The sequence below is a fragment of the Streptomyces sp. V2I9 genome, assembly GCF_030817475.1.
Lineage (GTDB): Bacteria > Actinomycetota > Actinomycetes > Streptomycetales > Streptomycetaceae > Streptomyces.
This window is the reverse complement of the sequence record NZ_JAUSZJ010000002.1, coordinates 2,452,501-2,510,171: the sequence shown is the minus strand read 5'-3', so window position 1 is coordinate 2,510,171 and position 57,671 is coordinate 2,452,501. Positions and strand designations below refer to the sequence as shown.

47 protein-coding genes and 1 pseudogene (2 of these 48 only partly in view) are annotated in these 57,671 nt (G+C 72.2%); 30 read left to right on the top strand and 18 right to left on the bottom strand.

All coding sequences use genetic code 11. The annotated features are described in order from the left end of the window. Positions 1-293, top strand: the 3' portion of a protein-coding gene (locus tag QFZ71_RS10925; RefSeq protein ID WP_307668058.1) for an STAS domain-containing protein. It extends 76 nt beyond the left edge of the window; only the last 293 of its 369 coding nucleotides appear in the window; its start codon lies beyond the left edge, outside the window; it ends in the stop codon at positions 291-293. A 223-nt stretch (positions 294-516) separates the two neighbouring features. Then, positions 517-1,008 carry an ATP-binding protein gene (locus tag QFZ71_RS10920; RefSeq protein WP_307668057.1) on the top strand — a complete coding sequence of 164 codons (492 nt, stop codon included), beginning with the start codon at positions 517-519 and terminating at the stop codon, positions 1,006-1,008. Between the two features lie 321 nt (positions 1,009-1,329). On the opposite strand, the gene QFZ71_RS10915 is transcribed toward QFZ71_RS10920, so the two are convergent. Continuing rightward, positions 1,330-2,829 carry a peptide MFS transporter gene (locus QFZ71_RS10915; RefSeq protein ID WP_307668056.1) on the bottom strand — a complete coding sequence of 500 codons (1,500 nt, stop codon included), beginning with the start codon at positions 2,827-2,829 and terminating at the stop codon, positions 1,330-1,332. A gap of 491 nt (positions 2,830-3,320) precedes the next feature. Between QFZ71_RS10915 and QFZ71_RS10910 the strand changes: the two genes are divergently transcribed. Then, the gene (locus QFZ71_RS10910) at positions 3,321-3,998 is read left to right on the top strand and encodes a response regulator transcription factor (RefSeq protein ID WP_073771213.1); all 678 of its coding nucleotides are present in this window, start codon (positions 3,321-3,323) and stop codon (positions 3,996-3,998) included. Positions 3,999-4,053: 55 nt separating this feature from the next. Beyond that, a complete protein-coding gene (locus tag QFZ71_RS10905; RefSeq protein ID WP_307668055.1) occupies positions 4,054-5,319 on the top strand; it encodes an ATP-binding protein in 1,266 nt (421 codons plus the stop codon). A gap of 97 nt (positions 5,320-5,416) precedes the next feature. On the opposite strand, the gene QFZ71_RS10900 is transcribed toward QFZ71_RS10905, so the two are convergent. Continuing rightward, complete coding sequence (locus QFZ71_RS10900; protein ID WP_307668054.1) at positions 5,417-5,938, bottom strand: GtrA family protein; 522 nt, start codon at positions 5,936-5,938, stop codon at positions 5,417-5,419. A gap of 172 nt (positions 5,939-6,110) precedes the next feature. Between QFZ71_RS10900 and QFZ71_RS10895 the strand changes: the two genes are divergently transcribed. Genes QFZ71_RS10895 through QFZ71_RS10885 form a run of 3 tightly spaced genes read left to right on the top strand, consistent with a single transcriptional unit; the run spans position 6,111 to position 8,999 of the window. After that, a complete protein-coding gene (locus tag QFZ71_RS10895; protein ID WP_373465103.1) occupies positions 6,111-7,262 on the top strand; it encodes a 5-(carboxyamino)imidazole ribonucleotide synthase in 1,152 nt (383 codons plus the stop codon). Beyond that, positions 7,259-7,798, top strand: coding sequence for a 5-(carboxyamino)imidazole ribonucleotide mutase (purE, locus tag QFZ71_RS10890; protein WP_307668052.1), 540 nt, complete (start codon positions 7,259-7,261; stop codon positions 7,796-7,798). Before QFZ71_RS10895 ends, purE begins: the two co-directional genes overlap by 4 nt. Positions 7,799-7,808: 10 nt before the next feature. Further along, entirely contained in the window at positions 7,809-8,999 is a 1,191-nt protein-coding gene (locus tag QFZ71_RS10885; RefSeq protein ID WP_307668051.1) for a dipeptidase, read from the top strand. Between the two features lie 46 nt (positions 9,000-9,045). Here QFZ71_RS10885 and QFZ71_RS10880 read toward each other — a convergent pair whose 3' ends face one another. Together QFZ71_RS10880 and QFZ71_RS10875 are read right to left on the bottom strand one after the other, a co-directional pair. Continuing rightward, entirely contained in the window at positions 9,046-10,233 is a 1,188-nt protein-coding gene (locus QFZ71_RS10880; RefSeq protein WP_307668050.1) for a GDSL-type esterase/lipase family protein, read from the bottom strand. A gap of 116 nt (positions 10,234-10,349) precedes the next feature. Next, complete coding sequence (locus QFZ71_RS10875) at positions 10,350-11,693, bottom strand: UDP-glucose/GDP-mannose dehydrogenase family protein (RefSeq protein WP_307668049.1); 1,344 nt, start codon at positions 11,691-11,693, stop codon at positions 10,350-10,352. 207 nt (positions 11,694-11,900) lie between these two features. Here QFZ71_RS10875 and QFZ71_RS10870 point away from each other — a divergent pair, with 207 nt between their 5' ends. Continuing rightward, on the top strand, positions 11,901-13,058 hold the full coding sequence (locus QFZ71_RS10870) for an acyl-CoA dehydrogenase (RefSeq protein ID WP_307671408.1): 1,158 nt from the start codon (positions 11,901-11,903) through the stop codon (positions 13,056-13,058). A 119-nt stretch (positions 13,059-13,177) separates the two neighbouring features. Here QFZ71_RS10870 and QFZ71_RS10865 read toward each other — a convergent pair whose 3' ends face one another. Together QFZ71_RS10865 and QFZ71_RS10860 are read right to left on the bottom strand one after the other, a co-directional pair. After that, positions 13,178-13,756, bottom strand: coding sequence for a 1,4-alpha-glucan branching protein (locus QFZ71_RS10865; RefSeq protein ID WP_307668048.1), 579 nt, complete (start codon positions 13,754-13,756; stop codon positions 13,178-13,180). Positions 13,757-13,850: 94 nt separating this feature from the next. Continuing rightward, positions 13,851-14,423, bottom strand: coding sequence for a dihydrofolate reductase family protein (locus QFZ71_RS10860; RefSeq protein ID WP_307668047.1), 573 nt, complete (start codon positions 14,421-14,423; stop codon positions 13,851-13,853). A gap of 159 nt (positions 14,424-14,582) precedes the next feature. Here QFZ71_RS10860 and QFZ71_RS10855 point away from each other — a divergent pair, with 159 nt between their 5' ends. From QFZ71_RS10855 to QFZ71_RS10840, 4 genes are all read left to right on the top strand, one after another. Continuing rightward, positions 14,583-15,053: a hypothetical protein gene (locus QFZ71_RS10855; RefSeq protein ID WP_307668046.1), complete on the top strand. Its 471-nt coding sequence runs from the start codon at positions 14,583-14,585 to the stop codon at positions 15,051-15,053. Positions 15,054-15,215: 162 nt separating this feature from the next. Next, a complete protein-coding gene (locus QFZ71_RS10850; protein WP_307668045.1) occupies positions 15,216-15,863 on the top strand; it encodes a DUF6518 family protein in 648 nt (215 codons plus the stop codon). 1,067 nt (positions 15,864-16,930) lie between these two features. Further along, on the top strand, positions 16,931-17,638 hold the full coding sequence (locus tag QFZ71_RS10845) for a DUF6571 family protein (RefSeq protein WP_307668044.1): 708 nt from the start codon (positions 16,931-16,933) through the stop codon (positions 17,636-17,638). A gap of 59 nt (positions 17,639-17,697) precedes the next feature. Then, on the top strand, positions 17,698-18,294 hold the full coding sequence (locus tag QFZ71_RS10840; protein ID WP_307668043.1) for a hypothetical protein: 597 nt from the start codon (positions 17,698-17,700) through the stop codon (positions 18,292-18,294). A 14-nt stretch (positions 18,295-18,308) separates the two neighbouring features. Here the strand turns inward: QFZ71_RS10840 and QFZ71_RS10835 are convergent, their stop codons facing one another. Beyond that, on the bottom strand, positions 18,309-19,385 hold the full coding sequence (locus QFZ71_RS10835) for a hypothetical protein (protein WP_307668042.1): 1,077 nt from the start codon (positions 19,383-19,385) through the stop codon (positions 18,309-18,311). Between the two features lie 548 nt (positions 19,386-19,933). On the opposite strand from QFZ71_RS10835, the gene QFZ71_RS10830 reads away from it, so the two are divergent. Next, complete coding sequence (locus tag QFZ71_RS10830) at positions 19,934-20,980, top strand: DUF5954 family protein (protein WP_307668041.1); 1,047 nt, start codon at positions 19,934-19,936, stop codon at positions 20,978-20,980. Positions 20,981-21,051: 71 nt separating this feature from the next. On the opposite strand, the gene QFZ71_RS10825 is transcribed toward QFZ71_RS10830, so the two are convergent. Continuing rightward, the gene (locus tag QFZ71_RS10825; protein ID WP_307668040.1) at positions 21,052-22,371 is read right to left on the bottom strand and encodes an LCP family protein; all 1,320 of its coding nucleotides are present in this window, start codon (positions 22,369-22,371) and stop codon (positions 21,052-21,054) included. Between the two features lie 117 nt (positions 22,372-22,488). Between QFZ71_RS10825 and QFZ71_RS10820 the strand changes: the two genes are divergently transcribed. Next, the gene (locus QFZ71_RS10820) at positions 22,489-23,058 is read left to right on the top strand and encodes an acyl-CoA thioesterase (protein ID WP_307668039.1); all 570 of its coding nucleotides are present in this window, start codon (positions 22,489-22,491) and stop codon (positions 23,056-23,058) included. 130 nt (positions 23,059-23,188) lie between these two features. On the opposite strand, the gene QFZ71_RS10815 is transcribed toward QFZ71_RS10820, so the two are convergent. Beyond that, positions 23,189-24,571, bottom strand: coding sequence for an LCP family protein (locus tag QFZ71_RS10815; protein ID WP_307671407.1), 1,383 nt, complete (start codon positions 24,569-24,571; stop codon positions 23,189-23,191). 337 nt (positions 24,572-24,908) lie between these two features. Here QFZ71_RS10815 and QFZ71_RS10810 point away from each other — a divergent pair, with 337 nt between their 5' ends. After that, positions 24,909-25,937, top strand: coding sequence for a glycosyltransferase family 2 protein (locus QFZ71_RS10810; protein WP_307668038.1), 1,029 nt, complete (start codon positions 24,909-24,911; stop codon positions 25,935-25,937). Positions 25,938-26,099: 162 nt separating this feature from the next. Here QFZ71_RS10810 and QFZ71_RS10805 read toward each other — a convergent pair whose 3' ends face one another. The 4 genes from QFZ71_RS10805 to QFZ71_RS10790 form a co-directional block, all read right to left on the bottom strand. Further along, positions 26,100-27,569, bottom strand: a complete 1,470-nt coding sequence (locus QFZ71_RS10805; protein WP_373465188.1) for an LCP family protein — start codon at positions 27,567-27,569, stop codon at positions 26,100-26,102. A 316-nt stretch (positions 27,570-27,885) separates the two neighbouring features. Next, positions 27,886-29,649 (bottom strand): LCP family protein, encoded by a 1,764-nt coding sequence (locus tag QFZ71_RS10800; protein ID WP_307668036.1) that lies wholly within the window; start codon positions 29,647-29,649, stop codon positions 27,886-27,888. Between the two features lie 224 nt (positions 29,650-29,873). Then, positions 29,874-31,361, bottom strand: coding sequence for an LCP family protein (locus tag QFZ71_RS10795; RefSeq protein ID WP_373465102.1), 1,488 nt, complete (start codon positions 31,359-31,361; stop codon positions 29,874-29,876). Positions 31,362-31,538: 177 nt separating this feature from the next. After that, positions 31,539-32,291: a TIGR03089 family protein gene (locus QFZ71_RS10790; RefSeq protein ID WP_307668034.1), complete on the bottom strand. Its 753-nt coding sequence runs from the start codon at positions 32,289-32,291 to the stop codon at positions 31,539-31,541. A gap of 161 nt (positions 32,292-32,452) precedes the next feature. Between QFZ71_RS10790 and QFZ71_RS10785 the strand changes: the two genes are divergently transcribed. The 3 genes from QFZ71_RS10785 to QFZ71_RS10775 all read left to right on the top strand — a co-directional run bounded on the left by QFZ71_RS10785 (position 32,453) and on the right by QFZ71_RS10775 (position 36,293). Further along, complete coding sequence (locus QFZ71_RS10785; RefSeq protein WP_307668033.1) at positions 32,453-33,955, top strand: N-acetylmuramoyl-L-alanine amidase; 1,503 nt, start codon at positions 32,453-32,455, stop codon at positions 33,953-33,955. 80 nt (positions 33,956-34,035) lie between these two features. Beyond that, positions 34,036-35,127, top strand: a complete 1,092-nt coding sequence (locus QFZ71_RS10780; protein ID WP_307668032.1) for an NDP-sugar synthase — start codon at positions 34,036-34,038, stop codon at positions 35,125-35,127. Positions 35,128-35,282: 155 nt separating this feature from the next. Then, a complete protein-coding gene (locus QFZ71_RS10775) occupies positions 35,283-36,293 on the top strand; it encodes a DNA-3-methyladenine glycosylase (protein ID WP_307668031.1) in 1,011 nt (336 codons plus the stop codon). A 37-nt stretch (positions 36,294-36,330) separates the two neighbouring features. Here the strand turns inward: QFZ71_RS10775 and QFZ71_RS10770 are convergent, their stop codons facing one another. Genes QFZ71_RS10770 through QFZ71_RS10760 form a run of 3 tightly spaced genes read right to left on the bottom strand, consistent with a single transcriptional unit; the run spans position 36,331 to position 39,170 of the window. After that, positions 36,331-37,704, bottom strand: a complete 1,374-nt coding sequence (locus QFZ71_RS10770; RefSeq protein ID WP_307668030.1) for a coenzyme F420-0:L-glutamate ligase — start codon at positions 37,702-37,704, stop codon at positions 36,331-36,333. Beyond that, positions 37,701-38,657, bottom strand: coding sequence for a 2-phospho-L-lactate transferase (gene cofD / locus QFZ71_RS10765; protein WP_307668029.1), 957 nt, complete (start codon positions 38,655-38,657; stop codon positions 37,701-37,703). The genes QFZ71_RS10770 and cofD overlap by 4 nt, the downstream gene beginning before the upstream one ends. Positions 38,658-38,669: 12 nt before the next feature. Further along, entirely contained in the window at positions 38,670-39,170 is a 501-nt protein-coding gene (locus tag QFZ71_RS10760) for a cysteine dioxygenase family protein (RefSeq protein ID WP_307668028.1), read from the bottom strand. A gap of 716 nt (positions 39,171-39,886) precedes the next feature. Between QFZ71_RS10760 and QFZ71_RS10755 the strand changes: the two genes are divergently transcribed. The 3 genes and pseudogenes from QFZ71_RS10755 (at position 39,887) to QFZ71_RS10745 (ending at position 45,844) form a co-directional block, all read left to right on the top strand. After that, positions 39,887-40,150, top strand: coding sequence for a WhiB family transcriptional regulator (locus QFZ71_RS10755; protein ID WP_003968728.1), 264 nt, complete (start codon positions 39,887-39,889; stop codon positions 40,148-40,150). Positions 40,151-40,456: 306 nt separating this feature from the next. Continuing rightward, positions 40,457-44,309: pseudogene (locus QFZ71_RS10750) on the top strand (glycosyltransferase family 2 protein). Beyond that, complete coding sequence (locus QFZ71_RS10745; protein WP_307668027.1) at positions 44,306-45,844, top strand: DUF5719 family protein; 1,539 nt, start codon at positions 44,306-44,308, stop codon at positions 45,842-45,844. The pseudogene QFZ71_RS10750 and the gene QFZ71_RS10745 overlap by 4 nt, the downstream one beginning before the upstream one ends. Before the next feature lie 167 nt (positions 45,845-46,011). Here the strand turns inward: QFZ71_RS10745 and QFZ71_RS10740 are convergent, their stop codons facing one another. Further along, entirely contained in the window at positions 46,012-46,440 is a 429-nt protein-coding gene (locus QFZ71_RS10740; RefSeq protein WP_307668026.1) for a metallopeptidase family protein, read from the bottom strand. Positions 46,441-46,889: 449 nt separating this feature from the next. On the opposite strand from QFZ71_RS10740, the gene QFZ71_RS10735 reads away from it, so the two are divergent. The 8 genes from QFZ71_RS10735 (at position 46,890) to QFZ71_RS10700 (ending at position 56,092) form a co-directional block, all read left to right on the top strand. Beyond that, positions 46,890-47,267 carry a DUF3499 domain-containing protein gene (locus QFZ71_RS10735; RefSeq protein WP_307668025.1) on the top strand — a complete coding sequence of 126 codons (378 nt, stop codon included), beginning with the start codon at positions 46,890-46,892 and terminating at the stop codon, positions 47,265-47,267. 232 nt (positions 47,268-47,499) lie between these two features. Then, positions 47,500-48,870 carry a phosphomannomutase/phosphoglucomutase gene (locus QFZ71_RS10730; protein ID WP_307668024.1) on the top strand — a complete coding sequence of 457 codons (1,371 nt, stop codon included), beginning with the start codon at positions 47,500-47,502 and terminating at the stop codon, positions 48,868-48,870. Positions 48,871-49,437: 567 nt separating this feature from the next. After that, positions 49,438-49,620: a Trm112 family protein gene (locus QFZ71_RS10725; RefSeq protein ID WP_307668023.1), complete on the top strand. Its 183-nt coding sequence runs from the start codon at positions 49,438-49,440 to the stop codon at positions 49,618-49,620. 249 nt (positions 49,621-49,869) lie between these two features. Continuing rightward, positions 49,870-51,006 (top strand): SIS domain-containing protein, encoded by a 1,137-nt coding sequence (locus tag QFZ71_RS10720; protein WP_307668022.1) that lies wholly within the window; start codon positions 49,870-49,872, stop codon positions 51,004-51,006. A gap of 205 nt (positions 51,007-51,211) precedes the next feature. After that, positions 51,212-52,387 (top strand): mannose-6-phosphate isomerase, class I, encoded by a 1,176-nt coding sequence (gene manA, locus QFZ71_RS10715; RefSeq protein ID WP_307668021.1) that lies wholly within the window; start codon positions 51,212-51,214, stop codon positions 52,385-52,387. An 86-nt stretch (positions 52,388-52,473) separates the two neighbouring features. Beyond that, positions 52,474-53,505, top strand: coding sequence for a cation diffusion facilitator family transporter (locus QFZ71_RS10710; protein ID WP_307668020.1), 1,032 nt, complete (start codon positions 52,474-52,476; stop codon positions 53,503-53,505). Between the two features lie 276 nt (positions 53,506-53,781). Beyond that, a complete protein-coding gene (gene ahcY / locus QFZ71_RS10705) occupies positions 53,782-55,239 on the top strand; it encodes an adenosylhomocysteinase (protein ID WP_307668019.1) in 1,458 nt (485 codons plus the stop codon). A gap of 220 nt (positions 55,240-55,459) precedes the next feature. Beyond that, entirely contained in the window at positions 55,460-56,092 is a 633-nt protein-coding gene (locus QFZ71_RS10700) for a hypothetical protein (RefSeq protein WP_307668018.1), read from the top strand. Positions 56,093-56,180: 88 nt separating this feature from the next. Here the strand turns inward: QFZ71_RS10700 and QFZ71_RS10695 are convergent, their stop codons facing one another. Beyond that, positions 56,181-57,185, bottom strand: coding sequence for an RDD family protein (locus QFZ71_RS10695; RefSeq protein ID WP_307668017.1), 1,005 nt, complete (start codon positions 57,183-57,185; stop codon positions 56,181-56,183). Between the two features lie 119 nt (positions 57,186-57,304). On the opposite strand from QFZ71_RS10695, the gene QFZ71_RS10690 reads away from it, so the two are divergent. Continuing rightward, positions 57,305-57,671, top strand: partial view of a stage II sporulation protein M gene (locus QFZ71_RS10690; RefSeq protein ID WP_307668016.1) — the start only. It continues 641 nt past the right edge of the window; the window shows 367 of its 1,008 coding nt (coding positions 1-367); it begins with the start codon at positions 57,305-57,307; its stop codon lies off the right edge, out of view.

Here is a 57,671-nt window from a genome sequence, read left to right as displayed (position 1 = left end):
TCGTGACGCCGGTGGGTGAGCTGGACCACCACACCGCCGATCTGTTGCGGGAGCCTCTGGAGAGTGCGGTCGAGCAGGGGCGCGTGCGCCTGGTGGTCGACTGCTCTCGTCTGGATTTCTGCGATTCCACCGGGCTGAACGTCCTGCTCGGCGCCCGCCTCAAGGCGGAGGCGGCCGGGGGAGCGGTTCACCTGGCGGGAATGCAGCCCGTCGTGGCGCGGGTGTTCGAGATCACCGGGGCGGAGGCGGTCTTCACCGTCCACGCCACGCTGGACGAGGCGCTGGCCACCTGATTCCGTGCGGGCGCGCGGCCGCGCGCATCCCCGGTGTCGGGCGTGCTACGCGATATACCGGCGGTGGTACGCGATCGTGTGCCTCCTGTGGGTGTTGTTGCCACAGGGCCGGGCAGGAGACTCCCCGTCGGCGCCTCACAGGGGCTTCGGTATATGCGGTAACTGATCATTATCTGTTCAACGGCGACATGGCGACATGGCGAATCGGTGAGGTGAAGCGCTGATGAGCACCACCCGGCAGCATCCGCCGGGCGACCTCGGTCGTGAGCCGGACGGAGCGGCTTCGGCCTCGCCCGATCCGGCCGAGCGACAGTGGCGCACGCTCTCGCTGGCACAGGCGAGCGGCATCGTCCCGACGGCCCGTGACTTCGCCCGGCAGGCGCTGCACGACTGGGGCTGGCTCCCGGCGTCCACCGCCGACCGCCGGGCCGCCGCCGAGGACGTCCTGCTGGTCGTCTCCGAGCTGGTGACCAACGCCTGCCTGCACGCGGAGGGCCCCGAGGAGCTGCGGATCGGCCACACCGCGAAGGCGCTGCGTGTGGAGGTCGTCGACCGGGGAGCCGGGCAGCCCGCCCCCCGTACGCCGCACCGCGCCGGCCGGCCCGGAGGGCACGGCATGTTCATCGTGCAGCGCCTCTGCATCGACTGGGGCGTCCTGCGCTCACCGGACGCTCCGGGCAAGACGGTCTGGGCGGAGCTCGCCGCTCCCGTGTAGCCCACGGCCCCGGTGTCGCGCGGACCGGCCGACCCCCGGCCCGCGCCGAGCGGCCGCCCGTCCCGTACGCGTACATCTCCGTACGCGTGCGACGTCACCGGCGGCCGTCACCTGCATCTGATACCCGTACCTGATACCCGCACCGAGAAGAGCGCGCCGCAGCGGCGCGCTCTTCGTTCCTCCTCCGCCGGAACCCGTGCGTACGGACCGGGGCGCTCCGCCGACATCGGACGGCAGACGGACGACGGCGGGTCCGCACGAACCTCTCGTGCGGACCCGCCGTCGTCCGCCCCGAACCGTCCGGGGCGGTGTCGTCCGTGCCTACTTGACGCCGCCCATGAGGGCGCGGATCTTGCGGCCGGCCACCATGAAGGCGATACCCGCGGCGACGGCCACGACCGCCTGGAGCGTGTAGTACGCGGCGTCGCCGAGCGGGGCGTTGAGCTTGGTGGTCCAGCCGTTCAGGGCGTTGCCCGTCGAGGTGGCCAGGAACCACAGACCCATGATCTGACCCACGAACATCTTCGGCGCCAGCTTCGTGGACAGCGACAGGCCGACCGGGGAGAGGCACATCTCGCCCATGGTCTGCGCCAGGTAGACCGCGAGCAGCCAGAAGACGGTGACCTTGCCGGTGTCGCTGTTGGCCGCGGCGGCACCCGCCAGGCCCATGATGCCGAAGGAGCCGCCGATGAGCAGCATCGCCAGGGCGAACTTCATCGGGGTGCTGGGCTCACGGTTGCGCGTGGCCAGCTTGACCCAGAGCGCGGCGAAGATCGGGGCCAGGATGATGACCAGTGCGGGGTTGACCGACTGGAGCCAGGAGGCCGGGAACTCCCAGCCGCCGATGAAGCGGTCCGTCTTGTTGTCCGCGAAGATCGTCAGCAGCGAACCGGACTGGTCGTAGATCATCCAGAAGAGCACGGCCGTGATGAAGAACCACACGTACGCCTTGATCTTCGGCCGGTCCTCCGCGGTGAGCGCCGGGTCCCGGAAGATCGTGATGAAGTAGACGACCGGCACGACGACGCCCAGCACGGCCAGGACGTTGACGATGTGCTCGATGTCGTAGGTGCCCAGCGCCAGGTCGATCAGCAGCGCGGCGACCGCGATACCCGACCAGAGGCCCACCTTGCGCAGCATCTGCCGCCGCTCCTCGGGGGAGGCGGGCTTCGCGGGCAGCTTCCCGACGTCACCGAGGTGCTTGGAGCCGACCGCGTACTGGATGACCGCGAAGGTCATGCCGACACCGGCCACGCCGAAGCCGAGGTGCCAGCTGACGTTCTCGCCGAGGTAACCGACCAGCAGCGGGGCGGCGAAGCCACCGATGTTGATCGCCATGTAGAAGAGCGTGAAGCCGGCGTCCCGGCGGGCGCTGGACTGGTTCTCGTAGAGACCGCCCACCATGGCCGAGATGTTCGGCTTCAGCAGGCCCGTGCCGACCGCGATCAGCGCGAGGCCGAAGAAGAACGTGATGTCGCTCGGCAGCGCGAGCGCGAAGTGGCCGAGCGCGATGACGATCCCGCCGACCAGAACGGCCTTGCGGGCGCCCCAGAGGCGGTCGGCGACCCAGCCGCCGGGCATCGCGGCCATGTAGACGACGGCGTTGTAGACGCCGTAGATGGAGGCGGCGAGCGCCTCCCGGCCCTCCAGGGGGCCGTCGAGCACGGCGGCCACCAAGTACAGGGTGAGGATGGCGCGCATCCCGTAGAAGGAGAAGCGTTCCCACATCTCCGTCATGAACAGGGTGGCCATACCGCGCGGGTGGCCGAAGAAGGTCTTCTCGCCGGAACCGGGCGAATCCTTCGTCAGGCTGGACGCCATGATCGATCCTTGCTGGTCGGGACGCGACGCTTCGTGAGCGGTACGCGCCCGGTGGGGGGCAGCCGGCACCGGCGCGGGCGAACCCCGCCCCTCACGCCTGAGAGTGACGTGCTCCGCGCGGCCGGGCTCCTGACGGAGATGCGGCGGCGAAGCGGGGAAGAACCGCGTCGGGATCCACGCCCGGCGCGCGTCCTCGCGCTCCGGGCCCGGCTCACAGGTCATTCACTCGGAAAGGCCGGCGGGTACCGGCCCCGCACACAAAAGAGACCTTTGGCGCTCATGGCTGCCCAAAGGTCCTTGAGTAGTGCAACAGGCGTCGGGACACCATACGACACGACACAGCCGGATATGGAAGGACTTGAGATATGGATCACAGGCCCCTGTGGAACCACACTCCCATATTCAAAGGTCTCCATCCTCTTTGTGGAGCTGACCCGCAGGTTGCGTCCCGGCCCTCACGTCCGGCTCCCCGTCCGGACTACCATCAGTCCATGACCCGTGTTTTGCTCGCCGAGGACGACGCGTCCATCTCGGAGCCCCTGGCCCGCGCACTGCGTCGGGAGGGTTACGAGGTCGAGGTCCGTCAGGACGGTCCGACCGCGCTCGACGCCGGACTCCAGGGCGGCATCGACCTGGTCGTCCTCGATCTGGGGCTGCCCGGCATGGACGGGCTGGAAGTCGCCCGCAGGCTCCGCGCCGACGGCCACACCATCCCGATCCTGGTGCTGACGGCCCGCGCCGACGAGGTCGACACGGTCGTCGGTCTGGACGCGGGCGCCGACGACTACGTCACCAAGCCGTTCCGCCTCGCCGAACTGCTGGCCCGCGTCCGCGCCCTGCTGCGGCGCGGGGCCTCCGAGCCCGTCGCGCAGCCCGCCACCCACGGCGTCAGGATCGACGTCGAGTCGCACCGCGCCTGGATGGGCGAGGAGGAACTCCAGCTCACCGCCAAGGAGTTCGACCTGCTGCGGGTCCTCGTCCGGGACGCCGGCCGGGTCGTCACCCGCGACCAGCTGATGCGCGAGGTCTGGGACACCACCTGGTGGTCCTCCACCAAGACGCTCGACATGCACATCTCCTGGCTGCGCAAGAAGCTCGGCGACGACGCGGCCAATCCGCGCTACATCGCCACCGTCCGGGGCGTCGGTTTCCGCTTCGAGAAGAGCTGACGTACGAAGCTCCCATGCGCCCTGAGAACCGTTCCACCGGCCCCCTGAGGCCGGTATGCGCCGTCGGCTGATCAACTCCACGCTCGCCGTGGTGCTCGTCGTCATCGCCGTCTTCGGCGTCTCGCTGGTGATCGTGGAGACGCGCACCATCAGCGCCAGCGCCCAGGAGAGCGTGGAGTCCGAGGCGTTGCGGCTGATCAGCGTGGTCGACAGCCGACTGCTCGGGGAGGAGCGGATCAACCCCGGCGTGCTGGCCGAGCAGATCGACCCCAAGCGCTACGCGCTGGTCGAGATCCCCGGCCGCGCGCCCATCGCCGTCGGCGAGCGCCCCTCCGGCAGCGTCCTGCGCGCCACCGAGACGGGGGAGCGGGGCGAGACGGTCACCGTCGAGGAGTCCCGCTCGGCCGTCACCCGCGAGGTCGGGCGCACGCTCCTGATCATCGGCGCGGTGGCCCTGCTGGCGATCGTCTCCGCGGTGCTCCTCGCCGTACGCCAGGCCAACCGGCTGACCTCCCCGCTCACCGACCTCGCCGAGACCGCCGAACGCCTCGGCTCCGGAGACCCCCGCCCGCGCCACAAGCGGTACGGGGTGCCCGAGCTGGACCGGGTCGCGGACGTCCTGGACGCCTCGGCCGAGCGGATCGCCCGGATGCTGACCGCCGAACGGCGGCTGGCCGCGGACGCCTCGCACCAGCTCCGGACCCCGCTGACCGCGCTCTCCATGCGGATCGAGGAGATCTCCGTCACCGACGACCCGGACACGGTGAAGGAGGAGGCGAACATCGCCCTCACGCAGGTGGAGCGGCTCACCGACGTCGTCGAGCGGCTCCTGACGAACTCCCGCGACCCGCGCACCGGCTCCGCCGTCGTCTTCGACCTCGACGAGATCGTCAAACAGCAGATCGAGGAGTGGCGCCCGGCCTACCGCAGTGCCGGTCGCGCCCTGGTCTGCTCCGGCAAGCACGGGCTGCGGGCCGTCGGTACTCCGGGGGCGGTGGCCCAGGTCCTGGCGGCGCTGATCGAGAACTCCCTCATGCACGGCGGCGGCACCGTCGCCCTGCGCACGCGGGTCACCGGCAACCAGGTGGTCATCGAGGTCACCGACGAGGGCCCCGGTGTCCCCGCCGAACTGGGGGCGCGGATCTTCGAGCGGACCATCAGCGGCCGCAACTCCACCGGCATCGGCCTGGCGGTCGCCCGCGACCTCGCGGAGGCGGACGGCGGGCGGCTGGAGCTGCTCCAGCAGCACCCGGCGGTCTTCGCGCTCTTCCTGTCCCGGACCCCGGCGGACCGGGACACCCCTGAGCGCCCGGTGCGCTGAACAACGAGGGAGAAGCGGGCCCGGTTCCGTACGGAGGCGGCCGGAGCGTTCGCGTGCGCGCGGAGGGCTCGTGTGCGTACCGGGGCCGCCGGAGGGTTCAGTTCCGTACGGGGCCCGGCGTCACCGGCTCGTCGGCCGGTCGGCGCTGCTCCAGAAACCGTTCCGCGTTCCGCACGGCCTCCTCGGCGGGCAGGGCCTTGAAGACCCAGGTCCGGTAGGACCAGAAGCGGAACAGGGTGGCGATCCCGATGCCGACGATCTTGAAGACGTTGCTCTGGACCGGGGTGTTCCAGCCGAAGCCGTACGTCGCCGCGTACAGCACGCCCGTCTCGATCACCGCGCCTGCCGCGCTGAACAGCAGGAAGAGGGCCAGCTCACGGGTGCGGCCGGTCTTGTCGCGCTCCCGGTAGGTCCAGTAGCGGAAGCCCACGTAGTTGAAGAGGATCGCGACGAACGTCGCCAGCACGCTCGCCCGGACCACCTGGAGGTCCGTCGTGTGCCGCAGCAGGTTGAAGACCGCGATGTTGACCAGCAGGCCGAAAGCGCCGACCGCGCCGAACTTGGCGACCTCGCGGGCGAGGGCTTCCAGCCGGGTCCGCAGTGCGCCCCGTTCGCTCATGGTGATCGCTGGCCCCGTCCGTTGGAAGGCGTCTCCGTGGCGTCGACGCAACCACGTCAACTCCGCCATGCTAACCAGCCCCCTGTGTGACGCCCGTGAGCGGACGCGGCCGTGGCCGGGGGCATCCGTACGGCCGTCCGGAAACCACCGGCGTGGCGGATACCCTGGTGGCGTGACGTTCCCGGTAGTCGGCATGGTCGGCGGCGGTCAGCTCGCCCGTATGACCCACGAGGCGGGCATCCCCCTCGGCCTGACATTCAAGCTGCTCAGTGACACTCCCCAGGACTCGGCGGCCCAGGTCGTGAGCGAGGTCGTCATCGGCGACTATCGCGACCTGGACACCCTGCGCGCCTTCGCTCGCGGCTGCGACGTGATCACCTTCGATCACGAGCACGTGCCGACCGAGCATCTGCGGGCCCTGGAGGCGGACGGCATCCCCGTGCGCCCCGGCCCCGACGCCCTGGTGCACGCCCAGGACAAGGGGGTGATGCGCGCCCGGCTCACGGAGATCGGCGCCCCCTGCCCCCGCCACCGCATCGTGAGCGACCCGGCCGACGCCGCCGCGTTCGCCGAGGAGGCCGGCGGCTTCCCCGTCATCCTCAAGACCGTGCGCGGCGGCTACGACGGCAAGGGCGTGTGGGTGGTCCGCTCCGAGGAGGAGGCGGCCGAACCCTTCCGCGCCGGGGTCCCGGTCCTCGCGGAGGAGAAGGTCGACTTCGTACGGGAGCTGGCGGCGAACATCGTCCGCTCGCCGCACGGCCAGGCCGTCGCCTACCCGGTCGTCGAGTCGATCCAGGTCGACGGCGTCTGCGACACGGTGATCGCCCCGGCCCCCGAGCTGGACGAGGAGCTGGCCGGCGAGGCCCAGCAGCTCGCGCTCCGGATCGCCGCCGAGCTGGGCGTCGTCGGACACCTCGCCGTCGAGCTGTTCGAGACCCGCGGGCCCGACGGGAAGCCCGGCATCCTCGTCAACGAACTGGCCATGCGCCCGCACAACTCCGGCCACTGGACCATGGACGGCGCGATCACCTCCCAGTTCGCCAACCACGTCCGGGCCGTCCTCGACCTCCCGCTCGGCGACCCGCGCCCCCGCGCTCCCTGGACGGTCATGTGCAACGTCCTGGGCGGCGACTACCCGGACATGTACCAGGGCTACCTGCACTGCATGGCCCGCGACCCGCAGCTCAAGATCCACATGTACGGCAAGGACGTGAAGCCCGGCCGCAAGGTCGGACACGTCAACACCTACGGCGACGATCTGGCGGACGTGCGGGAGCGCGCCCGGCACGCGGCCGACTACCTGCGAGGAACGATCACCGAATGACTTCCCCCTCCGCACCGGCGCCCGTGATCGGCGTCGTCATGGGCTCGGACTCCGACTGGCCGGTCATGGAGGCCGCCGCCAAGGCGCTCGACGAGTTCGAGATCCCGTACGAGGTCGACGTCGTCTCCGCCCACCGCATGCCGCGCGAGATGATCGCGTACGGCGAGCGGGCCGCGGGCCGCGGTCTGAAGGCGATCATCGCGGGCGCGGGCGGGGCCGCCCATCTGCCCGGCATGCTCGCCTCCGTCACCCCGCTCCCGGTCATCGGCGTCCCGGTGCCGCTGAAGTACCTGGACGGCATGGACAGCCTGCTCTCCATCGTCCAGATGCCGGCCGGCGTCCCCGTCGCCACCGTCTCCGTCGGCGGCGCGCGCAACGCGGGCCTGCTGGCCGCCCGCATCCTCGCCGCCTCCGACCCCGCGCTCCAGGAGCGGATGGAGGAGTTCCTGCAGGAGCTGAACGACCAGGCCACCGAGAAGGGCAAGCGGCTGCGCGCCAAGGCCCAGGGCGCCGACTCGTTCGGCTTCGGAAAGTAGGGGGCGACCCATGGACCACCTCGCCCGCGCCCGCGAACTCCTCGCCGTCCACCCCGTCGTCGACGGCCACAACGACCTCCCCTGGGCCCTGCGCGAGCAGGTCGGCTACGACCTCGACGCCCGCGACATCGCCGCCGACCAGCGCGGACTGCTCCACACGGACCTGAACCGGCTGCGGGCCGGCGGGGTCGGCGGCCAGTTCTGGTCGGTCTACGTCCGCACCGACCTGACCGGGGACGCGGCGGTCAGCGCCACCCTGGAGCAGATCGACATCGTCGGCGAGCTGATCGCCCGCTACCCGACGCACCTGCGGCGGGCGCTCACCGCCGACGACCTGGAGAAGGCCCGCGCAGAAGGCCGGATCGCCTCCCTGATGGGGGCCGAGGGCGGCCACTCCGTCAACAACTCGCTGGGCACCCTGCGCGCCCTGTACGACCTGGGCGTCCGCTACATGACGCTCACCCACAACGACAACATCGACTGGGCCGACAGCGCCACGGACCTGCCGCGCCTCGGCGGCCTCTCCGCCTTCGGCCACGAGGTCGTCCGCGAGATGAACCGTGTCGGCATGCTGGTCGACCTCAGCCACGTCGCGGACGGGGTCATGCGCGACGCGATCGCCACCAGCACCGCGCCGGTGATCTTCTCGCACTCCTCGGCCCGCGCCGTCTGCGACCACCCGCGCAACATCCCCGACGACGTGCTCGCGGCCCTCCCCGCCAACGGGGGCGTGGCGATGGCGACCTTCGTCCCGAAGTTCGTGCTGCCCGAGGCGGTCGCCTGGACGCTGGCCGCCGACCGCAACATGCGCGAACACGGTCTGCACCACCTGGACACCACCCCGCAGGCCATGCGCATCCACGAGGACTTCGAGGCGGCGCACCCGCGCCCCGAGGCCACGGTCGCCACCATCGCCGACCACCTGGACCACATGCGCGCGGTCGCGGGCGTCGACCACATCGGCATCGGCGGCGACTACGACGGCACGGCGTTCACCCCGCGCGGCCTGGAGGACGTCTCCGGCTATCCGAACCTCATCGCGGAGCTGCTGCGGCGCAACTGGTCCGAAGCCGACCTCGCCAAGCTGACCTGGCGCAACGCCGTACGGGTGCTGCGCGACGCGGAGGCCGTGGCCCGCGACGAGCAGAGCCGGCGCGGCCCGTCCCACGCGACGATCGCGGAGCTGGACGGCGTCCACTAGGAGAAGCCGGGCGGCGTCCACCAGGAAGACGGCCGCCGCCCCCCGGTCAGTCCTGCCCGCCCACCGCCGCGAACGGTCCGCCCGGACCGAAGGCGAACGCCCCGAAGCGCTCGCCCATGCGGCGGTGGGCGGCGGCGTCCGGGTGCAGGCGGTCGGGCAGCGGCAGTTCGGCGTGGTCCGCCTCGCCGTACAGGACGCGCCCGTCCAGGTGGAAGAGGTGCGGGTCCGACACCGCCCGCTCCGCCACGATCCGGTCCAGCTCCTCCCGGACGACGCGCAGCGTCAGCTTGCCGGAGGCGGTCTCCGCCGGATCGCCCAGCGCCGTGAACACCACCTCGCCCCCGGTCACGTCCGGCGCGGAGGGGCCGGGTGTGTCCTCGTGGGCGGGGCAGAGGACCGGCGAGACCACCAGCAGCGGCGCGGTGGGGTGGCCCTCGCGCACCGTGTCCAGGAAGCCGTGCACGGCGGGCCCGAACGCGCGCAGCCGCATCGCGTCGGCGCCGACCAGGTTGATGCCGATCTTGACGCTGATCAGGTCGGCGGGGGTGTCCCGCAGGGTGCGCGCGGTGAACGGGTCGAGGAGCGCGTTGCCCGCCAGGGAGACGTTGACCAGCTCCACGTTCCCCGCTGCGGCGGCCAGCGCGGGCCAGGCGGTGGCGGAGCTGTCCGCGCACGAGCCCTGGCTGATGGAGCTGCCGTGGTGCAGCCAGACCCGCCGCCCGCTCGGGCCTGCCGGGGCCACGGGCGCGTCGGTGCGCAGTCCGAGCAGCTCGACCGTCTCGGTGTACGGCAGCCAGATCTCGACGCTCTTCTCCCGCGCGGGCAGCCCGGTGAACGTGACGGACCCGGCGGAGCCGGGGAACAGCTCCCGCGACCCGTCGGACAGGTCGACCATCAGCACATCGCCGCCGCTCGCCGTGGCCCGGCCGGCCGGCTCCCCGTCGATGTGCAGGTCGTACGCCCCGTTCGGGAGGGGCGGGAGGCCCTGGTGGCCCATCACCGTGCGCCGGACGTCCAGTGCCACGGCGGTGGCCCGGCTGCGGAACACCACCCGCACCCCCGACGGCTGCGCCTCCGCCTGGGCGATCTGCGGGTCACCGCCGGACCGGGCGCGGGCCGGGGCGGGCAGCCGGTGAGGGAGGAGACCGCCGCGCTCGGTGCGCTCCAGTTCGAGCGCGCCGCGCAACAGGTCGTCGGTGAGGGGGGAGCTGATCCAGTCGTACGCGTCGTCCATGCCCCCAGCCTGTCCGCCGGACCGAGGACGATGCCGTCCGGCGGGCGGAAGGCTTCGGGGCCTCTCGTCCCGCTCCGGCTCTAGGGGGTGTCCGGCGGATCAGGGCCGGACACCCCCTAGGCCTTCGGGCGGCCCATCGCGCGGTAGGTCCATCCGGCCTCGCGCCAGACCGTGCTGTCCAGGGCGTTACGGCCGTCCAGGATGATCCGGCGGGCGGCCACCTCGCCCATTGCCGCCGGGTCCAGCTCGCGGAACTCGCGCCACTCCGTCAGGTGCAGCACCACGTCCGCGCCGCGCACCGCCTCCAGGGCCGAGTCCGCGTAGCCGAGGGTCGGGAAGAGCTGCCGGGCGTTGTCCATCCCCTTCGGGTCGTACACGGTGACCTGGCCGCCCTGGAGGTGGATCTGCCCGGCGACGTTGAGCGCGGGGGAGTCGCGTACGTCGTCGGAGTCGGGCTTGAACGCGGCGCCCAGCACCGCCACCCGCGTGCCGAGGAACGAGCCGCCCCCGACCGCCTCCCGCGCCAGCTCGACCATGTGGCCGCGGCGGCGCATGTTGATGGAGTCGACCTCGCGGAGGAAGGTGAGGGCCTGGTCGGCGCCCAGTTCGCCGGCGCGGGCCATGAAGGCGCGGATGTCCTTGGGCAGGCAGCCGCCGCCGAAGCCGATCCCCGCTCGCAGGAACTTCTTCCCGATGCGCTCGTCGTGCCCGATGGCCTCCGCGAGCTTCACGACGTCCCCGTCGGCGGCCTCACAGACCTCGGCCATCGCGTTGATGAAGGAGATCTTGGTGGCGAGGAAGGAGTTGGCGGAGGTCTTCACCAGCTCGGCCGTCGGGAAGTCGGTCACCACGAAGGGCGAACCTTCCGCGACCGGCACGGCGTACACCTCGCGGAGCAGCTTCTCGGCGCGCTCGCCCGTGACGCCCACCACGATCCGGTCGGGGTGCAGGGTGTCCTCGACGGCGAAGCCCTCGCGGAGGAACTCCGGGTTCCAGGCCAGCTCGGCCCCGGCCCCGACCGGGGCCAGCTCGGCGAGCCGCTCCGCGAGGCGGGCGGCGGAGCCCACGGGGACGGTCGACTTGCCGACGACCAGGGCGGGGCGGGTCAGGTGCGGGGCCAGCGAGTCGAAGGCGCTGTCGACGTAACTCATGTCGCAGGCGTACTCGCCGTGCTTCTGCGGGGTGTTCACACAGACGAAGTGGACGTCGCCGAACTCCGCGACCTCCTCCCAGGAGGTGGTGAAGCGCAGCCGCCCGGTGGAGCCCTCGATCCCGGCCACGTGCCGCTGGAGCATCTCCTCCAGACCCGGCTCGTACATCGGCACGCGGCCGGTGGAGAGCAGCTCGATCTTCTCCCGTACGACGTCGAGCCCCAGGACCTCGAAGCCCAGCTCGGCCATGGCGGCGGCATGGGTGGCGCCGAGATAGCCGGTGCCGATCACAGTGATCCTGAGGGCCATGGAGTGCTCCTGGGAGGTGCGGACAGACGTGCGGACCGAGCATAGTCGTGGAGCCGGAAGCCAGGATTCACCGCCCGGAATGCCCGGTACCTCCCTCGAATCCCACCCCTGTCGGCAAGCTCACGCGGGCGTCACGTATACCGCCGGGCGGTCGGCGCACTAAAATTGAGTTACTTAACGGTAGTTAGCATCTGGGGAGTGAGCGTCTTGGCGGGTTCGACCGATTTCGACCTGTACCGTCCGGCCGAGGAGCACGACATGCTCCGCGAGACCATCCGCGCGCTCGCCGAGTCGAAGATCGCCCCCTTCGCCGCCGCGGTCGACGAGGAGAGCCGCTTCCCGCAGGAGGCGCTGGACGCCCTGGTCGCCTCGGACCTGCACGCCGTCCACGTCCCGGAGGCGTACGGCGGGGCCGGTGCCGACGCGCTCGCCACGGTCATCGTGATCGAGGAGGTGGCCCGCGTCTGTGCCTCCTCCTCCCTGATCCCGGCCGTCAACAAGCTCGGCTCGCTCCCGGTGATCCTCTCCGGCTCCGAGGAGCTGAAGGCGAAGTACCTGGGCCCGCTCGCCAAGGGCGACGCGATGTTCTCGTACGCCCTCTCCGAGCCGGACGCCGGTTCGGACGCGGCGGGCATGAAGACGAAGGCCGTGCGCGACGGCGACTTCTGGGTCCTCGACGGCGTGAAGCGCTGGATCACCAACGCGGGCGTCTCCGAGTACTACACGGTCATGGCCGTCACCGACCCGACCAAGCGCTCCAAGGGCATCTCGGCGTTCGTCGTCGAGAAGTCCGACGAGGGCGTCTCCTTCGGCGCCCCGGAGAAGAAGCTCGGCATCAAGGGCTCCCCGACCCGCGAGGTCTACCTCGACAACGTCCGCATCCCCGCGGACCGCATGATCGGCGAGGAGGGCACGGGCTTCGCCACCGCGATGAAGACCCTGGACCACACCCGCATCACGATCGCGGCCCAGGCCCTCGGCATCGCCCAGGGCGCGCTGGACTACGCCAAGGGGTACGTCCAGGAGCGCAAGCAGTTCGGCAAGCCGATCGCGGACTTCCAGGGCATCCAGTTCATGCTCGCGGACATGGCGATGAAGATCGAGGCCGCCCGTCAGCTCACGTACGCGGCCGCCGCCAAGTCGGAGCGCGGCGATGCGGACCTGACCTTCCAGGGCGCGGCCGCCAAGTGCTTCGCCTCGGACGTGGCGATGGAGGTCACCACGGACGCCGTCCAGCTGCTCGGCGGCTACGGCTACACGCGCGACTACCCGGTCGAGCGCATGATGCGCGACGCCAAGATCACCCAGATCTACGAGGGCACGAACCAGGTCCAGCGCATCGTGATGGCGCGGAACCTGCCGTAACCGGCTTTCCGCTTCTGACCTGTGCGAACGTGGCAGCCCCCGGCGATCCGCCGGGGGCTGCCACGTCGTCGGTCTCCGTCGGGAGCTCCGGGGCACCGCTCGCCGCGGCGTGACGGGTGCTACCGCGGCGTGACAGTCGCCAGCTCGCCCCGTACGGCCGTTCCGTCCGGCCAGGTCCAGCCGGCGACGAGGCGGGCCGGCGACCCCTGCCCGGCCTCCGACGCCCGCAGGACGCGGTTGATCCGGACGTCGGTCCCCTGGTCGGGGCCGGTTCCGTGCACGACGACGGTCGGGTCGGGGGTGTCGCTGACATTCTGCTGCTGCGGCTCCGCCTCGCCCCGCAGAAGGGCACGCAACTGCGCCCGCACCACCGGGTCGTGGGCGCCGTCGTAGATCCATCGGGTACCGAGCACACCGTGCTCGGAGGTACCGATCAGCGCCTCGTCGGGGATGCCCTCCAGCGCTTCGGCGCGGTAGCCCAGCGGCAGCAGGTACGCCACCGGTTCCTGCCCGGACGTGTCCGCCACGACCATGAACTCGATCCCGACCTCCCCTTCCGGATCGTCCAGACGGAATCCGCCGGCCTTGACCAGGTCCGGCGCCTCCCCGGAACCCGCGTACCAGCTCTGCTTCGGCAGCCAGCCGGTGAGCAGCTCCAGCTTGGAGGGCGTCATGGTGGTGCGGTGGATGGATGCCATACGGGCTCCCTGATGCCTCGGTCCGGTCCGTCCTCACGACGGGTGTGCCCGACCCTACGGGGAACGGCCGCTCCGGGCCCGAGGTTCCGGAGCGTCAGCGGACCACCTCGAACACGTTCTTCTGGATGCCGTTCGCGTACGCCTCGTGCTCGACCAGCTTCAGCTTCTGCCGGTCCTTGTCCGTGGCGCTGAACAGGCGCTTGCCCGCGCCGAGCAGGACCGGGAAGACGAGAAGGTGGTAGCGGTCGATGAGGTCGGCGTCCGCGAGGCTCCGGTTCAGCTCGGTGCTGCCGTGGACGATGATCGGGCCGCCCTCGGTCTCCTTCAGCGCGGCGACCTCGTCGAGCGACCGCAGGATCGTGGTCTCGCCCCAGCCGGGGACGAGCGCGTCGTCGGTCAGCGTGGTGGAGACGACGTACTTCGGCACCGCCTTGTACCCCGTGAACTCCTCCATGCCCGGCCACACCGGGCTGAACGCCTCGTAACTGGCCCGGCCCAGCAGCAGGGCCGTGGCCTCCTCCTGCTCCCGGCCCTTGAGCTCGTACGCCTCCGGCAGGAACTCGATGTCCTGGAACGTCCACCCCGAGTTCCGGTAGCCGGGTTCACCGCCGGGGGCCTCCATGACGCCGTCGAGCGAGACGAAGGCGGTGCTGATCAGGGTGCGCATGGAGGTCTCCCGGATGGTTGGTGGCGGGCTGCGGCCGGTGCTGGGCGGCGTCTCTCACTCTTACGGATGTACTGACCGCGCGTCCACCGAGAATTCATCGGTCCCCGGCCCACGCCGCCGGGGACCGCGCTCCGCCCACGGTCGGTAATCTCCCTCCCCATGACCGAACGCGACAGGCTGACCGCCCTCTTCCACGCCCTGGGTGCGGATGCCGACGCCCCGGACTGGGCCGAGTCCGAAATCGAGGAGGGACTGCCCCAGCTCGCCCGCTACCGGCTGCTGCGGACGGTGTGGCAGGACGTCGACGCCTGGAGCACGGCCGCCCCGCGGTGGGTGGACGCCTACCGGGCCGACGGGGCGGCGGCCGACGCCGTCGACCGGGCCCTCGCGGCCGGGCTCACCCCCGAGGACCTCGGCGCGCTGGCCCGCGAGGTGGCCAGGGAGACGGCGTTCGCGGTGCTGCACGCCCTGGCCGACCCGGCGGACGGCTCGCTCCCCGCCGATGTCGAGGCGCGGCTTCCCGGCTGGCGGCTCGCGGAGCTGGACGCGGAGGGCGTGCCGACCGGCCGCCATCTCGACGCCCTGCACGAGGACTTCGCCGAACTCGAACCGAAGGGCACCGCCGGCTGACCGCGTGGGAGGAGGACGTCACGTGACGCGCCGCTCACCACCGCACCTCCACCGGGACGGGAGGGAGAAGGCCACGGGAACGCACCGCCGGTGCCACGCATCCTTACCACTGCACCACGAGATGTGAGCCGTGCAGCCCTCGACAGAGAAGTGAGCACCACCATGAGCGCGTCCCCGGTCATCGCCGCGGTACCCGATACGAGCGGAAGATCCTGGGCCCACGCAACGGCGTCGGCGTTCGCCGGAGGACTTCTTCTCGGCGCCCTGACCAATCTGCTCCAGGGCTGGCTTCCGGGTGAGTGGAATCAGATCGCCAACTCCGGTGGGGTCTGGTCCGTCGCCGCCTTCGTCGCGGGCGCGCTGCTGGCCCGGAAGGTCGGCCTGCCCGCGGCCGCCGTCGCGGGCCTGTTCGCCGAGTCCGGTCTCGTCGTCGGCTACTACCTCTACGCGGAGGTCGCGCGCGACGGCATGGGCTCGCTGTTCGCCCCCCTCGTCTGGCTCGGCATGGCCTTCGTCGCCGGCCCCCTCTTCGGGGTGGCGGGCTTCTGGTGGCGCGGCAGCAGTCCCCGCCACCGCGTCATCGGCCTTGCCGCCCTGGCGGGCGTCTTCGGCACGGAAGCCATCCACTACGGGTGGGTTCTGCACTACGCGCCCCCGGCATGGGCCTGCCTCGCGATTCTGGTTCTGGTGCCCCTGCTCATGGGCCGTACCCACAGAGAACGCCTGCTGGCCCTCCTGACCGCCATTCCCTTCTCGCTCCTGGCCTACCTCGTCTTCTACCACCTGATCCTGATGACACTCCTCGACTGAGAACGCGTGGCCGACCGGGGGAGGGAAGGGGCGGCAGCGCGGGCTTCCGACGAGATGGGAGAGGCGGCTTCGCGCCGGAGCCGCCGGCCCCCTTCGCCCCGCCGGGCACGGTCGCGGTCCTTCTCCGCGCAGCCGGGCTGTCGCGGACCTTCTCCGCGCCGGTCGGCCCGGAGCCCGCCGACCGGGCCGTACCGATGCCCCCCGAACTCGCCGACCGGGCCGTACCGATGACCCCCGAGACCGCTTGCCGACGGTCGGAACGGCGGAGCGGGAAACCGGTGATCAAGCGATGGATGATCGTTTGATCACACAGGTATCGTGACGCGCGCGAGACGATGGCACCGACGCCCGCCTCTACAAGGCGCTGTCCGGCTCACTCGCCACCGCGACCGGGCCCGACTCCCCGATCGGTTCGCCCGGCGGCGTGAACTCGGCCTGGACCAGCGAGCTCATCACCACGGCGCGCGACGGCAACGACCTCCCCATGCGTCACCCCGGCGCCATCGGGGGAGGCGCCGCGACCCTGAAGGACCTCACGGACCTGATGGCCGCGGACGCCGGCGACACGTCGTACGACCCGACGGACGAGAAGGCATCGCCCTACGACAAGGACAAGGGCGACCCGGTCTACAGCGAGGCGTTCCTGACCGAGGTCGGCGACACCATCCGTAGGTGGGAGACGGGGAACGACGACGCCTACGACGGCGTCATGAAGAACTGGCAGGGCACGCAGGAGGACCCGATGAAGGGCCTGCTGAATGCCATGAGCCGCAACCCCTCGGCCTCCACCCACTACTTCGACCCGAACACCACCGACAACCTCGCGTACTTCATGGAGGACCGCGACTGGCCGGGTGGCGCCGTCGAGGACGAGATGCCCGACGACCTGAAGCAGACCTCGGCGCGCACCGAGTTCGGAGCCGCCCTGGAAGCCGCGGCGACCGGGCGTGAACCGGGCAGCCCGCTGAACCCCCCGCGCACCCACCACGACGCAGCGCAGACCGCGATCCTCGAACGCGTCCTGAAGGAGTACAGCGGCGAGGACGCGTCGAAGAAGCCAGAGCTCCGTGCCGCTGTCGATGCGGACGAGTGTGGGCAACATGCTGGGGGACTACGCCTCGGACGTCCACCAGATCCTCGGCAAGAAGATGGACGGGCCCACCGACTTCAACAACCTGGAGGCCGACCGCGGCGACCTGCTCCGCATCGTGCGCGGCGTCGCCGAGGACCCCAAGGCGTTCGGTGTCATCCACCACTCGCAGACCGTGGTGATCGCCGAGGGGATGAACGGCTACCCGGCGGAGTCGTTCCGCAGCGAGGACCAGGAACTGCACGCCTGGGTCAAACAGTCCGCCTCGGTGCTCGGCCATCTCGACGGGGTGCGCGGCGACGTCATCTACGACCTCGGTCAGGCCGAGAAGGACACCAACGGCTGGAACAAGATGATGAACTACCACGTCTACGGTGCGCCCTTGACGGCCATCCCCGTCGTGGGCGACGTGCTCCAGCGCTCGGTCGACGTCGGTACCGCCGCCTACATGAACGACCTCAACTCCAGGGTCGATGCCGAGACGCGCAAGAACATGGTCGACCACTTCGAGAACGGCGAGAGCCAGATGGACGCCATGATGCGCGGGATGGCCTTGGAGAAGGGGCTCTCCGAGCAGGAACTGGACGCCAGTCCGGGCGAGTACGAGGATCACCTCCAGGCGGTGGCCGAGAACTGGTACCAGCAGGGCATCGAGGACGCCCAGAAGAAGATGGGGCAGCCCTAGCCGTGGAGAACCTGACCGAGCAGTACGACTGCGCCGCCTGACCGGGAACGGAAGAGCCGATGGACAAGAAGTGGCTGCCGCTGACCGTGGTGCTCGGAGCCGCCACGGTGGCCGTGGTGACGGCGAGTGTCTGGCCCGACGACGCAGGGAAGCCGCCGCTGCCGCAGTCCCTCTGCCACGGTGCGCTCAGCCGGGAGACGGCGGAGCTGATCGACGACGGCAAGGGGGGAGAGGTCAGCACGGAGGAGGCGGACAGCAAGGGGGCGACCACGGACTACGCGGTGTTCAGGACGTGCTCCGTGCTGCGCGCGCACGCCGATGACGACGCTCCCCGTGGCGTCTACCAGCTGATCGTCGCGGACACCCGTGCCGTCCCCGGTGGCAAGAAGGACTCCGTCCCTCTCGGCCCCGGCTTCACCGGCTGGGCGCTCCCCGATCAGGCGAAGGTCACCTTGCCCGCCGGCTGCGCCGCCCGCATGGGCTCGACGGCCCCGTACATCACGGCGTCGCTCAAGGTGCCCTCGCAGGACGAGGAGCGCTTGGCCGAGCGGGGAGAGGAGAGGCCGGTCGAGGCGGACACCGCGCTGCGCAACAACGCGACCGTTATGCGAGAAGTGGCCACCAGGCTCGCCGAGCGGTACGACTGCGCCCGCTGACCGTGCCCTGCCCGCTACGCCGCCTCCCGGTGGAGGGCCCGGCAGTCGCGGCAGCGGCCCGGATCGTGGGAGCGGAAGGCTCGTTCGCAGCCGTCGCAGGTCTGGAACGGCGTGACCGGCGCACGGCGGGGTGGCGCGAGGTCGTGGATGCCGGGGAGCGGAGGCGGCAGGAGTGTCGTGAGGCGGTGCCTGAGGAGCCTCGCCGGGTGTTTCAGCGGTTCGGGGAGGTCGGCCGTGAGGGCGTGCCGGATCGCGTCGGTGCTCGCGTCGCGTTCGAGCCAGGCGGCAACGCCGGGGACCAGCTCCGCGACGTCCTGTTCCGAGAGCACCAGCGTTTCCGCGTGGCGTCGCAGGTCGGCGAGGAGCGCGGAGGCGGCCTGCCGCAGCTCCGGGATGAGCGCGCGGGGGTGCGGCAGCGGCCGGCGCTGCTGCGTGGGCGCGGTCCGCGACGGTAAGCGGACCGGGGGGTACGGCGTTTCCGGTACGGGGAAGGGCTCCGGTACGGGTGTCAGCTCCGGCGCGGCGGTGGGCTCCGATACGCGGGTGGGCGCGGGCGCGGGGGCGGGCTCCCGTACGCGGGTGGGCGCGGGCGTGGCGGTGGGCTCCGGTACGCGGGTGGGCGCGGGCGCGGCGGAGGACTCCCGTACGCGGGTGGGCGCGGGGGTGCGCGTCTCAGGCCCCGCACCCTGCCTCTGCGGCACCGACACCGTCCCGCCCCGCTGCCCCGCCCCCGGCTGGTTGCAGAACACCGTGCGGGTGACCATCCGGCCGTTCGCCAGCCTGATACGGGTCCGGCGCAGGTAGCCGTGGGCCTCCAGCTCGCGCAGGGCGGCGGCGATCGCCCTCTCACCCTCGGGGAAGCGGGCCGCGAGCGCCTTGATGCCGACCTCGGCACCGGCGGGCAGCGACTGGATGTGGACGGCGATCCCGATCGCCAGCAGGGAAAGCTCGGCGTGCTGGGCGAGGTGGTTGCCGACCACCGTGAACCGGCTCGGGTGCGGGATCACCACGTGGATCACGCCGGAGGGCGGGTGAGGACCGGGAATCCCGGCCGGGGCACGGGTCAGGGCGCTATCGTGCTGGGTATCCATCGGGAAGCTGTTTCTTCCTTGGTGGCCAGGCCCTCGTTCGGGATTGCCGTCCCGGCGGGGGCTGTCTGATGTCTGAAGGTGGATCAGCGCGAGCATATGCCTGCCAGCAGGGCCAAAATCCAGCCCGGTCGGCAAACCTCACCCGCGCGAGTGACGAGCCCTCCCGCGGCTGACCACCGGGATCGGGTGGGGTGGGGTTGGGTGATTTCTCTTGGTTCTTTGTGTAGTTGATGTCGTGGCCCACCGGGTCGCGGTCGGTCACGATCCGGTGGGACCGCACCGGGTCGTGACGCGGCACGATCCGGTGTGAGCGGCGATGCCGGGTGGATCTCCGGGAATCCGCCCCCGTGGCCCGGCCCGCCGTGCGTCGGGGCCGCCGGCACCCGCGGCGCCGTGCACGTCCGCGACTCCGAGGCCGCGCCCGACCGCCGCTCGGCTCCACCCCCGCCGCCCGGGGCGGCTCCCTCCGGTACGCCACCGGCCTGGGAGGCGCCCGCCTTTGTGGCGGAAACCCTGACACCGGCAGCCCCCTTCGGCACACTGAGTGCATGGACGATCACCTGGGGAAGTCGCCGGATCACCTCACGATCAATGTCACCCACCACGACGACCCGGTCTTCGAGGTCACCGAGGCGGATGCGTTCGCCTCGGCCCGCAAGTATCCGAACATCGTCGTCCGTGGGCCGCTGTTCGGGCTGGCCGAGCAGCGGCGCGGGGACCGGCCGCGCTGGCGGCTGATGGGCGAACTCGACACCGGATTCCCGCAGATGGTCCGGGACGAGCTGAATTCGTACCTCTGGTTCAAGGCGAAGGACGAGACCGAGGACCCGGCGGAGCGGCGGTCGCTCCTGGCGGCGGTGGCACGGCTGGAGACCGAGAAGGTCGACGAGGTGTCGGCGTGCGGTGTGCGCTACCGGGTCGTCCGCGCCGACGAGTTCGCCCGGATCGGCGACGGGCGCTTGGAGCCGCCCCGTGCCACCGACCCGGACGACGACAGCTGGGACCTGGACGCCCCCGCCCCCTGTCGCACCGAGGGCTTCGTGGTCGACCACGCGGCAGCCGTCGGGCTGAGCGAGGGGCTCGGCCGGGCCGGACTGCTCCAGCTCGCCTACACCGCGGACCGCTTCCCCGCCGACGTACGGGCCGATTCCCAGCGGGCGTTGACCACCCATCCGGGCGTCGTGCTCCTTCCGACGACGTTCCGGGTGGTGCAGCGCAAGGAGATGTCCTGGTCGATGGTGACCGGGCAGCATTCGACGCCGCAGGGCGCCCGGCGTGCTCTCGTCGACCGCCTCACCCGGCCCTTCCCCAAGCTGCCGGACCTCCCGGACATGCCGGAGCTGCCGGCGTGGATGAAGGTGGACGAGAAGGAGGCGGCCGTCAACGAGCGGGCCGCGAAGAAGTTCATGGCACGCCGCAGGCCCAACGAACTCATCGTGCGGGGCAAGCGGTTCGAGGTCGTCCGGGTCGAGCGCATGATGCGCATCGGGCCCGACGGGCCGGAGAAGCCGCGCCCGTCCGATGTCGACGAGTACGGCCCGTCCCGGATCCATCCCCTCATGGACGAGCACGGGAACATCACCTACGGCACGTAGAGGGTGCCCGCGGACGACGAAAGGGGCGCCGGGCAACAGCCCGGCGCCCCTCACCAGTTCTGCCTACGGCCTCAGTCGCCCTTGACCGTGACCTTCTCGTCGTTGTTGAGCTGCTGCACCAGCTGCTTCACCTTGGCCTTGTCCCAGACCAGGTTCCCGTTGACGCTGCCCGAGATCGGCATGTTCATCGACGTGCCGTCGCCACCCGTGACGCCCTTCATCGCGAAGAACATGTTGGCCAGCGACCACAGCGACATGTCCTTGTCCACGATCAGCGTGTCCAGGCCCGCGCCCATCGTGGGGTACAGCTTGAAGGGGTTGATGATCGTGGACGGGGTCGCCGTCTGGCTCGCCAGCGCCGCGAGGAACTTCTGCTGGTTCTTCGTACGGTCCAGGTCGCTGCGCGGGAGCGCGTAGCGGGTCCGGACGAAGGCGAGGGACTGCTCGCCGTTCAGCGTCTGCTTGCCCGCCTTGAAGTCGGCCCCGGACTTCTTGTCCTTGAACGCCTTCGGGATGTCCAGCTCGACCCCGCCGATCGCGTCCACGATCTTCGCGAAGCCGCCGAAGCCGATCTCGACGTAGTGGTCGATGTGCAACCCGGTGTTGAACTCGACGGTACGCACCAGGAGTTCGGGCCCGTCCTCGGCATACGCGGCGTTCAGCTTCACCTGCCGACCGGTGCCCTGGAACATCTTCCCGGACTCGGACCCCTTGAAGGAGGGGATCTCGACGTTGGAGTCGCGCGGCAGCGAGATCAGCGTCGGCCCGTTGGAGCCGTCGTGCAGGATCATCATCGAGTCGGTGCGCTTGCCCTCGGCCGAACCGGTGCGCAGCCGCTTCTTCTCCTCGGCCGACATGCCCTCGCGGCTGTCGGACCCGACGATCAGGTAGTTCGTGCCGTCGCCGGACTCCGGCCGCTCGATGACCTTGGAGAGGTCGACCTCGCGCTTCAGCTTCGAGTCGGCCCAGAAGTACGTCGAGACGGAGACCACGAGCAGGGCGACCACCAGGGTCAGCGCGCCCAGCTTGATCCGGCGGCGCCAGTCCGGGGCCGGGCGGCCCACATAGCCCCCGTCACCTCCGCCGCGGCGACCACCGCCCCGGCCGCCGGAGCCGCCGGAGCCCCCGCCGTAGACCTGGCCGGTGTTGTAGCCGCTGTCGTAGCCGGGCTCGGCGGCGTTGCCGTAGCCGCCGTCCTGGTAGCGGTCGTCGTACCCCTGGCTCTGCGGCGGCACCTGCGGTCGCTGGGGCGGCACCTGCGGCCTCTGCGGCGAGGACGGGCGGCGCTGGATGTGCGGCATCGCCCGCGCACCCTCGGGCTGGGGGTCGGCACTGCCCCGCCCGTAGCGCTCGCTGCGGTCGCCGGTCCGTCGATCGGGCCAATCGTTCATCCGAACAGTGTGCCGTCCCGGCCCGCAGCTATTACAGGGTGTAAGGGAAATCGCACCAGGGCTGTTGCCAACCTGATGCATTCTGCGGGAGTGCCGAGCCCGCATAAGGTGGACGGTATGACAGATCAGGCCACTGGCGTAACAGATCCGGCCAACCGCTCAGAGGAAGAGATTCCGGGCAAGCCGACCGCGGCGTCCCGGACCACCCTCAGCCACATCATGACCGGCAGCGACACCAACCTCCTCGGGACGGTGCACGGTGGCGTGATCATGAAACTGGTGGACGACGCCGCGGGCGCGGTGGCCGGCCGCCACTCCGGTGGACCCGCCGTCACGGCCTCGATGGACGAGATGGTCTTCCTGGAGCCGGTCCGCGTCGGAGACCTCGTCCATGTGAAGGCCCAGGTCAACTGGACCGGCCGCTCCTCGATGGAGGTCGGCGTCCGGGTGATGGCCGAGCGCTGGAACGAATCGACCCCCGCCCAGCAGGTCGGCAGCGCCTATCTGGTCTTCGCCGCCGTCGACGGGGACGGCAAGCCGCGCCGCGTACCGCCGGTGGTCCCCGAGACCGAGCGCGACAAGCGGCGCTACCAGGAGGCGCAGATCCGGCGCACCCACCGGCTCGCCCGCCGCCGGGCCATCAAGGAACTGCGCGAGAAGCGCGTCGCGGACGGCATCGACGACTGAGCGGACGGGAACGACGTCCGGGCGGGAGCGGACATCCGGGCGGGAGGGAACGACTCCGGACGGGAGCGACGTCCGGGTGGGCGGAACGACGTCCGGGCGGACGGGAACGAAGCCGAGCCGTCCGCGCCGCTTACGGGCACACCACCTCGTCGCCCCGGACCGGGGAGAAGTCGCCCGTCGCCTGCCGGTTCTCCGCCTTCACCCGCCGCACCTTCGTGAAGTCCGAGCCCACCGTCACCCTCATCTGCGGGCCCTGGTCCTTCACCGGCTTCAGTTCGCTGCCCGGCAGCGCCGTGGCCAGGGACTTCGCCGACCGGTCCCAGCGCGGGTCGTACTCCACGAGCGTCCGCTCCAGGTCCCGCGCCTCCCCGTTGAGCGGAGCCTGCGTGGTGGCGAAACCGGTGGCCCGCAGCGCCTCGTCCACGGACCGGCCGAGTCCGTCCTTCGGGGTCCCGTTGTAGACCTGCACCCGGATCTCCTCCGGCGCGACGTCCACCGGCGTGGCCGACGGCCGCTTCCCCGCGCCGCCCGCCGCCTTCGGCCTCGCCGGGGCCAGCGGCCTGTCCTCGCGCAGGGCCCGGAACAGCTTCTCCGACTTCTCCGCGTCCCACCGCACCGTCGAGCCGATGCCCTGGACCGGGAAGCTCGGGTCGCCGACGGGCACGGAGGCGAACTCGGAGGAGGCCGGTCCGAAGCCCTTCATCGCCTTGCCGAGCGCCAGCATCTGCTCCGTACCGAAGTCCTTGTCGGCGCGGACCGAACCCAGCACCGAGGCGGAGACCTGCCGGAACCTCACCGGGTTCAGCAGCACCCCGCTGCTCGTGGCCTGCTTGATCAGCGACGCCATGAACTTCTGCTGCCGCTCCATCCGGCCCAGGTCGGCCGCCACGTCCACATGGCGCGAGCGCACGTACTGGAGCGCCTGGCCGCCGTTCAGCTCATGGGTGCCGGCAGGCAGGTCCAGCCCCGTGTACGCGTCCTTCATCGGCCGCGCCGTGCAGATCTCCACCCCGCCCACCGCGTCCACGGTCTTCATGAAGCTGGTGAAGTCGATCTCCAGATAGTGGTCGATCTTGACCTTGGTCATGTTCTCGACGGTCCGCACGGTCAGCGTCGGCCCGCCCTCCGCATACGCGGCGTTCAGCTTCACCGGGTGGCTCTGGTGGCGCTTGCCCGTGGTGCGGTCGGTGTGGGCGGGCATCTGCGCGTAGCTGTCACGGGGGAGGCTGACGACGCTCGCCCGCCGCCGGTCGGCCGACAGATGGACCAGCATGACCGTGTCGGTGCAGTGGCAGGGTGCGCCGCCCAGCCGGTACTTCTTCCGCTGCGCCTCGGTGATCGTGTCCCTGCCGTCGGTGCCGACGAGCAGCAGATTCGTGCCGTGGCCCCCCTGCGGGCGGTTCTTCATGTCCTTGAACGGATCGACCCGGCCGATCCCGTCCTCCAGGCCGCTCACCACGGCGTGACCGATCCCGCCCGCCCCCAGCACCACCACCGAGAGGGCGGTGGCCACCCGCGTCCCCCAGCGGGCCCGCTCGTCCTGCTTCCGGGGGCGTACCGGCCGCGTGCCCGGCGGCGGACGGCGGCGCGGGGGAGAGGGGCGGGGCTGCGGGGGGCGCTGCGGACGCTGCGGTACGGGCACGGGGGAGACACCTCCGGGGTGCAAGGGAGACACCTCTGCGGTGCAAGGGGACCATCGCACGGTAGGCCCATACGATCTCCGCCCCGGCCCGCGACCCGGCGGCGCGCGCTCGGGTGTCCCCCGTTCGCGGTAACGTGGCGGCCGAATACTGACGCCTCGCGGGGGTGCGGAAACCCCCTGGCGCCCCGAGGACCCACCCGAGGACCACATGTCTGCCGCGCAGTACCCCGCCGTCTCCGTGATCATGCCGGTGCTCAACGAGGAACGCCATCTCAGGAACGCGGTCCGGCACATCCTGGAGCAGGAGTACGCCGGTGAGATGGAGGTCGTCATCGCCCTCGGCCCCTCCACCGACCGTACGGACGAGATCGCCGCCGAACTGGTCGCGGAGGACCCCCGGGTCCACACGGTGCCCAACCCCACCGGCCGTACGCCCGCCGCCCTCAACGCGGCGATCGAGGCGTCACGCCACCCCGTCGTCGTCCGGGTCGACGGCCACGGCATGCTCTCGCCGGACTACATCGAGACCGCCGTCCGCCTCCTGGAGGAGACCGGCGCGCAGAACGTCGGCGGCATCATGCACGCCGAGGGCGAGAACGCCTGGGAGGACGCCGTCGCCGCCGCGATGACCTCGAAGATCGGCGTCGGCAACGCCGCTTTCCACACCGGCGGCCAGGCGGGCCCGGCCGAGACCGTGTACCTCGGCGTCTTCCGCCGTGAGGCGCTGGAGCGGGCGCAGGGCTACAACGTCGAGTTCATCCGAGCCCAGGACTGGGAGCTGAACTTCCGCATCCGCGAGGCCGGCGGGCTGATCTGGTTCTCGCCCGAGCTGAAGGTCCGGTACCGCCCCCGCCCCTCGGTCAGGGCGCTCGCCAAGCAGTACAAGGACTACGGCCGCTGGCGCCACGTCGTCGCCCGCTACCACCCCGGATCGATCAACCTCCGCTACCTGGCCCCGCCGACCGCCCTCGTCGCCATCGCGGCGGGCCTGGTCCTCGGCGCGACCGTCACCCCGTGGGCGCTGGTCGTCCCCGGCGGGTACGTGGCCGCGATCGTCGCCGGATCGCTGCCCGCGGGCAAGGGGCTGCCGCTGAAGGCCCGCGCCCGCATCCCGGTCGCGCTGGCGACGATGCACATGTGCTGGGGCTTCGGCTTCCTCACCAGCCCCCGGTCCCTGGCGAAGAAGGTCATCGCAAGCCGCCGCCCGGCGCTCGCGGGCAGCACCGGGACCGTCTGACCGGGCAGCACCGGGGCCGTCCGACCGGCAACCACCGGGGCCGTCCGACCGGGCGGCGAGGCCCGAGGCGTACGAAGGGTCCACCGCTCAGCGGTGGACCCTTCGCGTGCGCGCCCGGTGTCCGTGCGCGCCCGGTGTCCGTGCGCGCCCGGTGTCACGGCGTCACCAGGTGTAGTTCGGGTTGACCTTCATGCACGCCTTCTCGTCGTCGCCCTTGAGCGCGCCCGCCGACTCCGGGGTCTTCTCCGAGCCCTTCGACACCGGATAGACGCCGTTCTCGCGCCAGTCCGTGCCCACCGCGAGCGAGATCCCCGAGACATCGGTGGACTTCTTCACCTGCGACAGCGGAATCCCGAGCGCCTTGGCGACCGCCTGCGCATCGCCCTCCAGGTCCGCGCTCGGGAACAGGATCGCGGTCCGCGCCACCCCGGTCACGTTGTTCGGGTCGACGGTCGTCTTCACGAAGCCCGCCTCCTTCAGCTGGTCCGAGACCTCGCGCGCACGGCCGGCCGCCGGACCCTGCCCGTCGGCAGCGGTCCCGTTCCGCACGGCGACCGCGATCTCGCCGACCGGCGCCGACGCGTCCGAGGTGGCCTCCGGCTTCTTCCGCTTGGAGGCCTTGCCGTCCAGCGGCACGTCCTCGCGGACCATGCGGAACAGCTGCTCCGCGTCGCCCGCCTTCGGGTAGACCCGGCCGTTGTTCACGCCGGTGCCGTACACGTTCGGCATGGTCGACATCGTGATGCGCTGCGTGGGGACCTTCTTGAACTCCTCCGCCAGGTCGTACAGCTTCTTGACCGTGTCGAGGCCCTTGTCGACCGTCAGCGCGTCCGTGGCCGCCTCGGCGAGGTTCATCAGCTTCGCCGGGTCGGACAGCTTGGTGCCCTTGCGCAGCTCCCGGACCATGGAGTTCATGTACTGGTGCTGGGCCTTCGCCCGCCCGAGATCGGTGTTGTCCTCGAAGCCGTAGCGGGTGCGCAGCCACTGGAGGGCCTGCTCGCCCTTGACGTACGTGGTGCCCTTCTCCAGCTTGAGCCCGGAGCCCTTGCCGTCGGCACCGCGCGAGTGGATGTTGGCGTCCACGCAGACCGGGACGCCGCCGACCGCGTCGGCCATCGAGACCACGCCCGCGAAGTCGATCATCATGAAGTGGTCGATGCGGATGCCGGTCAGCTCGTACCAGGTGGCCACCGTGCACCCCGGACCGCCGCGCCCCAGGCTCTCGTTGGTCTGTACGTCCCCCTGGCTGGCCGGGAAGACCTTGCCGTCCGGGGCCGTGCACTTGGGCATCTTCAGCATCGTGTCGCGCGGCATGCTGATCACCGAGAGGTTGCTGCGGTCCGCCGATATGTGGAGCAGCATCTGCACGTCGGCGAGCGGCGGTGCGCCGAAGGTCTCCTTGGCCCCGCCCAGCTCCTGGTTGGCCTTGGAGTCCCGCGCGTCGGAACCGATGAGCAGGATGTTGATCGGGGTCTGCCCGGCGGCGTTGGCCTTGTGGTCGGCCATCTCCTTGTCGCCGAGGGTCAGATCCTCCTTCTTGATGTTGCCGTTGAGGTGCTCGTAGTAGAGGTAACCGGTCGCGCCGGTGGCGAGTATGAGCACCGAGAGCACGGAGGCGCTCCAGCGCAGGATGCGCCGCTTGGGGCTCTTGGGCGCGCGGCGGCTGCCGGCGGCCCTGGCTCCGCCGCCCCCTCGTCGGCCCCTCGCGGCCCGGCGGGCGCCCCCGCCGCCGGACGCCTTCACGTCCGAGGGCGCCCCGGAGGTGCGGTCGGCGCCGTCCCCCACGGCACCCCCCGGCCCCTCGCCGCCCTTCTCGTGCGGACCCTCGTCCCGGCCGAGTCGATCGGCGCCGCGCACGCGTGATCGCGTCCGCCCCCCGGACATGCTGCTCCGTCCCACCGGACCCCCCATGCTGTTCAGATTTCCGCTACGGCGCGGTGACCCGGTGTCACTTGGCGCATACCGCCTTGTCGGCGCGTGCCTGGTCGACGCCCTCCGGAGCCTTCGCCGGTCCGGTGATGAGCTGCCCCGCGCCCTTGAAGTCCGCCCCCAGCGTCAGCACCATCGCCTGAAGACCCTCGGCGTCCGCGGTGCCCTGCTTCATGGCCGCGGCGGGCAGCCCCATCATCTCGGCGAGCGCCCGTGCCTGGTCGGCCTGGTTGGGCGCGTACTCCAACGTCGTCTTCTTGATCTTCTCGGGTGCGTTGGCCTTGTTGGTGGACTTCAGCACCCCCTGCTCGTTCTGGAGCCAGGTGACGGTCGAACCGGCCGCACCGGGGATCTCACCGCCGTTGAGGACGTCCACGCGGACGTCGGCCGGAGCGGCCTTGGGGCCCTTGAGCAGGGCCGCCTGCTTGCTCTTGGCGGCCTTCTCCTTCTGCTTCACCTCGGTCAGCGAGGTGTCGGAGCGCAGCATCGCGAAGAGCGGTTCGGCCTTCGTCTCGTCCACGACCACGGTGACGGGCCGGGGCTCGGCGGGGTTGTCCTTCACCGGCATCGTGACGAAGGTGATGTTCTCCGTGTTGACCTTGGAGATCTCCTGGGCGAGCGTCATCAGCTTCTTCGCGTCGCCGATGGCCGTGTCGACGGTCAGCGCGTTGGTCGCCGCGTCGGCCAGCTTGTAGAGCTTCTTCGGGTTGGTCAGGGTGTCGCTCGACTTCATCTCGCGGATCATCGAGCCGAGGAACTGCTGCTGCACCTTGATCCGGTCGAGGTCGCTCCGGTTGCCGAAGCTGTCGCGCGTACGCAACAGGGCCAGCGCCTTCTCGCCCTGCACCGTCGACTCGCCCTGCGGAAGCTTCAGATGCGACTTCGGGTCGTCGATCGGCTTGGCCATGCAGACCTTGACGCCGCCGACCGCCGCGGTCAGCTCCTTGACCGCGTTGAAGTCGACCATCATGAAGTGGTCCGGCTTGACGCCGGTGATGTTCTCGACCGTCTTCATCGTGCAGCCCGGGTCACGCCCGTTCTGGCCGAGGCTGGTGTTGAAGCGTGCGCTCGCGGCGCCGGGGATGGCAGCCCTGCTGCCGTCCTGCTGTTTCGTCTCGCACTCGGGGATCTCGGTCACCAGGTCGCGCGGGATGCTCATCGCCGTCGCGTTGGTGCGGTCCTCGGAGACGTGGAACAGGATGTTCGTGTCGGCGTGGCCCGTGCTGCCCTTGTCGCCGTAGCCCTCGTTGCCCTTGCCGGTGCGCTTGTCGGTGCCGATGACGAGGATGTTCATCGGGCCGTCGGTGACGACGTTCTTGCTCCCCGCGTCACCCACGTCGATGGCGTCGATGTTCCCGTTGAGCTTCTCGTACACCAGGTACGCGCCGAGCGAGGTGCCCACCACGACGAACGCCATCACGCCACCGGTCCACAGCAGCGCCTTCTTCTTGCGCGCCTTGCGGGGCTTGCGCTTCCTGCGGCCCGCCGCGGGCGGCTCGGCGGCGGCGCCACGCGTCGCCTGGGAGCTGCGCCGGCTGCGCTGGCCCGGTACCTCGTGGCGCATCCCGGCCGGGGCGTCCTCCCGCGTACCGGTCCGCGAACCGGTACGGCGGCCGCTCTCCCCGGCCGTGGCCGTCCGCGCGGTACCGGAGGCGCCGAAAGCACTGTTCGACTCCCCTGTGGAGTGGTCCAGTCGCAATTCGTAATTACCGGTGTGCGGGTTGAGTACCCACTGGTCGGCGGGGTCGATATCGTCCGCCCGTCCACGACTGTGCGCGTCCACGGTTGCCTGCGTCCTCCGTCGGTGCCACGCGAGGCGCCCTCCCCCGGCAAGGCGCTCGTTCCTTCGCTCCAGCAGTGCACGACCTGACGGCCGGAAGCACCGGATCGCGTCACACTATCCGGCCGATTCCGCGTAGAGCGACGTGCGTGACACATTCCACGCCCTTTACAACTGGGCATTCTTCCCATTACGCGTCGATTGTGTTCTGTGTCTTGGTCATTGCTTTACTGCTTGCACAGGTCGTCGGCCGCACTCGAGCCCGAATAGGTGGGCGCGGGCGTCGGGCTCGCGGAGCCGGCGTCGTCCGGCTTCCCGTCCTGCTTCTCTTCCTGGTCCTGCCGCGCTTCCTCGAGTTCGCCGGCCGGGACCACCGCGACGGGCTTGTCCTCGCGGAGTTGCCTGAACAGCTCCCCGGCGTCCGGTTCGACGAGTTCGTCCCGGTTCGGGTCCTGGCGGTACGGCTGCCGGGGCACGGTCAGGAACCGCACCTGGTCGGTGGGCACATCGCGCATCCCGCGCACCAGGTCGTACAGGTCCCGCAGCGAGTCGAGGCCCGGATCCGTGGTCAGTGACTTGGTCGCCGCGTCGAGCACCGGGTAGAGCCGCGCCGGGTTGAGCAGGACGCCGTTGCTCTGCATCTTGTTGACCAGGGCACCCAGGAACTGCTGCTGGCGCTCCATGCGTTCGGTGTCGCTGCCGTTGCCGAGGGACTTGCGCGCCCGTACGTAGCCGAGCGCCTCCTCGCCGTCCAGCGTCTGCCGGCCCGCCGGGAGGTCCAGATGCGCGTCCTTGTCGTCGATCGGCTTCCGGAGGCAGATCTCGACGCCGTCGACGGCGTCCACCATGTCCTTGAAGCCGTTGAAGTCGACGACCATGTGGTGGTCGATCCGGATACCGGTCATCCGCTCCACGGTGCGGATCGTGCAGGCGGTGCCGCCCGTCTCGAACGCCGAGTTGAACTGCGCGAACCGCTCGCGGGACTTCTTGTCGTCGGCCGTACGGCAGCTGGGGATCTCCGCCATGAGGTCGCGGGGGAGGGACACCGCCGTCGCGCTCTTCCGGTCCGCCGCGAGGTGCAGCAGGATCGTGGTGTCGGAGCGCTGACTGCCGCCGTCGTCCCGGCCGTACTCGCTGTTCTCCCCGGCCCTGCTGTCGGAGCCGATGAGCAGGATGTTCTGGGCGTCCATCACCACCGGCGTCGGCCGCTCCCTCTCGTACGCCTTCAGCTCGGCGGCGGCGCTCGTGTCGGTCGTGATGTTCCCGTCGAGCTTCTTGTACATCCACCAGCCGACCCCGGCGGCGACCAGCACGAGGAACGAGGCGGCGAGCGCGCTCCACCGCAGCCAGCGCCTTCTGCGTGCGACGACGACGCCGTCCTTGGGCCGGTCGGCCCAGGTCTGCACGCCGGAGCCGCGACCGCCGGCCTCGGGCCCGGCCTCGGGCCCGGCCTCGGGGACTCCGCTCCCGGCGGGGTCGGATTCCCCGGTCGTCTCGGCCGTCCCGGTGGCGTGGGCCGACCCGCCCTCCTCGCCGTCGTCGGCCCCTTCGGCGTTCCCGGCCTCTCCGGGAGGTGCGGTACGGCCGTCACCGCCCTCCCCGCGGGGCGCGCCCTCGGGGACGGACTCCTCCTGCGACCTGTCCTGCGGTGTGTCCCCGGCCGGGTGGTCCGGGTCGGACGGCGGGCCAGCACTGTCGGTCACGTCTGCGTCCATCCTTCACGTTCGGCGGCGCGAGGGGCCGCCGGTCGCAGGAGTAGACGGCTGAAACTCGCGCTTGGTTGTGCACGGCAAGGAGAGTGGTCTGTACCGCCCGATCATCTACCCGCGCACGTGCCGATCGCCGAGGACTCGGCCCGCTGTGGGCCGGACGAGTGGACCTCGGAGCGCTTGTCATACCGCGGTGTCGGTGACCCGCTCGCTCTCGACCCGCTGGGCCAGTCCGTCCGCGTCGAGCTGCCCGAGGTGACGGCACAGCACCACGGACCCGCCGGACGCCAGCGGGGCGTAGAGCCCGGCGCTCAGCCCCTCCCAGGTGCCGTACGTGCGCCCGGTGAGCAGCCGTGACCCCGGTACGAGGCCGAGCGCGGCGGCGTCCTCGCGGGCGCGGGCGACGAGTCGCGCCCCCGACAGCTCGGTCCCGTCCACGGTCAGCGCGGGCCCCTCGGGGTCCACCGGGGCGAACGGTGCGAAGCGGTCGCCCTGGCCCGGCACCTCCACCGCGTAGTCCGCGAACCCCTCGGGCGGCTGCGGGAAGCGGCCGCCCAGCGGCCGCAGCGCGAGGGCGACGCGCTCGCCCCGGCAGGCCCGCGCCCGTTCCAGGGTGTCGGGGCCGGTCACCACGAGGTCGGCGGCGGCCGGGTCGCCCTGCACGTCGGCGACGACCCCGACGGAGGAGCAGGCGAGCAGCCAGACCGCGGACTGCCAGTGCGCGGGGAGCAGCAGGGCGAGCCGGTCGCCCGGCTCGGCGGCGAGGTCGCCCTGGAGCAGATTGGCGGTCTTGGCCACCCAATTGGCGAAGGTGGCCACCGACAGTTCGACGCGTTCTCCGGTGGCGTCGTCGTAGTAGGTGACCAGGGGGCGGGCGGGGTCCGCGGCCAGGGCGGATCGCAGCAGGTCGGCAGGGGTGCGGTCGCTGGAGTTCATCCGCGCAAGCGTACGCGGGGGCGCCGCGCCGGGCGGGCCGAACGGGTGCCTGAAAGGGCGTCACCCCCACCGGTTCGGCAGACGGCACGTCACGCCGCGGCCGATGTCCGGGTCGCCGGAGTGGTGACCCTATGGCAAATATCGTACGTATGCGTTCACTTATGGTCACCTCAGTCGGCGTCACCTGCGCAGCGGCTCTCACTCTGCCGCTCGCCGCCCCCGCCCTGTCCGCCCCGGTTCCCCACGCCGTCTCGGCCCGCCCGCCCTCCCTCTCACCGGAGTCGCCGGGAGCCGGCCCGCCGGCGGCGACCGGCACCCCGGCCGAGTCCCGGCCCGCCGAGTCCCGGGTCCGCGAGCCCGGCGCGGACGGACTCGCCGGCTCGACGCAGTCCCTGCCGCTGGAGCCCCTGGCCACCTCGTCCGACCGGTCGGCGGGCCCGGCGACGCCCGGCCGGGGACTGGACCGGCGGACGACCCGGCCGTTCTCCCTGGTGGGCGTGGTCTGGGACGACGCCGAGGCCGAACTCCACGGCACGGTCCAGGTCCGCGCGCGGGCGGCCGGCGGCGAGAGCTGGTCGGACTGGCAGGACGTCGAGACCCACAACACCGAGCACGCCGCCGACCTCGGCAGCGACGAGCGGGCGTCCGGCGCCGTGCGCGGGGCCACCGCCCCGCTCTGGGTCGGACCCTCGGACGGCGTCGAGGTACGCGTACAGCCGGAGACGGACGACCAGCAGGGCCGGCTCATCGCCGTACGGCTCCCCGAAGGGCTGCGCCTCGAACTCGTCGATCCCGGCCCCGACCCCGCGCCGGAGCCCGCCGCGGACGACTCCGGTGGCCGGACCGCCGCCCCGGCGAGGCCCGCCGCCCATCCGGGCCCGCCCACCGTCCCGACGGCACCGGTCCTGCCGGAGGCGCTCACCGTCGAGTCCGCCGCGGCCTCGGCCGTCAACGCGGAGTTCGCGCCGCTCGGCGCCTCCGTGATCCCCGCGCTGACCGAGGCGGAGGCGGCGGAGGCCGCGGCCGAGGCCGAGGCGGAGGCCGTCGGGGCGAAGCCGTACATCGGGCCCCGGCCGAGGATCGTCACCCGCAAGGGCTGGGGCGCGGACGAGAGGCTCCGCGAGCGGAACTTCGCCTACACCAGGACCGTCAAGGCGGCCTTCGTGCACCACAGCGCGACCGGGAACAACTACACCTGCAAGCAGGCTCCTTCCGTGCTCCGCAGCATCTACCGCTACCACGTCAAGAGCAGCGGCTGGCGCGACTTCGGCTACAACTTCGCCGTCGACAAATGCGGAAACATCTACGAGGGCCGGGCCGGAGGTGTCTCCCGCGCCGTCCTCGGGGCGCACACCCTGGGCTTCAACAGCAACACCATGGGCATCGCGGTGCTGGGCTCCTACTCCTCCACCAATCCGCCCGCCGCCGCCGTGGCCGGGGTCTCCCAGCTGACCGCGTGGAAGCTCGGACTGTTCGGGCGCAACCCGAAGGGGAAGGTGACGCTCGTCTCCGGCGGAAGCAACAAATACAAGAAGGGCAAGAAGGTCAAAATGAACGTCATCTCGGGGCATCGGGACGGATTCGCCACCGAATGTCCTGGAGCACGCCTCTACAAGAAGCTCGGTAAGGCCCGGACCACCTCCGCCAAACTGCAGGGCCGCTGACCGGGGCATCTCCGACCGGTCTGCTTACACTGGCCAGCCACAAACCGGCCCAGGCCCCAGCAGGAAGCAGAGACGGTGCTGTGACAGAGGCAAAAGAAGCGATTCTCCTGGTCGGTGGCAAGGGCACCCGGCTGCGCCCGCTCACGGTGCACACGCCGAAACCGATGGTGCCGGCGGCGGGCGTCCCCTTCCTCACCCACCAGCTGGCGCGCGCCAGGGCGGCCGGGGTGGAGCACATCGTGCTCGCCACCTCCTACCTGGCGGAGGTCTTCGAGCCGTACTTCGGCGACGGCTCCTCGCTCGGCCTGCACATCGAGTACGTCACCGAGCAGGAGCCGCTCGGCACCGGCGGAGCCATCCGCAACGTGGCGCCGAAGCTGTCCTCGGGCCCGGACGAACCGGTCCTGATCTTCAACGGCGACATCCTGACCGGGCTCGACATCCGGGCCCTGGTCACCTCGCACACCGTCTCCGGGGCGGATGTCTCCCTCCATCTGACGCGGGTCGAGGACCCGCGCGCCTTCGGGCTCGTCCCGACCGACGGGACCGGCCGGGTCACCGCCTTCCTGGAGAAGCCGCAGACCCCGGAGGAGATCGTCACCGACCAGATCAACGCCGGGGCGTACATCTTCCGGCGCTCGGTCATCGACTCCATCCCGGCCAGCCGCCCGGTCTCCGTCGAACGGGAGACCTTCCCCGGCCTGCTCGCCACCGGCGCCCACCTCCAGGGCATGGTCGACTCCACGTACTGGCTCGACCTCGGCACCCCGGCCGCCTTCGTCCGCGGCTCCGCCGACCTCGTCCTCGGCCGTGCCCCGTCCCCGGCGGTCCCCGGCCGCTGCGGCGACCGCCTGGTCCTGCCCTCCGCCACCGTGGCCCCGGACGCCAAGCTCACCGGCGGCACGGTGGTCGGCGCCGACGCGGTGGTCGGCGCGGGCGCGCGCATAGAGGGCTCCACGATCCTGGCCGGCGCGGTCGTCGAGGCCGGCGCGGTCATCACGGACTCCCTGGTGGGCGCGGGCGCCAGGATCGGCGGCCGCACGGTGCTGACGGGAGCGGTGATCGGCGACGGGGCACGGGTGGGCGCGGACAACGAACTGCGCGAGGGCGTCCGGATCTGGTGCGACGCGGTCCTGCCGGACGGCTCGGTCCGCTTCTCCTCGGACCAGTAGGACGCGGACGCGCGCCGGTCCGGGCCGGCACCCGCCGGCCCCGGCCGGGAGCCCGGACGAGCGGCGCGGGACTCCCCGCGCCCCGACGCGTGACCTCGCCGCCCCCGTACCCTCAAGGGGACCGCCCCCCGCACCAGGAACACCGAGGCCCCTCCGTGGCAGGACGATTCGCCCCCCGCACCGCGCGAGCGGCGCTCCCGCCGCGGTCGGCCGTGCCGATGCGCCGGACCGTGGCGTCCGCCCCGCTTTCCGCCCCGCCCGTGACCCGCGAGTGGACCCCGCCGGGCCCGCTGGACCTCCGCCTGGTGCTGGGGCCGCTGCGCCGGGGCCCGGCGGACCCCACGTTCCGCAGGGTCGCGGACGGGACGTTCTGGCGGGCCTCCCGTACGCCCGAGGGGCCCGGCACCCTGCGCGTCACGGCGTGCGGCGGCCGGATCGCGGCGACGGCCTGGGGACCCGGCGCGAACTGGCTGCTGGACGGCCTCCCGGCACTGCTGGGGGCGGAGGACGACCCGGACGCGTTCGCGCCCCGGCACCGGCTGCTCGCCCTGACCCGGCACCGCCGTCCCGGCCTGCGGCTGCTGCGGACGGGGCTGGTGCTGGAATCGCTGATCCCGTCGGTCCTGGAGCAGAAGGTCACCACGGACGAGGCGTACCGCGCCTGGCGCCACCTGGTCCGCCGCTTCGGCACCCCCGCTCCCGGCCCCACCGCGGAGCTGGGCCTGCACGTGATGCCGGACCCGCGCGGCTGGGCGCTGATCCCGTCCTGGGAATGGCACAGGGCGAACGTGGACGCCAAGCGGTCCTCGACGATCCTGCGCGCGGTACGCGTGGCCCGCCGGCTGGAGGAGGCGGCGGCGATGGACCTCCCCGAGGCCAAGGCCCGCCTGGAGCTGATCCCCGGCATCGGCCCGTGGACCTCGGCCGAGACCCTTCAGCGCTCGAACGGCGCGGCGGACGCGGTCACGGTCGGCGACCTGCATCTTCCGGGCATCGTGGGCCACGCCCTGGCCGACGACCGCGACGCGGACGACGCGCGGATGCTCGCCCTGTTGGCCCCCTACGCGGGCCAGCGCCACCGGGCGACCCGCCTGATCCTGCTCTCGGGCCGCACCCCGGAACGCCGGGCCCCGAGGATGGCGCCGGGCAACATCGTGAACCTGTAGGGGCGGGTGCCGTCCCGGCCCCGCCCCGCCGGGCCCCTCACCGCACGGTGATGAACTCCTCCGGTTCCCGCCGCCCCCGCTCCCGAGGCGTCCCCGCCGCGTGTCCCACGGCGACCGCGCCCAGCGGGTCCCACGACGACGGCAGCGACAGCACCTCCCGCACCACCGGTCGGCAGAACATGGTCGAGGACACCCACGCCGACCCGAGCCGCTCACCCGCCAGCGCCACCAGGAAGTTCTGCACGCCCGCCCCCGCGGCGACCACGAACATCTCGCGCTCCGCCGTGTCGCGGCGCTCGTCCCCGTACGTGTGCGAACCGTCCATCACCAGGCACGGCACCACCAGGTACGGCGCGTTGCGCAGCACATCGCCCCGCCGGACCCGTCTGGCGATCGACTCCTCGCTCTTGCCGTCGCGCCGCAGGTCCTCGATCCAGGCGTCCCGCATCGCGTCGAGCAGCCGGGTCCGCGACGCGGCGGACTCCAGCAGCACGAACCGCCACGGCGTCGTGTGGTGCGGCGCCGGAGCCGTCACGGCCGCGGCCACCGCCCGCCGCACCGCCCCCGCGTCCACCGGTTCGTCGGTGAACTCGCGCACCGTGCGCCGCAGGGTCACCGCCTCCCGTACGGCCTCCGACGTCCCGAGCCGGAACATGTCGTCGGCCGCGCCGCGCACCAGCGCCCGCGCGCCGGGCTCGTCGTCCCCGGCCGCCACCACGTGCGGCAGCCCCCGGACCACCGCGACCGGCAGCCCCTCCGCCTTGCCCTTGACCAGGTCCCCGGCGGCGGCCAGCTCGTCCGCCGTGGCCACGACCGTGGCGCTGAGCGGATTGCCGTGCGCGTCCGTGCCGCCGCGCAGGTCGTCCAGGACGCGTACCCCCGCCGCACCGATCGCGACATCGGTCAGCCCGGTGCGCCAGGGCCGTCCGGAGGTGTCCGTGACGACGACGCCGACGTCCACCCCGAGGGCGTCCCGCAGCCCGTCCCGCACGGTCCGGGCGGAGGCGTCGGGGTCCTCGGGCAGCAGCAGCACGGTCCCGGCCGGGGTGTTCGAGGCGTCGACCCCGGCGGCGGCCATGACGAGCCCCTGCCGGTTCTCCACGATCCGCAGGGTTCCGCGCCGGGCCACGACCCGTACGGTCTCGGCGTCGATCGCGGCCTCCCGGTCGGCGGCCTCGACGATCCGGCCCTCCGCCTTGGAGACGATCTTCGAGGTGACGAGCAGGACGTCACCGTCGGCGAGTCCGGGGTCGGCCGCGGCGATCAGTTCGGCGAGGTCGTCACCGGCCCGCACCTCGGGCATCCCGCGCAGGGCCCACACCCGGAAGGAGGGCGCGGGCCCCCCTCCGGGGCCGGAGCCCTCTTCCGTACCGTCCGCGCTCCCCCCGGCGGCCGCGGGGAGGGTGCTCATGCCCGGACCTCCTCGGCCAGGGCCAGCGCCTGCCGGGCCATCTCGGCGGTCGCGTCCACGTCCGTCATCATCAGCGGCACCGCCCGGCAGCGGATGCCCGCCGCCTCCACCGTGTCCACCGCACCGGCGTCCACCGTGTCGACGAGCCACCCGTCGAGCAGTCCCGAACCGTAGTGCCGGGCCACGGCCGAGGCCGTCGACTCGACGCCCACCGCGGCGAGCACCTTGTCCGCCATCCCGCGCACGGGCGCGTCCCTCACGATGGGGGAGAGGCCGACCACCGGAACGCCGGCCTCCGCGATGGCCTCCCGGATTCCGGGGACGGCGAGGATCGTGCCGACCGACACCACCGGGTTCGACGGCGGGAAGAGGATGACGTCGGCCGAGCCGATCGCCTCCAGCACCCCCGGAGCCGGCTCGGCCTGCTCGGCCCCGACCGGCACGATCGCCCGCGCCTCGACGGAGGCGCGCAGCTTCACCCAGTACTCCTGGAAATGGATCGCCTTGCTCTCGCCGTCCATCTCGACGGCGACATGGGTCTCGACCCGGTCGTCGGACATCGGCAGCAGCCGCACACCCGGCTGCCAGCGGGCGCAGAGTGCCTCGGTGACCGCGCTCAGCGGATAGCCGGCGCCCAGCATCTGCGTACGGACGATGTGGGTCGCGAAGTCACGGTCGCCGAGCCCGAACCACCCGGGGCCCACGCCGTAGGCCGTGAGCTCCTCCTTGACCCGGAAGGTCTCGTCGCTCCGCCCCCATCCCTGCTCCTCGTCGATCCCACCGCCGAGGGTGTACATCACGGTGTCGAGGTCGGGGCAGACCTTCAGCCCGAACAGATGGATGTCATCACCCGTGTTGCCGATCACCGTGATGTCCGCGTCGGGCGCGGCCTGCTTGAGGCCGCGCAGAAAGCGGGCACCGCCGATACCACCGGCCAGAACAACAATGCGCATGCACGCAGTTTGTCAGGCGGGTACGGCGGCCACGGTGGTCGGGGCACTCTGCGTGGCGTGCATCGGCATCTCGGTCAGCCCCGGGTAGTAGATGTGCAGACTGACGGCCGGTTCGAGCGAGTCGTTGACCACTTCGTGGACGTAGCCCGGCGCGAAGGCGCGCTGCGCGCCCGCCGTCAACGACCGGGCCCCGCGCTCGGTGCGCTCGGTCAACTCGCCTTCCAGGACGGTCAGTACGCCGGCGGAGAGTCCGTGGTCGTGGAGTCCGCTGCCCTGACCGGGCACCCAGCTGAGCAGCCACACCTCGTAACCGGGGCCCTGATGCAGGCGGTGGTACCAGCGGGAGACGGAGTCGTACCGGACGATGTCCGCCCATCGTGCCCGGTCCGCCGCGATGGTGCGTGCCAGACCGACGAACTCGGAGACGGTGGAGGGGTGCTCGCGGGCGGGACGGAGGAGGTGCTGGACCTCAAGGATGTCGCCGGCGATCTGAAGGTCGCTGTCGCTGTTCATGGCTGCGGGGGTTCCTCGGCATGGGGGGAGCGCGTGCGGGGAGTCGCGGTGGGTGTCCAGCAGCTCGGAGAGGGCTGCGGAGTGCGGGAGAGCGGGGGAGGAGCGAGGCCGGGAGGCCGGGCTCGACCGGAGAGGCTCGTCCGGCGGGCTGTGTTCGGAGCTGGAGCGCTACGGCATCAACAGCTGCGACAGCTGGAACAGCAACAGCGGGCCTGGACAGCGCTGCGGAACCCACGGACGTGGGAGACGTGCAGAGCTGAGGTCGCTGGCATGGGATCAAGGAGACCCGTTCGGTCGTCCGCTGTCAACCCGATGTCCGGTTTGGGGGCGATGTTTCACCCCTTCCGGGCGTCCGGTTCGCAGAAAGGTTTATGCGCCCAGGACCGGGACATGTGGCGCATGATTCGCACGTCCAAACGTGGCCGACGGGCCGTGACCTGACTGTGATCTTGATCGCTCCGGTGATCGAATCGCAACACGGGGGCGCTCCCGCTCGTCTTCCCGGTGGAAGTGCGTGATCGCAGGGCCCGTGGCATATGTCAGGTTTTTGCTGATTTGAACACTTTCCGCATACGCTTGGTTCCGCAGAGTGAATCACCGGGCCAATAGCAGATCCTCGCTTGACTGGCTCGGAGCTACACACTTGTAATTTCACTCGTGTCGTTCAGCCGCAAACGGTTGCAACACGGGACGCAAGAGACAGACGAGGGGCGCACATGACCGAGCTGTTCCAGCAACTGCTGGTCGAGGACGCGGACGAGGAACTCGGCTGGCAGGAGCGCGCACTGTGCGCCCAGACCGACCCCGAGTCCTTCTTTCCCGAAAAGGGCGGATCGACCCGCGAGGCCAAGAAGGTCTGCCTCGCCTGCGAGGTGCGCTCGGAATGCCTGGAGTACGCCCTGTCCAACGACGAACGCTTCGGCATCTGGGGCGGGCTCTCCGAGCGGGAGCGACGGCGGCTCAAGAAGGCCGCGATCTGACGACCGTCGCCCGGTGACCGCTCGCGGTCCGCGCCCCCTGCCGCGCTTCCGGCAGCGGCAGCCCCCGTCGCCTCGGTACCCCGGCTTCCCCGACGGCCCGTCCACCGCCCTCCCCGAGGGCGCGGTGGGCGGGCCGTCGGCGCGTCCCGCCCGGCCCCTTCACCCGCTCGGAACCCCGCCACCTGTCCGTACCGTTAGTGTGGGGCCCCGTCCGAGACACGCCAACGCCCCGCCGGGGCGGGCGTGTACACCGATGCAGCCCCCGGGGATCACGCCCCCGGACCCGGCCGGAGGGCCCGTACCCCGATGTCCGTGCACAGCCACTCGGCGGCGCCGAACGCGGCCGCCGCCGCCCCAGAGTTCCCCCGGCACGTCGTCACCGCCGTGCTCGTCTCCCACGACGGCGCCCGCTGGCTGCCCGACGTGCTGGCCGGGCTGCTCGGGCAGGAACGCCCCGTACAGAACGTCATCGCCGCCGACACCGGCAGCGCGGACGACTCGGCCCGGCTGGTCACGGAGGCGCTCGGCGACGAACGCGTCCTGCACCTCGCCCGCCGTACGAGCTTCGGCACGGCCGTCGACGAGGCGGCCCGCACGGCCGGCGCCCCGACCCCGGACGACCTGCCCTACCTCAAGCGCCCCAGCGGCTGGGACCCGGTCGCCCGGACCTGGGTCGACGAGAACTACGACCTTCCCGAACTGCCCCACGGCGAACCGGTCCAGTGGCTCTGGCTGCTGCACGACGACTGCGCCCCCGAGCCGGACGCGCTCGCCGCGATGCTGCGCGTGGCCGACACCGACCGGCACGCCGCGATCATCGGACCCAAACTGCGCGGCTGGTACGACCGCAAGCAGCTCCTCGAGGTCGGCGTCTCCATCGCCAACAGCGGACGCCGCTGGACCGGCCTGGACCGCCGCGAGCAGGACCAGGGCCAGCACGACCAGGTCCGTACCGTCCTGTCCGTCTCCTCCGCCGGGATGCTCATCCGCCGCGACGTCTACGAGGAGCTCGGCGGCTTCGACCGCAGGCTCCCCCTGATGCGCGACGACGTCGATCTGTGCTGGCGCGCCCACCTCGCCGGCCACCGGGTCCTCGTCGCCCCGGACGCCGTCCTGCGGCACGCCGAGGCATCCGCCCGTGAACGGCGCCCCATCGACTGCGCCGGCCGCTCGGTCGCCGGCCCGCACCGCGTCGACAAGGCGGGCGCGGTCTTCACGATGCTCGTCAACGCCCGCGCCAAGGCCCTGCCCTGGGTCCTGCTCCGGCTCGTCGTCGGCACCCTGCTGCGTACCCTCGCCTACCTCGTCGGCAAGGTGCCCGGCCAGGCCCTCGACGAGGTCACCGGCCTGCTCGGCACCCTGCTGAGGCCCGGCCGCATCCTCGCCGCCCGCCGCGACCGCGGCAGGAGCGTCGTCGACGCCGCCGAACTGCGCGCCCTCTTCCCGCCGCCCGGCGCGACCATCCGCGCCACCGTCGAGCAGGTGGCGGGCAATTTCGGCGGCGGCAGCGACGCCGACTCGGGCGGTTCACGCCACGGGGCCGTCGAGTCGGGGCCCGGCGGCGACGACGCCGACTTCCTCGAAGTCGACCAGTTCGCCCGCCTCAAGCGCATCGGCCGCAAGCCCGGCCCCGTCCTCTTCGCGCTGCTCCTCGTCGTCTCGCTCATCGCCTGCCGCAATCTGCTGAGCGGCGGAGCCCTGGCCGGCGGCGCGCTGCTGCCCGTCCCCGCCGAGGCCGGCGCGCTGTGGGACCGGTACGCGGACGCCTGGCACACCGTCGGCACCGGCGGCACCCAGACCGCCCCGCCCTACCTCGCCCTGCTCGCCGCCCTGGCGGCCCTCTTCCTCGGCTCGACCGGGTTCGCCGTCGGCGTGCTGCTCATCTGCTCGATCCCGCTGGCCGGGGCCACCGCCTACTTCGCCTCCCGGCCGCTGCTGCCCTCCCGCCTGCTGCGGGCCTGGGCGAGCGTCGCGTACGCCTTCCTGCCCGCCGCGACCGGGGCCCTGGCCACCGGACGGCTGGGCACCGCCGTCCTGCTCGTCCTGCTCCCCCTGATGGCCCGCGCGGGCGTCGCCGCCCACGGGCTGCGCGCCGACAGCGCGGCGGGGGAGCGCGGCAGCTGGCGTGCCACCTGGGCGTACACGCTGCTGCTGACCGTCACCATGGCGTTCACCCCGATCGTCTGGCCGCTCGCCGTGGTCCTCGGCCTCGGCGTGCTGGTACTGCGGCGCGACGACATCACGGCGTACGGGCTCCGCTTCGTCGCCGCCGTCGGCACCCCGCTCCTGGTCCTCGCCCCGTGGTCGCTGACCCTTCTCACGAACCCGTCGGCGCTGCTGGCCGAAGCGGGACCGGACCTCGGTGCGGGAGACGCCTCCGGTCTCGATCTGCTCGGCATCAGCCCCGGCGGTCCCGGCGCGGCGGGCGGCATCCTGCTCCTGGGCATCGTGCTCGCGGCGCTCGCCGCCCTGCTCCGGGAGGACCGGCGGTTCGCCGTCCGCACCGCCTGGGCCGTCGCGATCGCCGGCTTCCTCTTCGCCGCCCTCGCCAACGGCTCGACCTGGGCCGGCCCGGCCACGCTCGTCCACGGCGCCGCCCTGATCGCCGCCGCCCTGGTCGGCGCGGACGGGGCCCGTATCCGGGTCGCCGAGCAGAGCTTCGGCTGGCGCCAGCCCGTGGCAGCGCTGATCGCGCTGGCCGCGGGCCTGGCCCCGGTGCTCGCCGCGTGCGGCTGGATGATCGGCGGCGCCGACGGCCCGCTGGAACGACGCGACCCCGTCCAGGTGCCCGCCTTCGTCGCCGAGGAGAGCACCACCCGCGACCAGCCCCGCACTCTCGTCCTGGGCGGCACCTCGCCGGACACCGTCGCGTACAGCCTGGTCCGCGGCTCGGGCGCGCGCCTCGGCGACGGCGAGCTGACCGAGGCGGGCGGCAGCAACAGCCATCTCGACAAGGTCGTCGCCAACCTGGTCGCCGGTTCCGGCGCCGACCAGGGGGACCAGCTCAGCGGCTTCGCCATCCGTTACGTCCTCGTGCGGGACGGAGCGCCGCGCAGGATGAGCCGGGTCCTCGACGCCACTCCCGGCCTCAGCCGCCTCAGCCAGCTCGACGGCAGCGCCCTGTGGCGGGTGGACCGGCAGGTCGCCCGCGTCATGATCACCCCGCCCTCCGGCGAGGGCGAGCACCTCCCGGTCGGCTCGGCGGCCGTCGAGGCCCACGCCGACATCCCGTCCGGCGAGGCGGGCCGCGTCCTGCGGATCGCGGACGCCGCCGACGCCGGCTGGACGGCCACCCTGGACGGCAAGCCGCTGACCCGCAAGACCGTCGACGGCTGGGCCCAGGGCTTCGAGCTGCCCGCGAACGGCGGCCGCCTGGACCTCACCTACGACGCCCCGGTCACCCACACCGCGTGGATCTGGGCCCAGGCCGGGCTCCTCGTGGTCCTCGTGGTCATGGCCCTGCCGGGCCGCCGCCGGGAGATCGACGACGACCTGCCGGACGAGGCTCCCGCCGTCGCCGCCGAGCCGGTGGACGGCGAGGGCCGCCGCGCCCGCAGGCTGCGCGCGGCCGCCCTGGCCGAGGCGGCGGCCGAGGAGACCGGGGACGGGGAACCGGCGCACACCCCGGACGCGGGGGAGTACATCCCGGCGCAGCAGTCCGCCGACCCGTACGCCCCGAACCCGCCGGCGCACGAACCGGACCCGCAGGCCCCGCGTGACCCGCAGGAAGCCACCGGCGACCACGCGGCGGTCCCGCAGCAGCAGTACGACGCGTACGCGCAGTGGGACGGGCAGCAGCAGCCGGGCGCCGACCCCTACGCGGCGTACCCGCAGCAGGACCCGTACGCCCAGCAGAACGGCGGCTACCAGGGCGGCTACGGTGCCCAGGACCCGTACCAGCAGCAGTACGCCGACCGGAGCGGCATGTACCACGACCGGGGCGCCGGGTACGACGGCCAGGGCGCCGGGTACGACGACCGGTCCGCCTACGACGAGTACGGCCGGTACACCGGCGGGGCAGTACCAGCAGCCCCCGCAGCAGCCCCCGTACGCCGACCCCGCCCGGCACCCCGCCGAGAACGGCGACCAGACCGACCCTCCGGCCGCGGGACAGACCCCGTGGCAGACCGGTAACGCATCGCGAGGCGAGTCCGAGTGAAGTCCACCCACCTGTCCCTGATCGCGGGCGCGGCCGTCCTGGCCGCCGTCACCGGGTTCGCCACGGTCACCGCGCCCGGCGCTCCGGCGGAGACCGGGGCGAAGTCCGCCGCGCTGCTCCCCGTCGAGCGCTCCAGCCTGGTCTGCCCGGCACCCAGCGGCTCCGATCTCGCGGAGACGCGGTACACGGCGTTCACCCCGGCCGGCGAGGGCGGCGAGGCCGAGGGTGCCGCCGAGCTGAAGCCCGCGCTGCCCGTCGTGGACGACGAGGACGAGACCGACCCCAAGAAGGCCAAGAAGGCCGAGGAGGCGGCGAAGAAGGCGAAGGAGAAGGCCGAGAAGCCGGTCCTCGCCGTCAAGGAGCCCGGAAAGCCGGTCACCGCCGAGGCGGACGGCGCGAGCGCCCCGGCCCTCGCCGGCACGGCCACCGGCAAGCTGGCCCCCGGCTGGACGGCGCAGCAGACCACGGAGGTCGGAGCCGGAGGCGCCCGCGGTCTCCTCGGGGTCACCTGCACCGCCCCCGACACCGACTTCTGGTTCCCGGGCGCGAGCACCGCGACGTCACGCCAGGACTACATCCACCTCACCAACCCCGACGACTCCGCCGCCGTCGCCGACATCGAGCTGTACGGCCCCGAGGGCGCGCTCACGTCCGAGGTCGGGGACGGCATCACCGTGCCGGCCCGCTCCAGCGTCGCCGTCCTGCTGTCCACGCTCACCTCCGAGGCGGTCGATCTGCTGACCGCGCACGTCACCACCCGCTCGGGGCGGATCGGAGCGGTCGTCATGAGCGCCGAGGACGGTGCGGGCAGCGACTGGATCACCGCGTCCGAGGACCCCTCCGGCTCGCTCGTGCTGCCCGGCATCCCGGCGGACGCCACCTCCGTCCAGCTGGTGGCGTACGCGCCCGGCGAGGACGACGCCGATGTGAGGGTCCGGCTCGTGGGCAAGAACGCGACGTTCTCCCCGGCCGGGAACGCCACCCTGCACATCAAGTCCTCGATGACGGCGGCCGTCGACCTCAAGGACGTCACCCGCGGCGAACCGGGCTCCCTCCTCCTGACCCCCGTCCGGAAGGAGCGGGCGACGCCGATCGTGGCCGCGCTGCGCGTGGTCCGGGGCAAGGGCGAGAAGCAGGAGGTCGCCTACATCCCGGCCACCGGCCCGGTCGGTGCGCGGGCGAGCGTCCCGGACAACGGGGCGAAGGACGCGACGCTGTCCCTGACCGCGCCGGGCGCCACGGCCAAGGTGAAGGTCACCGCGTCGGCGGGCAGCGAGGGCGGCGAACCGGTGGTGGAGACGTACACGGTCAAGGCCGGTACGACCCTCGCCGTCACCCCGAAGGCCCCGGACGGTCTCAAGGGCGCCTACGCGCTGACCGTCGAGACGACCTCGGGCGGCCCGGTCCACGCGTCGCGCATGCTGGCGCGCACGGTGGGCGGCGTGCAGATGTTCACCGTGCAGACGCTCCCCGACGACCGGGGCACGGTCGAGGTCCCGGTGGCCCGCCAGGACCTGTCGGTCCTGGACGACTGAGGCGGAAGCGGGCGGTCCCCGGCCAGGGCCTTCGGGCGCGAGGGGCCGGGGGCTGTGCCGGACGGGTCCGGTTCGGTGCCGTCCCGCTTGGTCCCGTCCGGCTCGGTCCGAAGGGCCTTCGGGCTCGGCGGGCCGGCTGCGGCTGTGTCCGGAACGGGGCCGGAAGGTCAGTCCTGCCCGTACCGGGGGTCGACCGACTCGGGCGCCAGCCCCAGCAGCTCGGCGACCTGCTCGACCACGACCTCGTGCACCAGCAGGGCGCGCTCCTCGCGGCTCTTGGTGCGGAGTTCGACGGGCCGCCGATAGACGACGATCTGCGCGGGCCGACCCTTGCCCGCCGACACCGCACTGCCGAGCGGAACGACATCCTCCGCGGCGTCGGGCACATCGAGGACGACGAAGTCGACCTCGGCCAGCTGGGGCCAGCGCCGCTCCAGCCGCTCCACCGAATCCTGGACCAGATCACGGAAGATCTCGCCCCGGCTGGCCGAGAGTGGCACCTGCGGCGGTGCGAGCGGCCCGCGCATACCGCGACCATGACGGTCACGACGCCGGGGCCGCGGCTCGAACGCGGGGGGAGGTACGGGGCTGTCCATCACCGACGCAGCGTAACGCTCCGGAGACCGGGAGGATCGGGAAGTCGACGCGGTCCACCTGGCGCGGACGACCCGGCCCAGCCCGGTACGGCGCGGCCCTGCCCGGTACGGCATGGCGCGGCCCGGTACGGCCGAGGGTGATCGGCGGGGGCCGGGGTGCTCCGCAGTGGTGGCGGATGCTCCGTTTCCGGATGTCCGCAGTTGAACATTTCGGCCAAGGTTGCGCCCTTTTCAGGCCCCTCATCCGATCGTCGCCTCCCCGTTCGACGTGGCCGTCGGCCCCCGCCCGCGCCCGGCGCGATCGTGGTGCGGTGGCCGGGAGAAGCGCCCGCGCAGGTCAGGGCAGCACCCGGAGAGGCCGACGTGCCGCAGGTCACAGGGCGACACGGTGGAGTGAGCCGAGGGGGAGTCGTCGCAGCCCGCTCACGAGTGCGGTACCGTCCAACATCGTGAGCCCTGTACGTCGCTGTTCGCGCACCGCGTGCGGCCGCCCCGCCGTCGCGACACTGACGTACGTCTATGCCGATTCGACCGCGGTCCTCGGCCCGCTCGCCACCTATGCCGAGCCCCACTGCTACGACCTGTGCGCCGAACACAGCGAGCGCCTCACCGCGCCGCGCGGCTGGGAAGTGGTGCGGCTTTCCGACGGCTCCGCACCCGCGCACCCGAGCGGCGACGACCTCGAAGCACTGGCCAACGCGGTGCGCGAGGCGGCACGCCCGCACGAGCGGCGCCCGGACGGCGGCGGCCGGGGGCCGCGCGCGGCGGACCCGGTGGAAGTCGCCCGCAGGGGCCACCTCAGGGTGCTGCGTTCCCCGGACTCCTGAGCCCGTTCCCCGGTCACACCCTCCGTGAACGCGCCATCCGGCCCCCTCTCCTCGGCCACGCATCCTCGACAGGTCCGGGTTGCCTGCGGCCATCTCGCCGCAGACGAAGAGCCCGCCTCCTGACCGCGTCTCCGCAGCCGCCTCCTCACCGCGTCTCCGGAGGCCGTCCCCGGCGGCGCGACCCGGCCGGGTAGTTTGGGCGGTCCGCAGAGACCCCCCAGGAGGACCGGCCGTGGTTGCTGATCTGTCGCAGCTCGTGAAGGCGTACGACGTGCGCGGTGTGGTGCCCGACCAGTGGGACGAGTCGCTGGCCGAGCTGTTCGGAGCCGCGTTCGTCCAGGTCACCGCCGCCGACGCGATCGTCATCGGCCACGACATGCGGCCCACCTCGCCGGCGCTCGCCGGTGCGTTCGCCCGCGGCGCGGCGGCGCGGGGCGCCGACGTCACGCTGATCGGCCTCTGCTCGACGGACCAGCTGTACTACGCCTCGGGGGCCCTCGGCCTCCCCGGCGCGATGTTCACGGCCTCGCACAACCCGGCCCAGTACAACGGCATCAAGATGTGCCGGGCCGGGGCCGCCCCGGTCGGCCAGGACACCGGCCTCGCCGAGATCCGCACCCTGGTCGAGCAGTGGTCGGAAGGCACCCCGCAGCCCCCGGCCGCCGCCACTCCCGGCACGATCACCGAGCGGGACACCCTCACCGACTACGCGGCCCACCTCCTCGGCCTCGTCGATCTCAGCGCCGTGCGGCCCCTCAAGGTGGTGGTCGACGCGGGCAACGGCATGGGCGGCCACACGGTCCCCACGGTCTTCGGGGACCTCCCGCTCGACCTCGTCCCGATGTACTTCGAGCTGGACGGCACCTTCCCCCACCACGAGGCCAACCCCCTCGACCCCAAGAACATCGTCGACCTCCAGGCCCGCGTCCTCGCCGAGGGCGCCGACCTGGGCCTCGCCTTCGACGGCGACGCGGACCGCTGCTTCGTGGTCGACGAGCGGGGCGCGGGCGTCTCCCCGTCCGCGATCACGGCCCTGGTCGCCGCCCGCGAGCTGGCCCGCAACGGAGGCGAGGGCGTCGTCATCCACAACCTCATCACCTCCTCGTCCGTCCCCGAGGTGGTCCGCGAGAACGGCGGCACCCCGGTCCGCACGCGGGTCGGCCACTCCTTCATCAAGACGGAGATGGCGAAGCACGGCGCGATCTTCGGCGGCGAGCACTCCGCGCACTACTACTTCCGCGACTTCTGGAACGCCGACACGGGCATGCTCGCCGCCCTCCACGTACTGGCCGCACTCGGCGGCCAGCAGAAGCCGCTCTCCGAGCTGGTCGCGGAGTACGACCGGTACGCCGGTTCCGGCGAGATCAACTCCACCGTCACCGATCAGACCGCCAGCCTGGCCACGGTCAGGGCGGTCTACGGGGCCCGTGAGGGCGTCACCTTCGATGACCTGGACGGCCTCACGGTCACGGCCGCCGACTGGTGGTTCAACCTCCGCGCCTCGAACACCGAGCCGCTGCTGCGGCTGAATGTGGAGGCGAAGGACGAGCGGACGATGGCGGCGGTACGCGACGAGGTCCTGACCCTGATCCGCACCAGCTGAAGCGAACAGGGGGCGACACGCTCCGGGGCCACTCCACCAGTGCCTCGCCCCCTGCCCGCGTCCCCGCCCCACCAGCGCCACGCCCCCGCCCCGCACGGTTCCGGGCATTCCCCGCCCCCCTCCTGCGCCTTCCGCAGTCGGGCCCCGCCCCGTGGGCGAGGTCCGAGGTGGGCTCCGGTTCCGAAGCGGGGCCCCGGTTACGGGAGCGGCAGGAAGGGAAGCCCGTCCCGCACCGGCTGCCCACCCGTGCGGTGCGCCCGGCGCCCTCGGTGGACGTGTGCCCCACGGGGCCTTGCCCGCCACGCGCTGTGCGCGCCGCCTTCTGCGTACACCCGGCCCACCACCGAGCCCCGACCACCGAGCCCACGCGCCGTGGGCTGTGCCCGGCGCCCTCCGCGCACGCCCGGCCCACCCCCGAACCGGCCCGCCGCGCGCCCCTCCCCTCGCTTCGCCCCCGGTTCCCTGTTTCGACCCCCCGGCCAGGCCGCGCCCCCTCCACCCCGGCGGTAGGCTGACGACGCCTGATCCACGCGGATCGGAACCCGCATGCTCGAAGGGACTCACCCCATGGCGCTCGAAGCCGGCCTCCTGGAGATCCTGGCCTGCCCGGCCTGCCACTCCCCGCTCGATGACCGTTCGGCGGCCGACAGCCCCGAACTGGTCTGCACGGGCAAGGACTGCGGCCTCGCCTACCCGGTCCGGGACGGCATCCCCGTTCTCCTCGTCGACGAGGCCCGCCGCCCCGCCTGACCGCACGCGACGAGCGGCACGTACGGGAGGCCGGGCGCCGCGCCCGGCGAAGTCGGACGGCCGCCCGCGGCGGGCGGTCTCACCGCGGGCGGCCCACCACCGACCGCGACACACGGTGCGGCCGACCGGGTCCCACGGTGCGGCGTCGCACCGCCCGTCCCCGTCCGTGCCACGGTTTCGTGACCGTCCGGTCCAACGCCGGCCCCGCCCGCATCCCGCACCCCACCCGGTGATCGGAGGCCCACCGCCATGCTCGACGAGTCCCTGCTCGACGCCCCGGACGCCCTGGCCCGAGCCGACCGCCGCGATCTGCTGCGCGGCGCGGCCGAAGCCGGCGCGCGGGTCCGTACCGCCGCCCGGCACGCGGCCGAGGCCGGTATCGGTGGCCTGAACCCGGAGGGCCGGCCCCGGTCCGTGCTGGTCGCGGGCCCCGGCACCGCAGCCATCGGCGTCGCGGACCTGATCGGCGCGCTGGCCGGCGCGGCCGCGCCCGTCGTCCGCATCCGGCCCACCGGCGTCGCCCCCGCCCCCGGCGCCCTCCGCTGGACCCTGCCCGGCTGGGCCGGATCGGTGGACCTCCTCCTCATCGTGACCGCCGACGGTTCCGAGCCGGGCCTCGCCCTCCTCGCCGAGCAGGCGTACCGCAGGGGTTGCACCGTCGTCGCCGTCGCCCCCACCCGCTCACCGCTGCGCGAAACGGTGGACGGGGTGCACGGCCTGGTGGTCCCGATGGCGGCCGCCCCGCACGGCGAGTACGACGCGGAGACCTCCGCCGCAGGCCCCGGCACCCTGTGGGCGCTGCTCACCCCGCTGCTGGCGCTCCTGGACCGGGTCGGCCTGGTGACCGCGGCCCCCGAGGACCTCCAGAAAGTGGCGGACCGCCTGGACCGCACCGCCGAACGCTGCGGCCCCGCCATCGCCACGTACAGCAACCCGGCCAAGACCCTCGCCGCAGAGCTCGCCGACACCCTGCCGCTGCTGTGGACCGAGGGCGACGCCGCGGGGCCGGTCGGCCGTCGCTTCGCCGCCGTCCTGTCCGAGCTCGCCGGCCGGCCCGCCCTGGCCGCCGAGCTGCCCGAAGCGCTGCCCTCGCACGGCACGCTGCTGACCGGCGACTTCGCGGCCGGTGCGGATCCGGACGACTTCTTCCGCGACCGGGTCGAGGAGGGAGAGACTCTGCGCGCCCGCGTCGTCCTGCTCCGGGACCGCCCGGCCGGGGGCCTCAGCGCCTGCCCGGCCGCCCGCGAACTCGCGCTCGGCCACGACACTCCCGTCAGCGAGCTGGAGCCGGAGGAGGGCAGCGCACTGGAAGCCCTGGCCGAGCTGCTCGCGGTGACCGACTTCGCCGCGGTGTACCTCTCCCTGGCCTCGACCCCCGACTCCTGACCGGGGACCCCCGACTCCTGACCGGGCCCAACCCCTGAAGCCCGGCCCGGCCGCGCCCTCCGGCACCTGCACCCGGCCCGGCCGCACCCTCCGACTGCTGACCGGGTCCACACCCCCCGGTCACTCCCGCGACGCCAGGACCTCACGTAGCACTGGTATCCCTGGAGTCTCACCCAACTGCCCCGCCCCACCCGAGGACGACTCCATGGACCGGCTGTCCAACACCGTGCGCCCCTACGCCTGGGGGTCCACCACGGCCATCCCCGCCCTGCTCGGCATCGCCCCCACCGGCGAACCGCAGGCCGAGATGTGGATGGGAGCCCACCCCGGAGCCCCCTCGCGCATCACCCGCACCACCCCCGCCGGTACGACGGAACTGCCGCTCACCGAGGTCATCGATGCCGACCCGGAGGGGGAGCTGGGCGTGGCCACCGTCGCCCGGTTCGGCCCCCGCCTGCCCTTCCTCCTGAAGCTGCTCGCCGCCGGAGCCCCCCTTTCCGTGCAGGTCCACCCGAACCTGGAACAGGCCCGCGACGGCTACGCGGACGAGGAGGCCCGAGGCGTTCCGGCCGACGCCCCGCACCGCACGTACAAGGACGCGAACCACAAGCCCGAACTGATCTGCGCGCTCACCCCCTTCGCCGGACTGTGCGGCTTCCGCCCGCCCGCCGAGGCGGCGGACGCGATGGAGGCGCTGGGGGTCGACTCCCTCAAGCCGTACGTGGACCTCCTCCGCGCCCACCCCGAGGAGGCGGCGCTCCGCGAGGTGCTCACGGCGATCCTCGGCACGGAACCGGCGGAGATGGCCGGGACCGTGGCGGAAGCGGCGGCCGCGGCCGAACGCCTCGGCGGCGCCCACGCCCCGTACGCCCGCATCGCCCACCACTTCCCCGGAGACCCCGGCGTACTGGCCGCCATGCTGCTCAACTACGTACAGCTCCAGCCCGGCGAGGCCCTGTTCCTGGACGCGGGCGTCCCGCACGCCTACCTCGACGGCCTCGGCGTCGAGGTCATGGCCAACTCGGACAACGTGCTGCGCTGCGGCCTGACCCCCAAGCACATCGACGTCCCCGAACTCCTGCGCGTCGTCCGCTTCGAGGCCACCGAGCCCGGTGTGCTGCGCCCGGAGGCGGCGCCGTCCGGCGAGGAGTTGTACGAGACCCCCGCCGACGAGTTCGCCCTCTCCCGCTACACCCTCGCCCCCGGCGCGGACCCCACCGAACTGACCGCCCCCACACCGCAGATCGCCCTCTGCACGGCGGGATCGATCACCGTCGGCGAACTCGCCCTGGCACCGGGGGAGTCCGTCTACGTCCCGGCGGGAGAGCCGGTCGAGGCGACGGGAGCGGGCACCCTCTTCCGGGCCACTGTGGCGGCCTGACCGACAGACCGCCCCACGGCTGCAACAATGTCCCGCCTCACCACGGCGGCACGTGCCGCGCACCGACGAAGGGACACCACGCACTCATGAGCGCGTCAGGCGGAACCAAGGCGATCGTGGCGGCACTCGCCGCCAACCTCTCGATCGCCGTGGCCAAATTCGTAGCGTTCCTCTTCAGTGGCTCCTCGTCGATGCTCGCGGAGAGCGTCCACTCGCTCGCCGACTCGGGCAACCAGGGACTGCTGCTGCTCGGCGGCAAGAGGGCGAAGCGCGAAGCCACTCCTGAACACCCCTTCGGCTACGGGCGCGAGCGCTACATCTACGCGTTCCTCGTCTCCATCGTCCTCTTCTCGGTCGGTGGCATGTTCGCGGTCTACGAGGGCTACGAGAAGATCAAGCACCCGCACGAGATCGAGGCCTGGTACTGGCCGGTCGGAGTGCTGGTCTTCGCGATCATCGCCGAGATCTTCTCCTTCCGGACGGCGATCAAGGAGTCCAACCTGACGCGCGGCGACCGCTCCTGGACCGAGTTCGTCCGCCGCTCCAAGGCGCCCGAACTCCCGGTCGTCCTCCTGGAGGACCTCGGCGCCCTGGTCGGCCTGATCCTGGCGCTCGGGGGTGTCGGCCTCGCCCTTGCCACCGGCAACGGCGTCTGGGACGGCATCGGCACCCTCTGCATCGGCATCCTGCTGATCCTCATCGCCATCGTCCTGGCCGTCGAGACGAAGTCCCTCCTGCTCGGCGAGTCCGCCGGCCTCGAGGACGTCGAGAAGATCAAGGCAGCCATGGTGGACGGCGACACCGTCACCCGCATCATCCACATGCGCACCCTCCACCTCGGCCCCGAGGAACTGCTGGTCGCCGCCAAGATCGCGGTCCGGCACGACGAGACCGCCGCCGAGGTCGCGGACGCCATCAACGCCGCGGAGAACCGCATCCGGGCCGCGGTCCCGATCGCTCGTGTCATCTACCTGGAGCCGGACATCTACAACGCCGAGGCCGCGGCCAACGGCAGCAATCCGGGCACCGCCGCGGCCCCCGGCACGGCCACCGGTGTGAGCACCGACAAGGCCACCGGCACGGACGACGGGGCGGCCGCGAAGGATTCCGGCCACTGACCCTCCGCACATCAGCCCCGATCGGCCCGGTGACCCCTCACACACGCCCCTCTCCCCGGACGGGCTGGGGCTCACTGGGCCGTTCGGTGTAGATTCGGATACGGATAACAGACGTCGCTGCTGATGGCGGTCGACCGGTCGGCAGGAGCGTACCGGGCGAGGGACAGAGGGCCTCCGACGGACTGCCCTGCGAACGCTCGGGCATTCGTGTGCCCCGCCGCGCCGCAGAGTCAGCCCAGACAGCCCACCTCGACCCATCACGAGGAGCAGCCCGTTATGACGACGGCCACCGACCGCCAGGACTTCAAGGTCGCCGACCTCTCCCTCGCCCCGTTCGGGCGCAAGGAGATCACGCTCGCCGAGCACGAGATGCCCGGCCTGATGTCGATCCGTGAGGAGTTCGCCGCCGCCCAGCCGCTGGCCGGCGCCCGGATCACCGGTTCGCTGCACATGACCGTGCAGACCGCCGTGCTCATCGAGACCCTGGTCGCCCTGGGCGCCGAGGTCCGCTGGGCCTCCTGCAACATCTTCTCCACCCAGGACCACGCCGCCGCCGCCATCGCGGTCGGCCCGAACGGCACCCCGGAAGCCCCCGCGGGCGTCCCGGTCTTCGCCTGGAAGGGCGAGACGCTCGAAGAGTACTGGTGGTGCACGGAGCAGGCGCTGACCTGGCCGAACACCCCCACCGGCGGCCCGAACATGATCCTCGACGACGGTGGCGACGCCACCCTCCTCGTCCACAAGGGCGTCGAGTTCGAGAAGGCCGGTGCCGCCCCGGACCCGTCGACCGCGGACAGCGAGGAGTACGCCCACATCCTCACGCTGCTGAACCGCACCCTCACCGAGTCCCCGCAGAAGTGGACCCAGCTCGCGTCCGAGATCCGCGGTGTGACCGAGGAGACGACGACCGGCGTCCACCGCCTGTACGAGATGCACCGTGACGGCTCCCTCCTGTTCCCCGCGATCAACGTGAACGACGCGGTGACCAAGTCGAAGTTCGACAACAAGTACGGCTGCCGCCACTCCCTCATCGACGGCATCAACCGCGCCACCGACGTCCTCATCGGTGGCAAGACCGCCGTCGTCTTCGGCTACGGCGACGTCGGCAAGGGCTGCGCCGAGTCCCTGCGCGGCCAGGGCGCCCGCGTGATCATCACGGAGATCGACCCGATCTGCGCGCTGCAGGCGGCGATGGACGGCTACCAGGTGACCACGCTCGACGAGGTCGTCGAGACGGCGGACATCTTCGTCACCACGACGGGCAACAAGGACATCATCATGGCCAAGGACATGGCCCGGATGAAGCACCAGGCGATCGTCGGCAACATCGGCCACTTCGACAACGAGATCGACATGGCCGGCCTCGCGAAGATCGACGGCATCGTCAAGGACGAGGTCAAGCCCCAGGTCCACACCTGGACGTTCCCCGACGGCAAGGTCCTCATCGTCCTGTCCGAAGGCCGCCTCCTGAACCTGGGCAACGCGACCGGCCACCCGTCCTTCGTGATGTCCAACAGCTTCGCGGACCAGACCCTCGCGCAGATCGAGCTCTTCACGAAGCCCGAGGATTACCCGACCGACGTCTATGTGCTGCCCAAGCACCTCGACGAGAAGGTCGCCCGACTCCACCTCGACGCGCTGGGCGTCAAGCTCACGACGCTCCGTCCCGAGCAGGCGGCGTACATCGGTGTCCAGGTGGAGGGCCCGTACAAGCCCGACCACTACCGCTACTGATCCCGCCACGATCACGACCGCTCCGGCCCCGGCCACCCTTCCGGCCCGCCGGACCGTGAGCCGCTGACCCGCCGGGCGTCCGACAGGGGCAAGCCCCTCCCGGACGCCGGGCGGCGTCGCAGTCCACGACAGCAGTTCCGAGCGCAGGCCCCCGCACCCCCGTGCCGGGGGCCTGCTCCCGTTACCGCCCCCGCACAGCCCGAGGAACCCGAAGGACCCCATGCCCCGCGGCAGGTATTCGCTCCACGACGTCCACGACCACACCCCCCTCGGTGAAGAACACTTCCACTGCGCTCCCGGTCCTTCCGGCTGGCGCTACGTCTCCCAGACCACAGCTCCCTCCGGAGACCACCTCGGCTCCGTCGACCTCGCCCTGGACGACCTCGGCCGCCCCATCCGCCTCGAACTCCACGCCGCGAGCTGGCAGGTGCGGGGAGCGGCCCTGGAAGGGGTCACCTGGGTGCGCACCGACCCCACCGGCGGTCACGCCACCGAGGGCAACGTCCGCGCCCACGCCTTCGCCGGCACGTCTCCCGCGTTCCTCGTCGCCACCACCCGGCTCCTTCGCCTCACCCCCGATTCCCCCACGACCCGTGTCCGTGTGGTCACCTTCACGGAACCGGTCCTCGCCCCCAGGACCGTCGACCAGTCCTGGGCGCTGGTGAACAGTGAAGCGCACGCCACTGACAACGGCCCCCTGATCGTGGACGAGTACCAGGTCAGCGCCCTGGACACGGGGGAGCAGCACACCGTCCACATCGCCGGGGACGTGGTCCTCGCGGCACCCGGCATCGAACTCGAACACCTGGAGACGCCCCCGTCGCCGCGAGCTCCCGACCCCACCGCCGACTGACACGGAGCGGGCGACCACCTCCAGCCGAGACGGAGACGGAGAGGGCTACGGACGCGCGTCCCCCGCCGCCGTGACCTGCCGTCAGGCTCTAACAGGGCGGCGCGAACCCGCCCGAGGACGCCCCAGCACCCCCACGCCGCTCCTCACGCACATCACCCGTGCTGGCGGCCCCGCCGACGACACCCGCCTCAAGGGCACTGTCGGCACCGGCACCGGCACCAGCCCCGAGCACGGCAGCCACGGGCGCCCCTCCGAACGGCCCGCCCACGGCCCCCGGCCCACCGGGCACGGCGTGCCCGGCCGGAGAGGCGGAGGAGGACGGTACGGCTCCGCCGGTGCCGACCCCGCCGAACACGCGCCGGGCGTCACGGGCCTGGCGCTCGTGCAACACGGCGGCCAGGAACGCCGCTGCGGGAACGCCCTGCGGGGCGACGGTCCCGGTCCGCGCGACCAGGTCCCCGGCCAGCCGGTCCGCGAGCGAGCGACCCACACCGGGGTCCAGCTGCTGCATCCGCGTCAGGTACTGCCGTATCGACAGCCAGAGCTCGTCCGGCACGGCCGACAGGTCCAGCTGCGCGAACCGTCCGACCAGCCAGGGCGGGGGAGGCGGCACAGCGACGGAGCGGCCCGGTACGGCGACCCGCTCCCGGATGACCAGCGTCCCGGCGAACAGGTCACCGATCCGGCGTCCTCGCGCGGACACCAGGGAAGCGATGGAAGCCAGAGCGCCGAAGGTCATCAGGATCTCGACGAGCCCCATGCCCCCGCGTACGAGAGCGTGACGGAACCGGATCGGCCCGCCGTCGTCCCGTACCACCCGGAGCCCGCACACCAGCTTTCCCAGGGAACGGCCGTGGCTCAACGTCTCCACCGCGACCGGTCCGCCGATCAGGACGAGCAGGAACGAGGCCGCGACGATCGCCGCGACGGCCGCTTCGTCCAGAGAGGCGGAAGCGATGGCCAGCAGTACCGATACCAGGATGAACACGGCGAAGGTGGCCGCCAGATCGATCGCCGAGGCCAGCGCCCGGCTCGGCAACCGCGCCGGCCTCAACCCCAGGACGACCGCGTCCCCGGTCACCAACTCACTCATCGGGCCCCACCCTTCGCCGACCTTCTCGTCCCCAGCCGGGCCCAGTCTGCCAAGCTGACCGCGAGCGCGCCGCAGTAGGACGGCCCCGTACACACCCTTGCCTGGAGCAAAAGACGCCCATGGACCTCGACGTCTTCGTCACCGCCCACCGCACGGAGTGGGACCGCCTCGAACACCTCCTGCGCCGGGGCCGCCGCCTCACCGGCGCGGAAGCGGACGAACTCGTCGTCCTCTACCAGCGCACGGCGACCCACCTCTCGCTGATCCGGTCGAGCAGCCCCGACCCGCTCCTCGTCGGACGCCTCACCCAGCTCGTGGCCCGCGCCCGGTCGACGGTGACGGGCACCCGCAAAGCGTCCTGGAAGGACGCGGCCCGGTTCCTCACCGCCGGATTCCCCGCCGCCGTCCACCGCTCGCGCCATTGGTGGGTCCCCACCGCGGTGCTCTCGATCGCGCTGGCGGCGCTGCTCGGCTGGTGGATCGGCA

Bases quoted from the DNA above. Each gene is read 5' to 3' on its own strand.
- QFZ71_RS10920 (WP_307668057.1), top strand. From the start codon at position 517: ATGAGCACCACCCGGCAGCATCCGCCGGGCGACCTCGGTCGTGAGCCG.
- QFZ71_RS10915 (WP_307668056.1), bottom strand. From the start codon at position 2,829: ATGGCGTCCAGCCTGACGAAGGATTCGCCCGGTTCCGGCGAGAAGACC.
- QFZ71_RS10910 (WP_073771213.1), top strand. From the start codon at position 3,321: ATGACCCGTGTTTTGCTCGCCGAGGACGACGCGTCCATCTCGGAGCCC.
- QFZ71_RS10905 (WP_307668055.1), top strand. From the start codon at position 4,054: ATGCGCCGTCGGCTGATCAACTCCACGCTCGCCGTGGTGCTCGTCGTC.
- QFZ71_RS10900 (WP_307668054.1), bottom strand. From the start codon at position 5,938: ATGAGCGAACGGGGCGCACTGCGGACCCGGCTGGAAGCCCTCGCCCGC.
- purE (WP_307668052.1), top strand. From the start codon at position 7,259: ATGACTTCCCCCTCCGCACCGGCGCCCGTGATCGGCGTCGTCATGGGC.
- QFZ71_RS10885 (WP_307668051.1), top strand. From the start codon at position 7,809: ATGGACCACCTCGCCCGCGCCCGCGAACTCCTCGCCGTCCACCCCGTC.
- QFZ71_RS10880 (WP_307668050.1), bottom strand. From the start codon at position 10,233: ATGGACGACGCGTACGACTGGATCAGCTCCCCCCTCACCGACGACCTG.
- QFZ71_RS10875 (WP_307668049.1), bottom strand. From the start codon at position 11,693: ATGGCCCTCAGGATCACTGTGATCGGCACCGGCTATCTCGGCGCCACC.
- QFZ71_RS10865 (WP_307668048.1), bottom strand. From the start codon at position 13,756: ATGGCATCCATCCACCGCACCACCATGACGCCCTCCAAGCTGGAGCTG.
- QFZ71_RS10860 (WP_307668047.1), bottom strand. From the start codon at position 14,423: ATGCGCACCCTGATCAGCACCGCCTTCGTCTCGCTCGACGGCGTCATG.
- QFZ71_RS10855 (WP_307668046.1), top strand. From the start codon at position 14,583: ATGACCGAACGCGACAGGCTGACCGCCCTCTTCCACGCCCTGGGTGCG.
- QFZ71_RS10850 (WP_307668045.1), top strand. From the start codon at position 15,216: ATGAGCGCGTCCCCGGTCATCGCCGCGGTACCCGATACGAGCGGAAGA.
- QFZ71_RS10840 (WP_307668043.1), top strand. From the start codon at position 17,698: ATGGACAAGAAGTGGCTGCCGCTGACCGTGGTGCTCGGAGCCGCCACG.
- QFZ71_RS10835 (WP_307668042.1), bottom strand. From the start codon at position 19,385: ATGGATACCCAGCACGATAGCGCCCTGACCCGTGCCCCGGCCGGGATT.
- QFZ71_RS10830 (WP_307668041.1), top strand. From the start codon at position 19,934: ATGGACGATCACCTGGGGAAGTCGCCGGATCACCTCACGATCAATGTC.
- QFZ71_RS10825 (WP_307668040.1), bottom strand. From the start codon at position 22,371: ATGAACGATTGGCCCGATCGACGGACCGGCGACCGCAGCGAGCGCTAC.
- QFZ71_RS10820 (WP_307668039.1), top strand. From the start codon at position 22,489: ATGACAGATCAGGCCACTGGCGTAACAGATCCGGCCAACCGCTCAGAG.
- QFZ71_RS10810 (WP_307668038.1), top strand. From the start codon at position 24,909: ATGTCTGCCGCGCAGTACCCCGCCGTCTCCGTGATCATGCCGGTGCTC.
- QFZ71_RS10795 (WP_373465102.1), bottom strand. From the start codon at position 31,361: ATGGACGCAGACGTGACCGACAGTGCTGGCCCGCCGTCCGACCCGGAC.
- QFZ71_RS10790 (WP_307668034.1), bottom strand. From the start codon at position 32,291: ATGAACTCCAGCGACCGCACCCCTGCCGACCTGCTGCGATCCGCCCTG.
- QFZ71_RS10785 (WP_307668033.1), top strand. From the start codon at position 32,453: ATGGTCACCTCAGTCGGCGTCACCTGCGCAGCGGCTCTCACTCTGCCG.
- QFZ71_RS10770 (WP_307668030.1), bottom strand. From the start codon at position 37,704: ATGAGCACCCTCCCCGCGGCCGCCGGGGGGAGCGCGGACGGTACGGAA.
- cofD (WP_307668029.1), bottom strand. From the start codon at position 38,657: ATGCGCATTGTTGTTCTGGCCGGTGGTATCGGCGGTGCCCGCTTTCTG.
- QFZ71_RS10760 (WP_307668028.1), bottom strand. From the start codon at position 39,170: ATGAACAGCGACAGCGACCTTCAGATCGCCGGCGACATCCTTGAGGTC.
- QFZ71_RS10755 (WP_003968728.1), top strand. From the start codon at position 39,887: ATGACCGAGCTGTTCCAGCAACTGCTGGTCGAGGACGCGGACGAGGAA.
- QFZ71_RS10740 (WP_307668026.1), bottom strand. From the start codon at position 46,440: ATGGACAGCCCCGTACCTCCCCCCGCGTTCGAGCCGCGGCCCCGGCGT.
- QFZ71_RS10725 (WP_307668023.1), top strand. From the start codon at position 49,438: ATGGCGCTCGAAGCCGGCCTCCTGGAGATCCTGGCCTGCCCGGCCTGC.
- QFZ71_RS10720 (WP_307668022.1), top strand. From the start codon at position 49,870: ATGCTCGACGAGTCCCTGCTCGACGCCCCGGACGCCCTGGCCCGAGCC.
- manA (WP_307668021.1), top strand. From the start codon at position 51,212: ATGGACCGGCTGTCCAACACCGTGCGCCCCTACGCCTGGGGGTCCACC.
- QFZ71_RS10710 (WP_307668020.1), top strand. From the start codon at position 52,474: ATGAGCGCGTCAGGCGGAACCAAGGCGATCGTGGCGGCACTCGCCGCC.
- ahcY (WP_307668019.1), top strand. From the start codon at position 53,782: ATGACGACGGCCACCGACCGCCAGGACTTCAAGGTCGCCGACCTCTCC.
- QFZ71_RS10700 (WP_307668018.1), top strand. From the start codon at position 55,460: ATGCCCCGCGGCAGGTATTCGCTCCACGACGTCCACGACCACACCCCC.
- QFZ71_RS10695 (WP_307668017.1), bottom strand. From the start codon at position 57,185: ATGAGTGAGTTGGTGACCGGGGACGCGGTCGTCCTGGGGTTGAGGCCG.